We start from the raw sequence: 54,885 nt of genomic DNA on the forward strand, positions 1-54,885 counted from the left end.
GCGTATTTGATCTAACGGGGCGGAGGGCTGGTATTTCCGTTGGTACTGGACATCCTGATGGTATCGAAACAGCCAAAGGGAGGTGTCCCACAAATGGCCCTTTCCGACGTGAAATGCCGAAATGCCCGTCCTGCTTCCAAGCTACTGAAATTGTCTGACGGTGGCGGGCTCCAGCTCTGGGTGCAGCCCACCGGATCCCGCCTTTGGCGCCTCGCCTATCGATTTGACGGCAAGCAGAAGCTTCTGGCGTTGGGCAGCTATCCCCTTATTTCGCTCGCCGAAGCACGCAAAGCGCGCGATGACGCCAAACGTCTCCTCCTAAGTGGCATCGATCCCGCACAGGAACGCAAATTGCGAAAGGTCGGTTCGACAAAGGACAGCTTTCGATCAATCGCCGAGGAATATGTTGACAAGCTGAAGAAAGAGGGACGTGCCGACCGCACTATCACCAAGGTCAAATGGCTACTCGACTTCGCCTATCCCACCTGTGGGCACAAGTGCATTCGGGACATTGACGCCGCCACTATCCTTGCTGCCCTTCGTAGCGTGGAGGTGCGCGGTCGATACGAATCGGCCAGGCGGCTGCGCTCGACCATTGGCAGCGTCTTTCGATACGCCATCGCCACTGCACGCGCCGACACTGACCCAACGTCGGCGCTGAGGGGCGCGCTCATCAGGCCAATAGTCACGCCGCGTGCCGCCATTACCGATCCGAAGGCATTGGGCGGCTTGCTGCGTGCGATCGAGACATTCGACGGACAGCCCCCAACCCGAGCGGCTCTGAGGTTGATGGCGCTGCTATTTCCCCGCCCCGGTGAGCTTCGCGCTGCCGAATGGGGGGAGTTCGACTTCGAAAGTTCGGTATGGACTATCCCGGAAGCGCGAATGAAAATGCGACGACCGCACCGCGTTCCTCTTTCAACGCAGGCTTTGAATATCCTGGCCGAGCTTAAAAAAATGTCCGGCGCCGGGACGCTGCTGTTTCCAAGCGTGCGATCGCCTTCTCGTCCGATTTCCGACAATACACTCAACGCCGCCCTGCGTCGCATGGGTTACAGCAAAAATGAAGCAACCGCCCATGGCTTCCGAGCAACGGCATCAACTCTGTTGAACGAATGCGGCAAGTGGCATCCAGACGCCGTAGAGCGACAGCTGGCTCATATTGAAAAAAACGACGTTCGGCGAGCCTATGCCCGGGCGGAGCACTGGGAAGAGCGCGTCAAGATGATGCAGTGGTGGGCAGATTATCTGGAAAAAATTGAGAACGCGGGAACGCGCGGGTAAACTCAATCAGGTATGCGGGCAGCCAGCTGTCCGGCACGCATCGCGAACGTCCGGTTTGCCCCGCATGTCTGCCCTTGAGGCGATCTTTGCGATTCCGGATAGCAGACGCTGCCGGCGACCCGGCCGAGACGGTACCGGCTTCGCTTGCGATGGAAGCATTGCAGGAAATCGTCGGCGTGCGCGGTGCCGCCAGTGCCGAACGCACCGCGCTCATCAACCGCTTGGCGACACTCCAAAGCCCCTTTCTGCGCGCCGAACTCAGCGCAGACTGCGGATGATCGAACGCCACTTCGTCCGTCTCGAAACCGAAACCGCTCGCCCGATCTCGGCCGACCCCGCCCTTGCCCGCCGCCACGCCGTCCGCCTTCCAGCGATCAGCCTGATTTGCGCCAGGGGAAACAATCTCACGCCTATGGTGATTTGAACCGGCGCACGATTCAAATCCGGCTAGACGCCCAGTGTCAGCGGCCAGAGGAACGGCGTTTCGAATTCGACGCGATTGACCTAGCCCTGCGTAGGCGGCCCGAGCTCGTTGCAGCGGCGCTGACGGTCGAGCGCGCCTATTTGTCGGCGGGCGCACCTAACAGAGCCTCTCCCATGGCTCGGGCCAGCCGATTGCCGGGGCGATGTCGCCGGTCAGAGAGCAGCGGACCCGGAGAAAGACGAACTTGCGGAGATCATCGACGCACTGCCGAACGGCCCCTTCACGACGCGGAACATCGCCCATCCGGGTTGCGGATAGCCCACTTCTCAGGGAAGCACTCGGCGGCTTCATCGAACGGAGCGGTACGTTTCATCGAAGCGCTTCGGGAGGTATCTGGCACGATCAACGCGTATCGGTAGGCGGTGGATCGAACAACTGCCTCGTGACAGCACCAGCAACAGCACTGTGTGGCGCGTGGCAGGCGAGGATCACGATCAATCGTCGTCATCGTCCGGCGATCCAGAGGCAGAGAATTCCCGGCTCGTAACTCCCCCGCCCGCCACGGCCCCCCTAACACGCAGGCAAAAGAAAACGGCGTCTACCGTATTGATCGAAAGCAGACCGGGAGGGAAACGCCGTTGAAAGTTTAGCCGCAGGGGAATGGGTAGGACTTGGGAGAGCCTGCCGTACGCAATCCAGTCATATAAACGGATGTGGATATCTATATTATGGATAGATGAGTGTTACTATCCTATTGCGTCGCGAAAGAATCAACCGCACTGCAATATTTGCGTTCTCTGCGAATCGGAGTAGTATTGCCGGCAAGGGAAACGTCCGATGCCGTTTTCCCCGCTCCGGGAGGAGTACCGTAACCAATTGATTTGTTTCGGAAATGTTGAAACCGTTGCCTTAGGCTCAACGGTTTTTTAACCACGCCTTGACTCCTGCCCAATACTTAAGCATTGAATCAGCCATCAGAACGAAGAAACCGCCGCTAGCTGGGGAGCCGCGACGGTTTCAAGTTCACACCCGCAAAGATTGGACGTCGAGCGCGGGGTATGGCTATTACGTACGCTGATGTTGAATCAGAAATATTAGCCATGGTCAAGCTCGACGTTCGTACGCCGAACCTAGGAGATCCCTATGGCGTCTCGCACATACCCCTCGTACTGGATGTACAGGGACAATCGTAATGAATGGCGTTGGACGTATGAAGCTGTGAACGGCAAGACAATTGCCGTTAGCAGCGAAGGGTATGTCAAACGCGTCGACTGCGAGCGTAGCATCGACATCATGAAGGCATCATACAACAGCGCAGTGTGGTTCCCTGAGAGTCTCAGGTACGCTGCGTAAGCGCCTAACAATGGGAGAGGCCCGCCACTACTTTGTGGCGGGCTTCTTTTCGTCCTTCGGCGACGGTACATTGGCGATCTTCTTCACCCCGTCGAACACCTTTTCGGACTCGTCCGTTTCAGTTCCTGGGCGGTTTCCTGCTTCTCGCGTTAACTCTTTTCAATTTGACCCGATTCATTTTTTCGAAGAGCGCAGCCGCTGCGCGAGTGCAGTTGAGTAGCGAGGGTCAGTCGTCGTCCATTTCAAGGGTCCGGTACTCGCCGCTTTCGTTGTCGTAGACTTCGACTTCAACTGTTGATCCGTACCGACGAATGCTTTCGACAGTTACGTCTCGATATTCGCCAGCACCACCGTCAAATATTTGGATGTCCCTGCCCGTTCTAACAAGATTACCCTTGCCAATCTCTACCGACTCGCCAGTAGTATCCGTCCCATCCCAAGCATATGCACCGGACCCGCCCAAAACGAGTCCGATTGCGAACGCGAAACATTTGATCATAGTAAGCCGCCCTAATGACAGTGATATCCGCCAGTTTTGTGGTTCGTGTGACAACCATTTGAGTCTGTTCCGCCACCATGGCTGAACGCCGGGACAACTCTATAAGCGCCCAAAAGAACACCAATAACCAAAATAAAATATTTCATTTTGCCTCCCAAGAACATGACTATTCGGCGCATCGCGCTGCGATAACTTTGCCAAAACACAGGCGGCAAGTCAAATGGCATCTTCGACTTGCCGCGTCTTTGTCACTTCTTGACCGGAGGTGCCGGTTTAGGGGACGGAGGTCGATTGACAGGAGGCCGGGGCGATGGTGTTGGAGTCTAACTTGACCGCCGTCGCCGCCACCTTTTCTTCCGCTGCCTGGTTTGTCTGGATGAGCCGAAAGGTCACCTTGCATGAATAGCCCCCCTGTTCGAACGCACTAAGAGCGCAAATATCGAAATGCTGCAAGAGGTGCTTAGGGAGGCAGAAAGCTATCTTGAGGCCCAACTCACCTCAGCTATCGCCGCAGATCACCGGGCGTATACGTTTGCCGGTGCTGTCTCGGCTGCTTCAGTGATCCTCGTCGGGACCGCATACAGCTTGGTGACAAGTCAGCCGCCTAACTCTCTCTTAGCGTTCACGGCTTGGGCCGTTGCTGTTTCACTATTTGTAGCGGCATGGATGGCGATAATATCTGCTCGGTCGGTTAGCTTTCGTAGGGAACCAGCCCAGTAAATGGGTAGCCGACATTGAAAACGGGAAGTCATTCGCCCATGCTATCGCGGAACAATGTGCTCACCATGACGGCATGATCGCACAGAATACTTTCGTGATGGATAGAAATAGCAAGATATCAATGGTGCTGTAAATCTGGCGCTCGTGGGGATTAGAGCGGGTGGCATCGCGTTCTTATTGTGGATTGGTTCGTTTATCAGAGCTTGAAAGCTCTCCGGATTTCCCGGATCGATTCCAGCCATGTCTAATAATTTTGCAGTATGGCCACGTACATATGCGTCTATATTGCTACATTGCCGCGTTTAGATGTAGAAAATCCTGGAAATCTGGAAATAATAGGTTGTATAAGATTCACCGTTCTCGCTACAACGTTTCACCTCTACTGAGACTTTAGACGAAACAGGCGTGCATAGCTCTCGCAGCCGCCAATGTTGCCATCGTACTTAGTGTGTGCTCAATCATGCTGGATGACCCAACGATTACGTCGACTTTGCAATGATAGTCATAGGTCTCGGTTGCTGTGCCTTGGGGTCTGGATATAGACTGGCTTCCCGTTCACATAGGCCGTGCTCGAATTAAAAGTCGGGACAGTGTATGAGCCGGGCGTTTAGGCTTCCCACGTGAACACGCGCTTATCGGCTATCGTGCTCTCCGCATCGGGAAAGCCGAGAACGTCAAATGCGGCTTGGTACGGTTGGCCTCGCAACGATGTCAGGCCCGCATCCATATGTTCGAATGTCTGGCACCCAGCCAAAATCGAAAGCGCGATTAACGCGCCGGCTTTGCCGCGTCTCCTGTCGGGTGCGCCAACTTTCACAACAAAACCATATGATTGTCGGATTGGTATCCGCGACCCCTGCTGGTGTTCAGCCGGTAAGCAGGAGGTAAGCGCACGGTCGAAATCACGCGTGGCGATCTATTCGCTCCTCTGCTCGAAAGGCATCATTTTTCGAAACTGCGCTGGGAATCTTTCGACACGGGCCGTGGGGTCGGGCTCAACAATGGATGAATAGCCGGCCCTATACGACAGCTGTAGGGGGGCACCATCGGCATTCGGCTCGCCGCTGACGCATCGCAGCCGGTGACATTGAGAGAAATAACGGACTCCTCTGGTTAACCGCGACGGCACTAGCTATAGTTCGCCGATATTTGGGGGATAGAATGCAGCCAACCATACCGATAGATCATGGGCTCTCTGACAAAGTTTTGGGCAAACCTGAACTTTTGCCAGAGGCAAGCGGCATGCCGCTTCTCACGGACATTCAGTTCGAAGCTTTAGAGGCAGGCGTAGCTCGCGGAGAAAGTCTTCTTGTCAGCGCGCCGACATCGACCGGGAAGACCCTAATCGGTTGGTGGACAGTGGCATCAGCCATTGAGGCAGGCTACACGGCTGTTTATCTCGTCTCTCATCGGGCGTTGGCCAAACAGAAGTTCGAGGAGGCTAAGAGATTATTTCTTGGTGACTTCCTAGCTTACGACCGTTCGGCGATTGTATGTGCGACAGGGGACAGCGTCGAAGACGCGGCAGGTCGGAAAACAAATGCTCCCCTTTCTTCTGTTATCTTGGTTGCAACGTACGAGAAGTTTCTGGGCTGCTTGTCAGTTGGTGGGCCGCCGCGTGACCTGACAAACATCTGCTTCGTCTGTGATGAAGTCCAGTTGGTGGGGGATAAACATCGCGGCCAAAACGCCGAACTTCTCCTGACGTTGATGCGGCGAGCGGGGTGGCGGCAGTTCGTCGGGCTGTCTGCGGTTCTGAGCCCCGGCGATGCACAGGCACTGGCTAGTTGGTTGGGGATTGGCTTGATCAGAAACCCCAATCGCGAAAAGGCATTGACCATTGAGTGTCGAACACCCTTGGCAACGCTCTCCGTCTCAGCTGGTCCGGGCTTTGAAGGGCTGCAGCAACAAGGGCCGCCTAGTCGAAGTCGCGATGTTATGGGTGTGATCGGAGAGTTACTTCAACAGCAGCGAAACCCCGTTATAGTTTTTTGCATGAAGGTCGACGACACTTTTGACCTAGCGAGAACGTGGGCTCAATCCCGACCGGCCATTCAGATTGATGCGCCTGCCGGGGTGGACGTTGAGCAGCCGCTCTTAGATGCTTTGCGCAGGCGCACAGCCTATCACAACGCCGAACTGACCGAAGATGAAAGACTGTTCGTCGAAGATCGCCTCGCTTCGGGCCAGGTCGATGTAGTCTTTGCCACATCAACTCTCGCAGCGGGGGTCAATTTCCCTTTGGGTAGTGCCGCATTCGCCTCTTGGAAAAGGTGGGATTTTGACCGTCAAATGCATGTGCCTATAGGCCGAGACGAGTTCCAAAACATGGCCGGCCGTGTCGGCAGGATGGGGCAGGCTATCGCTAAAGGCCACGTTGTGCTCACGGCTGACGGAGTACAGGAAAGTAGGCAGGCTCAAGCACTAATGGACCTGACCACCCAAGCTCCGCTGGGTTTGGGCATTACACCAGAGCATTTTGGGACCCTCACACTTCAGATTTTCGCAGGGAGGCTGTGCACAAGCAGAGAGGATGCATTCGACCTAATCGGATCAACGCTTACGGCATCTAGAGAGCGGGAGCGAAATCTAGCTGGTATAGATCACTGGCGAGACAAGTTGTTTAGTCAAATTGATCGGCTTGTCGACATCGGTTGCCTGATAGAACTGCATGGACAAATCACGGTCACAACCTTCGGCGTTGCCGTCGCCCACTCGGGCCTTAAGCCGGAGACAGCAATTTTTTTCATCGAGGGGCTGAAAAGGTCCTCTGCGCAACTCACTCAACTGATCGATCGGGCCGGGAACGGTACCAGCGAAGACGATTTTGTCTTTGTGCTGAGCCATGCAGCTATTCGGTCCCCGGAGTTCGGGATTGTTGGTGGCAAAGCTACCCGTATCCTCAACTGGAGAATAGGCCGGAATGGCCCAGTGCCGAACCCTTACGCGACTAGACTGAACCCAATCTTGTTCGACCAGCCGTGGGTAGCAGATGCGGGAGCCGCTAACGGGGCGTTGCAATTGACAGAGTGGGCGGCTGGAACTGCTAGGGGGCAAATTGAAAAGATTGTGGCGGGGGTCAGGTTGGGAACGGTTCAGGGAGTAGCTCGCGATGTGTCGTGGGTTCTTACGGGGGTATCTGAGATTATTTCGAGCGTGACGTCTCCGACCTTGGCCGATGAAAGCAAGCCAATCGCGCTACGTGGAAATGGTGAAGATGTTCAAGACGTGAGGCGGCTTGCCCGCGCGATCCGCCGTCAGTCGATCAGGCTAGGGGTTGGGGTGCCCAGCGATGTGCTTTGGATGTCCGAACTAAGACTGCCCGGCCTCCAGTCGCGCCTCCGCCGTGATGATATTATGAGTTTGCGAAGGGGCGGGCTTTCGAGGCCCATGGATTTGATGGATGGTAGCGATCAGGCCGATGAACGTCGCCGTATAGCGCTTGGCTTGCAAGAGCGTGGTGGCATAGCCAACCTAATTCGGAATGCAGCTCGGACTTGGCGGCAGGACGACCGAAATCACTCTAAGACGATGCATCTTCGGCGAGCAGACCGCTTGATGCTGCGCGACCAAATAGCCGCTCTGTACGAGAAGCGAGGGACTGATCTTGAGCAGGCTTTCAGTATATCGCTAGGAGGGCTTGGGATACCTTGTCAGCCACTCGATGTGACCGGTCGCCAAGGGTTTCCCGATTTCCTAGTATCGATTGAGGATTTTATTCCGATTGTTGTCGAGGTGAAATCTAAAGTTAGCGATCAGGAAACGGTGCCCTTAAACGCTGCTACCGAGGTCCTCGCGGCATCAGAACTGGCGGGGCTGCGAAACAACCCTTGCCTCACCTTGTGCAGCCCCGGTGTAGACCCGAGCGTTCCAACGTTTATCGAGGCCGCGAAGCGTTTGTGCGTCATCGATGTCTCCGATTTTTGCGAAGCCATCCTGCGATTGCACGAGGGAACTCTTACCAGGGGTGGGTTTTACAACTGGTTGACAACGCCCGGCATCGCGCTGGCCGAAGCGCTTCCTTCGCCGGCCACTCGTTAACGGTCCTTCTTAAATAGAAATTGTGCCAGTTCTCCCGGCGATGAGCTTTCGCAAGGAGGCCTTCACAAATCTGTTTGGGAATAGCCTCGGAGCTGACCCATGTCCAACACCGTCACCGCCCCTCTCTTCGTTTCCTATCTGCGCGTCTCAACGGCCCGACAAGGGCATCAGGGCTTGGCCTTGAAGCCCGGCGCGAAGCCGTGTCGGCTCACATACGCAACCGGGCAGGCAGCAATGCCGAGCCTATGAAAGAATACGTTGAGGTTGAGAGCGGCAAGGCCAACGACCGCCCTCAGCTTCAAGCCGCCCTCAGGCACGCCAAGCATGCGCAGGCCACGCTCATCATCGCTAAGCTCGACAGGCTGAGCCGAAACGCTGCCTTCCTGCTCACCCTGAGAGACAGCGGGGCGAGTTTCGTGGCTGCCGATATGCCGGATGCCTGCGATCTCACTTTCGGGGTCTTGGCGTTGGTGGCGGAGCACCAGCGCAAGATGATCCAGAGCCGCACCAAGGCTGCGGTGGCGGTGAAGCGGGATGCGCTGGCACGAGAGGCGGCGGCACTGGTAGTGCTTGGCCAAGAGCCTGTGAGGCGGCTTGAGGACGGCACCACGCGGCCCTTGCGCCTCGGCAACCTAACGGAGTCAGACTGCCTGCGGTGCCGACTGTGAAGCGGGGCGCTCAGGACCGGGCTGAGGAGTTCCGTGACGTGCTTCGCGACGTTGATCCGGCAGGCGCATTGTCGGCGCGGGGGGTTGCCGGCGCCCTCAACCAAAGGGGCTTTAGGTCACCTGGCGGCGGGCGCTGGACAGCACAAAGCGTCATCAGGCTGAGGGAGAGATTGGCCGCATGACGTAGCAGGCCAGGGGAGGCGCGCTACAGGGGTTGCGTAGGCGAGCACCGCTTCCGGCCCGGCGAAGGGCGCCTCGGCGTAGACGACCCAGCGCTAACATCGGCGACCTTCAGCGTCGACACCTCCGCGACGCGCAAGCCCGCGCAATAGGCGACGAGAGCGCGGCCTGGTGCTTGAGGCAGGTGGTGGCGTTGAGGAGACGGGCAACCTCGTCGCGGCTCAGGACCACGGGCAGCTTGCGCGGATGCGACAGGCGGACCAGCCTGCGCGCCAGGTCCGGGCGGTCGAGCGTGTGGGTGAAGAAGCGCAGCGCCGACACAATGCTGTTCATGGTCGGCACGGGAACGCCGTCACCCTGCTGCCCGACCTGGAACCGGCGCAAGTCATCCGCTGTCGCCGTGTCCGGCGATCGGCCAAGGAAGCTTGCGAACCGCCCGACATCGCGGACGTAGTTGCGCTGCGTCTCCTGGCTGAACCGGCGCATGTCATGTCAATCAACCGTTGGCGTAGCGGGCCGATCTGTGCATCGAGAACGACGGCCCTCGGGATAACGGCTCCGAGTTCGACGCTGAGGGAGGCTGCGCAAGGGGGCCAGCGGGCAGTCGCAGGTGGTTAGCCCCGGTCGTGCACAATGCGACGTAGCCGTCCACCGACTTGCCCCACGAGTCCGCTTAGAAACGCTCTCCTGCCGTGATCCATCCGGTTCACACGTTGCTGCCAGTTTGCGCCGAACGGACCTAGTCAGGCCGCTTCCGCTCAACGGGGCTCCTCTTATTTAAGTGAGCACGATCTCGTCGCTTCGAATTGGCAACCAGGATGCGGCTTTGTGCGTCGACACCAACACGCCCCGGAGTATCAGGGACGGGCCAGCGTCCATGAAGAGTGACGCATTCTCGTATCCGCCGCGAGGCCTCTCTCGTGAGGAAGCAGCTCGTTATATCGGTGTCGGATCGACGCTTTTCGACGAAATGGTTGCCGATGGGCGCATGCCGAAGCCTAAGCGCATCAACAGCCGCGCTGTCTGGGATCGTGTAGCCCTCGACATAGCTTTCACCTCGTTGCCGGATAAAGATAGCGGTCTTCAAGAACTGCTGGAAAGAAGCAAACGGGACAGAGAAAGAAGAAAATAAATACGCTCATTGCGTATACGCCGCAGGCGTAGTATGATCATTGTGCGAAAGGCTTGACATGAACGAGAATGAGAAACTTGCGCAAGACGTGAAAGCTTGGCGGGCCAAGGGGGGGTTCACTGCCGAAGCCGCGGCCAAGGCGCTGGGAATACCGAAGCGCACCTTTGAAGGCATAGAGCAAGGCAGAGGGTTCCCCTACCCGGTGCTCCTGCGCGTTGCCATCGAAAGCAAAACCCTTTCGCTACAAGCGATGCTGGAGAACTCCCCGCGAGTTGATCACCGGCGGCAGAAGTCTGGAAGGAACGTTGATGGCTAGGCCCTTCAAGGATGCGCGCTATCCTGGGGTCTCTTCGCGTCTCAAGAATGGCAAGCTAACTTATCGCTACCGTGCAAAAGGCATGCCTGAAATCAGCCTTCCCGGCAAACCTGGCGATGCCGAGTTCGAGGCGGCTTACGAGAAGGCCACGCAGGGCCAACACAATGTGGGTATCATCGATTTGCCCGGTCGGGCACTGCCAAAAACTTTTGGCCATGCCGCGCGCCGGCTTGAAACGACAATGGAGTGGCTCGATTTTGATGAAGCGACGCAGCAGAAGAATGCACGACTGATCGAGCGTTTTCTCAATCTGAGGGTCGATCCAAAGTACCCACTGATGTGGCGCGATACTCCGGTGGAACATCTCGACGCGGATCGGCTTCGCGCCATCATTGAAAGCATCTTCAGGACAAACCGCACAGTCGCCAAACACATGCTGGTCGCTATCAAGAAGCTTGTATGGGTCGCGACTGACGTCGAAAAATGGATCAAGCCGCAGGAGGATCCCTCGCTATCGATCCGTGTCCGTGTGCCCAAGTCGACCCGGAATCCCGCTTGGCCAATTGCAATCCGCGAGAAGTTCGAGGAGCGACACCCTATCGGTACAGCCGCACGCACCTGCTATGCACTCGGCTTCTGGCTTGGAAATCGGCGCGGCGATATCGCTGCTCTTGCGTGGGATGATCTTTTAACCGAAGAGATCGAACTGTTCGATGGCTCGCTGGTGCTGATCGAGGCCTTTGATTTCCGCCAGAAGAAGAACCGCAACCGCCATGGCGGGCGGGAGATGTTCATTCCAGTCGTCGACAAGCTAGCAGCGGCCTTGGACCCGCTCGAGCGCTCGATGGGCGGCACTGTCTTGAAGAACGCCTACGGCAGGTCATTTTCGGAAAAGAGCCTGACGGGTATGATGCAGCACTGGACGCGGCAGGCGGGAATTCCTGCCGGTTACACGCTCCATGGCCTGCGCCGCACCTTCGGCACCTACCTCGCTGAATGCAACATCCAAGCGAGGGCCATCATGGAGGCGATGGGCCATTCCTCAATGACGGTAACAGATGAATATGTGCGTGAGGCCAACAAGAAGCGCATCGCAGTTGATATTGCTCGTGCCATCAACGAGCGCGAGGCCAAGCGCGACGCCATGAAGCGGCGGGCAAACCTCCGCATTGTCAAATAATCAAACGAGTCGGAACAAACCGGGACCACGGTCTTTGCCTTGGGCCCATAATTGGCCCAAAACGTTTTGGGCCGAGGCCACTTTTTGCCAATGAAATCAATGGTTATGGTGGGCCCGGAGGGACTCGAACCCCCAACCAAGCGGTTATGAGCCGCCGGCTCTAACCATTGAGCTACAGGCCCCACACGCGGCTGGATTAATGTTTTTCCCCGAATCGCACAAGGCTTTCCGGAGGAGCTGGCCGAAATCGTCCAAATCAGCCCATATTCAGACATTAGAGCGACATGCGTCCACTTAGACCCGCAAAATGCGCTCTAACGCTTTTGAATCGACGCATCGTGCTTCCCGAAATCGATTCCGATTCTTGGGCCAATGCGGTAGTCGACAGGCGCGACTGGATCGCAGACCGAGGAGTTTTTTTATGACCAGACATCTTTTGCCCTTGGCGCTCGCCGCCGCAATTGCGTTTCCGGCGATGGCCGGCGCGACCGATTCGCCGCCCCCGCCCCGTATCGTCGTCACCGGCGAAGGCGAAGCCACCGCGGCCCCTGATCTGGCGCTGCTGACGCTCAGCGTCATGCGCGAGGCCAAGACCGCGCGTGCCGCGCTCGATGCCAACAACGACGCTATGGCCTCCGTGATCGCCGCTATGAAGTCGGCTGGCATCAAAGAGCGTGACCTGCAGACAGCCGGCATCCAGATCAACCCGCGCTACAACTACACCAACAAGCCGGACGGCAGCCAGGAAGCCGAACTCATCGCCTATCAGGTGACCAACACGCTTTCGGTGCGCATCCGCGACATCGACAAAACAGGCGAGATTCTCGACAAGGCGGTATCACTCGGCGTCAACCAGGGCGGCGGCATCTCGTTTTCCAACGAGGATCCGGCTGCAACTCTCACCGAAGCCCGCAAGAAGGCGGTCGCCGACGCCATGGCCAAGGCAAAGACGCTGGCTGAAGCCGCCGGCGTCAGCATCGGACGAGTGCTGGAAATCACCGACCAGAACGTCGCGCCGCCGCCGATACCGATGAACGCCAAGGCCTTCGACGCGGCCCGCGAATCGGTTCCGGTGCAGGCCGGCGAGAATTCCTACACGGTGCAGGTCACTGTCACTTTCGAGTTGAAGTGACCGCCGCCTGAAGCCTGGATAACCGGCAACATCGATCTTGCTGGATGAAGAAACCCCCGGAGGACTGATCCTCCGGGGGTTTTTCGAGCCGCACCCTTGCCGGTAGATGAACGCTTACCGGTAGAGGACCGGGCAGCCGCGCTCATTGGCGAACACGACCACGACGCGGTCACCGTACTGGCGGCCCGCTACTTTCACTGTGCGGCGGCTGACGTCGATGATGCGGGCGCGGCGCAGACCCATGCGCTCTGCCTTGCCGAGGGCACGGTTTGGCGAGCAGGACCGGCGCCAGTCGCGTTCGCGGCGGCGTTCGCGGTAAAAACCATCGTCGTCGCCGGTATAGACGCCGACGCGCGGGTCGTTGTTGTTGCCGAAGCCGAGATAGATGCTGTCTGCCTGGGCTGTGGCGGGGATAGCGGCAAGCGTGCCGAGGGCGATAAGCGCCGAAAGGGTCGCCGTCTTGATCGTGTTGAACATTGTCTTTCTCTCCTTGTTCAGGGCTTCCGCCCGTCTTGATCGAACCGGTGTGTCTTGATCGACCAATGTGTCTTGGTCGAAGCGATGGGGGGAGAATGCGCCTGCGTATCTGAACTTTTTACGAACCAGCCGTTCATTTTGGGTTCATGTTGCACCAACAGGTAATTTCGCATTTCTCCGCATTTCGGTTCTGAACAATCTGGCCGGTTCTGGACAATCCCGATAGAGAACGCCCTATCGCGCAGCCGGTTCCGGTCCTGGCCTCGAGGCTCGTCCCTAAGGCTCGTCGTCCAGCATGTGCTCGAAATAGTCGTCCGGCTCGGCAAGATCGGTCTCGCTGGCGCTGACCCGGCCGCGCATCGAGATGCCGGCCTCATGCACCGTCTCGGCACTTCCCGACACCAGCCTGTGCCACCAGTAGAGATCGTGGCCCTCGGCGACCAGCCGGTAGGCGCAGGTCTTCGGCAGCCAAGAGATCGTGCGAACATTCTGCGGCGTCAGCCCGACGCAGTCCGGGACGCGCGCCAGCCGGTTGGGATAGTCCGAACAGCGGCAAGTTTCGGCGTCGAACAGCCGGCAGCCGACACTCGTCCAGTAGATCTCGCCGGTGTCCTCGTCCTCGAGTTTCGACAGGCAGCACTTGCCGCAGCCGTCGCAAAGCGATTCCCACTCGGCCGGGGTCATCGCTTCGAGCGTCTTGGTTTTCCAGAACGGCGTTTTCATTGACGGGATGTGGCCCCCGCTGACGTCAAGGTCAAGCACTGCAACAGGCGCAAACCAGGCCAGCACCATAGGAATGACACGAAGTCGCCTTCAAAACGCCGGTCAATCGCCCTTCGTAGCCGCTAATGCCTGCTAACCGGAACCAATCCGGTTGATGAACAGTTTGGGCCGGGATGGGACGCCAAAAGGAGGATTTCTAATGAAACGCCAACCACGGATTCTGGCAGGCACGGCACTTGGCCTGCTGATGGCGTCCGCGCCGTTGGGCGCGTTCCCGTTGCAGGGCAGCGCCGCGTTCGATCGTTTGCAACGCATGACGGCCCCACTGATCCTGGCGCAGTCGAATTGCCCCGAAGGTGAGTCGGCGGAAGGCTGCGCACAGCAGGCGGAACCGGAGCAGAAGCCTCGCAAGAAGCGCGAGCGGCAGGCTGAATCGGCTCCCACGGAGCAGGCCGCGCCTTCCGGGGAAGAGCAGGGCAATCAACGCAGGAAGAAGCGCGAGCAGCAACAGCAGACCGAATCAGCCCCTGCCGAGCAGGCCGCTCCCGCCGAAGAGCAAAAACCGCGCAGAAAGAAGCGCGACCAACAGCAGATCGAAGCAGCCCCTGCCGAGCAGGCCGCCCCGGCCGAAGAGCAAAAACCGCGCAGAAAGAAGCGCGACCAACAGCAGATCGAAGCAGCGCCCGCCGAGCAGCCAGCCGAACAGGCAGCGCCTGCCAGCGACGAACAGCAGCCGCGCAGGAAGAAACGCGACCAGCAGCAGCAGATCGAAGCGGCACCAGCCGAAGAGCCAACCAATCAGGCGGCACCTGCCAACGACGAACAGCAGCCGCGCAGAAAGAAGCGCGACCAGCAACAGCAGATCGAAACGGCACCTTCCGAAGAGCCCGCCGGACAGGCTGCGCAAGGCGAGAAGGCCGCACCGGCAAATGACAACGAGCAGGTCAAGCCGCGCAAGAAGCGGAACCAGGATCAGCAGATCGAAGCTGCGCCAGCCGAACAGCCGGCCAGGAAGGAAACGCCCGCCGGCGAGCAGGCCGAACCGCTTCCGACCGACCAGCAAACGGCTCCCGCCGAGGGCGAAAAGCCCCGGGATCAGGCTAAGGACCGTGGCAAGAAGCCTATCGGCGAACAGCCGGTGACGGGCGAGCAGCCGACAACCGGCGAGCAGCCCGCCGAGGACCAACAGGCAGCGCCCGCCGAAGGGGAAGGACCGGCCCAGGGCGAGGCTCCCGTGTTCGACAGCCAGAAGGATGCCGTGCGCAAGCGCAAGGGCGGCAGGGACAACGCGCAAGAGCCGAGCGGCCAGGACGCGGGTGGTCAGCCCACCCAGCAGAACGGCGAGCAGGCGGAAGCCCCGAAGCCGGCTCCGGTCGACCAGGGACCGCCGCCCACCGACGACAGGGCGGCCCAGCAGGAGCTCAAGCTCGAGAGGATGGTTCCGGTGACCGAGGAAAAGGGCAAACGCGTTGAGCGTGTGCGCGGCGACGAGGACATTCGCCGCCGTCCGCGCCCGCAAGGGGTCGACGTCGTCAGGGAACTCGGCGACCGCGTTATCCTCCAGTTCAACAACCAGACGATCGTCGAAAGCGACGATGCCCCGCGCATGCACCGTGGCGCGAGGAACGTCTACTATGAGGAACTGTCGGGCGATCGCACCCGGGAAATCGTCGAGCGTGACAACGGAATCCAGATCGTCACCATCCGCAACCGCTACGGCGACGTCATCCAGCGTTCACGCATCGCGCCCGACGGTCGCGAATATGTGCTGAGCTATGTCGACGAGCGGTACTATGACGACGATAACGACTGGCGCGATCCGGGCGACGACCTGCCGCCGATTCGGATCGACATTCCGCGCGAGGAGTACATTTTGGACGCCGAAGGCATCGAGGATCCGGACGACTACTATACCTTCCTCGAACAGCCGCCGGTGGAGAGGGTTCAGCGCCTTTACTCGATCGACGAGGTCAAGCGCTCTGCCCGCGTGCGCGACATCGCCCGCCGCATCGACCTCGACACGCTGAACTTCGAATTTGGTTCAGCCTCGATCCCCGAAACCGAGGTGCAGAAACTGGAAGGCGTCGCCAGCGCCATGGAGAGGCTGCTGGAGAAGAACCCGGCGGAAACCTTCCTGATCGAAGGCCATACCGATGCCGTCGGCAGGCCGGAGGCGAACCTCGCTCTGTCCGACCGTCGCGCCGAGGCTGTTGCCGAAGCCCTGACCAATGCCTTCAGTATCCCGCCGGAGAACCTGACGACACAGGGCTATGGCGAGGAGTACCTCAAGGTCAACACGTCGGAGCCGAACCGCGAGAACCGTCGCGTCGCCATCCGCCGGATCACCTCGCTGGTGGCGCCGGTAGCAAGTGCGAATTAACTCGCAATTCCAGAAACCTGACCCGGTTTCTGGAATCTATGCGGGAAGACGTAGCCCACCCCGGTTTCACCGGGATGGGCAATTTCCGGCAATGAGCCGAGGTTGAAGGAGAATGTACGTCGCGATTTAGCCAGGCATTGAATCGCGAGGTCGTCCACCCCAGATTCTGACCAGGGCTTCCCTGCCCTGTCCCGACTCCAGCGGGACACATGAGCCCCGCCGGTACCCCCTCGCCGGCGGGGTTTTTGTTTCCGGCTTCGGTGTTGAACTGAAGCCTATGCCTAGACAATTCTGCACGGTCGCCTCAAAGCCAGCAAGGCTGAGGAGTGAGAACGGCGTCTGGTGCCGTCAGTAGATACTTTTGATGTTGGTTTCCGAATTCGAAAACACCTCGTCGGGCACGAAGAAATCGCCGGCAAGCGGGCCTGTTGCATCAGGCGCATAGATCGAAAAATCGCTGACGCCCTCGGCGCGCAGCACCTCCTCGTCGATGTAGAAATTGCCGGTCGCTTCGCGCGACGGCCTGAGCAGGATCGCATGCGCGGCATCCGCCATGATATCGGACGAACGGCTCATCGCCGCTACTGTCGCCCCGCCCAGAAGATTGCGCACCGCTGCCGTATCGATCGTCGAGATCGGCCACAGCGAATTGACGGCGATGCCGTCCCTGGCGAACTCCGCGCTCATGCCCAGCGTGCACATCGACATGCCGAATTTGGCCATCGTATAGGCGACATGGTTCTTGAACCATTTGGCCTTCATGTCGAGCGGCGGCGCCAGATTCAAGATGTGAGGATTGTCAGCCAACTTCAGGTGCGGAATGCACATTTTGGAAACCAGGAACGTGCCGCGGGCGTTGATCTGGTGCATCAGATCGTAGCGCTTCATATCGGTTTCCAGTGTGCCGGTGAGTTGGATGGCGCTGGCATTGTTGATGCAGATGTCGATGCCGCCGAACTTTTCGACGGTCCGGGCGACCGCCTCGGCTACCTGCCCCTCCTCGCGTATGTCGCACAACATCGGCAGCGCCTTGCCGCCTGCCTGCTCGATCTCCTCAGCCGCCGTGTAGATCGTACCCGGCAGCTTCGGGTGCGGCTCGGCGGTCTTGGCCGCGATCGTCACATTGGCGCCGTCGCTCGCAGCGCGCAGCGCGATCGCCAGCCCGATACCGCGCGACCCGCCGGAGATGAACAGCGTCTTTCCCTTGAGCGACATGTCTTGCGCCTCCCTTGCAACATTACAAGCGTGATCCTTGCGCGGCGGTCGCGTGCCGCGCAAGGCCCAACACGCCGGATGTTGATTACGCTGCGTAGGCTCGGAGGTTAGACCAGCACCAGGCCTTGCCGCATGGCGATGGCGATTGCGTCGGTGCGGTTGGCCGCACCTAGCTTGATCAGGATCGCCGCGACGTGGAACTTCGCCGTGTGCACGGAAATGTTCAAGCGCCGCGCGATCACCTTGTTGGGCGCGCCCTCGGCCAACAGCGCCAGCACTTCGCTCTCGCGCGGCGAAAGCGCCGGCCGCTCGGTCCTGTCGTCGACCGGCTCCTCGTCGGAGAGGTCGTCGTCATGGAAAGCGAAATCGTCATGCCGATCAGACAAGGGGCGGCCCTCGCCCGAAATCCGGTAGCCAGCCGCCGCCAGCCGCGCGGCGGCAGCGATCAGCAGATCGTCCGCTGCCGCCGGCAGCACGGCAAACACGGTATCGGCGGGCCGCTGCCGCCTGCCTCGTTGAGACAAGAGCACCTGGGGCATCGCGGGATCGGTGGCCGCACCTTCCAGCCCTCCGCCCTCCAGGGCTTCTCTTTCCAGGCTATTGTCATCGACGACCGCGACATCGGCTTTGTCGCCGCTCTCGCTGTTGCCAGCCACAATCGGCAGCAGATCGTCAGTCGCGGCAAGGGCCGTGGACAGGTGTTCGGCACGTACTGCGTCATCGAGCGCGATCAGCACCGTCAGCCGCCGCCCCGTGATCCCGTGACTTGCCATCGATCTTCTCAGTTCAGCGGCTTTTCGCCGATGGTCAGCACGACATCGCGCCGTTCGCCGCCGCGTGCCACGCCGAGCGTCACCGACGCGCCGGCGCTGTCAGGCCCGAGCCTGCGGATCAGGTCGCGCGGGCCATGCACGGCTTCGCCGTTCCACGACACGATGATGTCGCCAAGATGTAGGCCGGCGGCCTTCGCCGGGCCATTGTCGTCGAGGCTCATCACCATCGCGCCATGCGTGTCGCCGTTGCGGATCGGATGCAGGCCGGCGCCGAGATAGCCGCGCGCGACATGGCCCTTCTCGCGCAGCGTCGCTGCCGCCCGCTCGATCGTCTCGTAAGGCATGACCAGCGCCCGCCGGCGCGGCCCGAACAGCAGCATGCCGATCAGTGCGCCCTTGGCGTCGAGCACCGGGCCGCCCTCGAAACGGCCGCCGGCATTGACGGCCAGATTGATGCGTCGGTCGATCGTGCCGCCGCGCATCGAGCGCCAAGCCGGACCGACCTCACCGACCGTGCCGAATGCGGCGAGCCCCGCGCCGTCGCTATTGCCGATGGCGATGGCGAGATGGCCCGGCCGCACCGTGCCTGCCTTGGCCAGCGACGGCACGTCCGGCGCGCCGGTCGGCTTCAGAAGGGCCGTCCCAGTGGAGGGATCGCGGCCGACCAACTCAGCCTTCACCTTGTCGCCCGAAGAAAGCGTCAGCTCGATCTCCTCGCCGGCCTCCACCGCCTCCTGGGCAGCGATAAAATAGCCGTCGCGCCAATGGAAGGCGGTCGCGGTGCGACGCTGATGCGTGGCGAAGCTCGCTGTCGCCGGCGCCGCTGCGGCGGCGATATCGGCGATGGCATCGGAAAATGCGCTCAGATTGAAGTCGCTCATGTTGGTCTCCTGGGTTTTGTCGCATCGGCCCGAAAATCGGAATCGATTTTCGGAAAGCACGATGCGAGAACTCAAAGTCTTAGAGCGTACTTTGAGAGTCCAATGGACGCTCGTCGCTCTAACCCAGATATCGCTCGGCAGCGCGTTCGCGGGTACTCGCCTGACGGCTAGTTGGGCGTTGGACTGGCCATCTGGTCAGGTCGCGGCCGATCCGGCCGCTCCGCACATATAGGCATCCTTCATCTTGCTCTAAAGACACGGAGCCCTGCCATGTCCCTCCCCGCCCAGCAATTGCAATTCGACGATGCGCTGCTCGATGATTATTCGGCAACGGTCGCCGATGCCGTGGACCGCATCGGTCCCGCCGTCTGCCGCATCGAGCGCATCGGTGGTGCCGGCGGCCAAGGCTCCGGCTTCGTCCTCACGCCGGACGGGCTGGTCGTCACCAACTTCCACGTCGTCGGCGATGCCCGCACCGTCCGCGTCACCATGCCGGACGGCGTCTCCAGAGAAGGCCGTGTTCTCGGCCGCGACCCCGACACCGACATCGCGCTGGTGCGTGCCGACGGCAGCTTTGCCGATATCGCGCCGCTCGGCGATTCCAAGCGTCTGCGGCGCGGCCAGATCGCCATTGCCATCGGCAACCCGCTCGGCTTCGAATGGACCGTCACATCAGGCGTCGTGTCGGCGCTCAGCCGCTCGATGCGCGCCTCCACCGGCCGGCTGATCGACGACGTCATCCAGACCGACGCAGCACTCAACCCCGGCAATTCCGGCGGACCGCTGGTGTCGTCGGCGGGCGAGGTCATCGGCGTCAATACCGCCATGATCCATGGTGCGCAAGGCATCGCCTTCGCGGTTGCCTCCAACACCGCCAATTTCGTCATTTCGGAGATCATCCGCTTCGGCCGCGTCCGCCGCGCCTTCATCGGCGTCTCGGCCGACACGACAAACCTGCCGCGCCGCGCCGCCCTGCTGTCGCAAGTGTCGAGCAGCACGGCGGTGCGCCTGCGCAGCGTCGAGGCGAACAGCCCGGCGGCCAAGGCCGGGCTCAGGGAAGGCGACATCATCGCCGCCATCGACGGACGCCCGGTCACCGGCGTCGACGATCTGGTGCGTCTGCTCGACGCCGAGCGCATCGGCCGCGAGACGCTGTGCACGGTGGTGCGCCGCTCCGGCATTACTCAGGTCACGGTGATGCCGGTGGCGCGAAGCTAACGATTATCGCGACGCATAGATCTGGCCAAGCAGCGAAACCAGCAGCACGGCCAGCTCTCCGGTCGGATCGAGGTCAGGATCGAAAATGGTCATATCCATTCCGGTGCAGCGCGGATCCGCTACCAGCGCCGCGAGAATGGCGACGAGATCGTCGGGATCGATGCCGGGACTGCCTGGTGAATCCACCGCCGGCATCACAGTCTGATCGAGCGCATCGACATCGAAATGCACCCAATAGGGCCAGCCGGTTCGCGCCAGCGTGGTCCAGGTCTTTTCCAGGACCTTTGCCGCGCCAAGCTCTCGTACGGCAAAGACGTCGATCAGCGTCATCGCGGTCGAATTGATGTCAGGCCAGGCGAAGTCGGGGTCGCGGTTCTCGCGTTCGCCGATCTGAACCACCTGTTCGTCCGCAACAAGCGGGCTTGCGATTTCAGGCCAGTCGGTCAGCAACGGCTCGCCACGTCCGGTGGCGAGCGCAAGGTCCATGCCGGCGACCGAGCCGAGCGAAGCGTTGATGTCGTAGTTGCCCGGATGGCGGAAATCGCTGTGGCCGTCGACATGGACCAGCGCCAGCGGACCAGATCGCCGTGCAGCAGCCAGTGCGCCAAGCAGGACCGCGCAGTCGCCGCCGACGACCAGCGGGAATTCGCCTCGTCCCAGCGCGCCGGCAACAACTTCGGCGAGTCCGAGGTTGAAGCTGCGTATCGCGTTGCCGTTGCGCAGCCGGGTGCCCGGCTGCGGCTCCGTGCTATAGGCGGGCCGATCAAGATCAACCACTTTGGCGGGCGCAAGCGTCTCGATCAAGCCGGCTTCGGTCAATGCCTGCGGCGCACGCCACGTCCCCGGTATATGATCTGGTCTCAGCGGGCGGAGGCCAAGGTTTGAGGGTGCGCGGACAAGGCAGATTTCACGCATGGAATGGGCCCAGGGTTGCCAAGCTCACCATAGACCACGAATGCCCGCCCGGTCACGCGGCCCGAGCCGTCCCCTCACCTCTGCCGACAGTTCCTGTCGCGGGGCGTCGTTCAGGCTCCCGGTCAACCTTCAACAAACTGCGCCAGGAACTCCGCGCTCGGCGGGATCGGTTTAATCACGTCGATCAGCACGCCATTGGGGTCTTTGGTGATGAAATGACGCTGGCCGAAGGGTTCGTTGCGCAAGGACCGCATGATCGGCAGGCCGGCGGCCAGGATCCGTTCGTAGACCGCGTCCGGATCCTTGACCTCGAAATTGATCAGCAGCCCCGACGTTCGGCCACGCCCCTCCTCAGGTATCGTCTCGTGGTCGCCTTGGACGATGCCAAGATTGACCCGGCGATCCTCGGCCGACTGCAGATGCACATACCAGTCGCTCGCAAACAGCGGCTTGAAACTGAAGTGCTTGATATAGAATGCCTTCGTGCCGGCAACGTCGCCCGTCATCAGCACCGGATAATAGCTCGTCGTCTTCATCTTTCCTTCTCCCGTCAGATAACATACAGTCTGCATGTAAATTGTATTAACATACAGGCTGCACGTATGCAACAGAAACCCGCGCGCCGCTCCAACCGCGATCGCACCGAAGCGACGCGCGCCGACCTGATCGCCGCGGCGCGAAAACTGTTCACCGACAAATCCTATGCGGAGACCGGCACGCCAGAGATCGTGGCTGCGGCCGGCGTCACGCGCGGCGCTCTCTACCACCACTTTGCCGACAAGCAGGCGCTGTTCGCCGCGGTGGTCGAGCAAGAGGCGGCGGCTGTGGCGGAAGAGATCGAGCGCGCCTCGCCGCCCTCACTGTTTGCCCGTGACGCGCTGATCGCCGGTTCCGATGCCTACCTTGCCGCCATGCGCGCACCCGGCCGCACCCGGCTGCTGCTGCTCGACGGACCGGCCGTGCTCGGCCGCGCCGCAATGGACGACATCGATAACCGCCACGGCAACCGTTCCTTGCGCGAGGGCCTCGTCGCGGCGATGCGCGCGCAGACCATGACAAGATTGCCGGTGGAGGCACTGACCGCGCTGCTTGCCGCCGCCTTCGATCGGGCGGCGCTCGCTGTCGAGGCCGGCGCCGAGACCGGCCCCTATCGCGAGGTGCTTGTCGCCCTTATCGATGGACTGTCTCCGACTCATCCTCAGGCACCTGGCCCGGCTCGAACTCGTTGAAGCAGCCGAGCTGCCGTTTGCACTGATCGATCAGCCAGGCTGCCGCGGGTTTCGGGCTTCGGTCGGTGCGATGCATGGCAAACAGCGGCGAACGCACCTCGCTGTAAGGCTCGAGGTCGAGTTCCACCAGCCGGCCACTCGCCAGATCATCGGCGATCAGCCATCGCGGCAGCCCGCCCCAACCCAGACCCTCACGCATCAGCATATGCTTAGTGCGCAGGTCCGTCAGCCGCCAAGTGCGGTAGGCAAAGACGCCAAAGTCGCGCCCCTTGGTGCGCTCGGACTGGTCGGTGACAACGAGTTGGGTGTGTTCGCGCACCTCCTCGATCGCCACCGGCTTCGGCAGCAGCGCCAGCGGGTGGCTGGGCGCGGCGGCCAGAACTATCGACATGAAGCCGATGCGCACAAGGTGGACGTCGACCTCGCCCAGCAGGCCGCCAACACCGAGATCGGCTTGCCCGCTGACGACATGATCGGGGATCAGGCCGAGCGTGCCGATATGGAGGCGCAGCATCACGGTCGGAAACTGAGCCTCGAACGCCTTCAGCACCCGCACCAGCACCGGTGAGGGCAGTGCCGCATCGACCGACAGCGCCACTTCGGCCTCCAGCCCCTGATGGTAGCCGTCGACGCGCGAGCGGATGCGCTGCAGCACACCGGTCATGCGTCGCGCGTCCTCCAGCATCGCCCGGCCGATCTCGGTCAGCTGCGGCTCGCGCGTGCCCTCGCGCTCGAACAGTTGCAGCCCGAGCTGCGCCTCGAGATTGGCGATGGCATAGCTGATGACCGATTGCGCGCGGTTGAGCTTGCGCCCGGCGGCGGAGAAACTGCCGGTGTCGGCCACCGTCACCAGGATTTGCAGTTGGTCGAGCGTCGGATTGGGTTGCATAGCCTTATCCAGATTGTAGATGGATAGTATAAAAAATATTCCAGTTTTTCAAATGGGTCGAGAGCCCATATTTAGCGGGACAAATCGTTCCAGCCCTGGAGACCCGCCATGTCCATCCTTCTTGTCACTTCCAGCCCGCGCGGCAATGCCTCGCACTCGACCCGTGTCGCCACCGAGCTCGCCGAGAAGCTGCTTGCGGCCGATCCTTCGGCCAAGCTGGTCGCACGCGATCTCGTGGCAAACCCGCTGCCGCACATCGATCCGGACTATTCGACCGGCATCTATACGCCCGTCGAAGCTCGCACCCAGCGCCAAGCCGAGGTCGTCGGCGTTTCCGACGCTGTGTTGGATGAACTGTTTGCGGCCGACACCATCATCCTGGCCACCGGCTTCATCAACTTCGGCATCTCGTCGACCCTGAAATCCTGGGTCGATCACGTCGCCCGCTCCGGCAAGACTTTTGCCTATGGCGAGAATGGCCCGAAGGGCCTGGTCACCGGCAAGAAGGTCTACATCGTCCTCGCCTCGGGCGGCATCTATTCGGAAGGCGCTGCCGTGCAGATGGACCACGCCATCCCTTATCTGCGCAGCGTGCTTGGCTTCATCGGCATGACCGACGTCGAAGTCATCCGCATCGAGGGCGTCGGCATGGGCCCCGACGCCGTCACCGCCGCTCTGGCCAAGGCATCGGCCAAGGTGGATGCGGCGGTGGCCACGGCCGCAACGGTTGCCGCTGCCGCGTAGAGCGCGAACAACTGGTATCAGAACCGAAAAAGGCAGGCGCCGGGCGCCTGCCTTTTTGCACTTGCCTGATGCCTGCAGCTTTACGTCGCTCCGAAGTCGCGCGACATTGCCATTCGCGACGCTACCCGAACATCTTCTCGCCCTGCTCGTCGACGAGTTGGATGCCCTTCTTGATCGAGATGTCGACGGCGTCGTCGAGCCCGGCAAAACGGTCGGCGCGGATGAATTTGTGCTCCTTCATCACGCCGTCGATTTCCTTAGAAACTACGCCGCAGGTCTGGTATTGGCCTTCCGCCTTGTAGGGCGTGGCGCTGATCAAAAATCCCTTGTGCTCGATCCGCTTTGCCGGTGCACCACTCTTTGGCTCGCCCGCGTCACTGCCGCCACCGAAAAGACGTTTCAGAAAAGACATGGGAGCGCCCTCCAACGGCAATCATCCTACATCACATAGCGTGGTGCAGGATGATTTCACTAGCGGTCCTTAGGCAAACGGGCAAGGGCCGCATCCGGCCTCGGAAGTCAGCCGCGCGACAGCGCTTCGAGGGCTTCGGCGGCTCCTTCCAATATCGCAATCGCCTCGGCCTGTTTTTCAGCCGGCGCGTCGACGATGTCGCCGAGGGCTGCTCGCAGCCGGTGGCGCACGGCGCGGAATTCGTCGCGCTTTTCCGAACGGCCGCGGCCGCGACGTCCGCCATCCTCGCCATCGTCGCTCCAGCCGAACCAGTCGCGCGCCCTTGCCATCTTGCGGCCGAAACGCTCGAGATGATCGAGCACATGGTCGATCATCTCGCGATTGTCATTGAGATGCGCCTGCCCGGCCTCGGTAATCGAAAACACCTTCTTGTTGCCTTCCGCCGACGAGACGGCATAGCCGGCCTCTTCCAGGAAGGTCAGCGTCGGATAGACCACGCCCGGGCTCGGGCTGTAGACGCCGCTGGTGCGTTCCTCCAGCGCCTTGATGATGTCGTAGCCGTGGCGCGGCGCCTCGGCCAGCAGCGACAGCGTGATCAGCTTGAGATCGCCGTCGGCCAGCATGCGCCCGGCGCGGAACATGTCGCCCGGACCGCCGCGCCCGCCGCCCCTCATCCCGTGGCCGAATGGGCCGAAGCCGCCACCACGACCACCGAACTTACCGGCCATATGCATGAAAGCGCGGTCGGCATGCTCGCCGAAATGATGATGTTCGTGCATTGTCTGCTCCTTAAGTTATGTCTTACGATATATCTTAATTAGGCAATTAGGTGACTATGTCAAGATATATCTTACGATGTAACGTAATGCCCGGGATTGGAAGAGTGCGTTTGCGGCTAAGGCAGTGGGCTGAACCTCTCCGGAGTGCCAAAAAGCCCGGGGCAGCTCCGAGCCTTCGACGAACAGGATGTCTGTGCTGCTTACCAGCGGCCCTTGCGCCGGTTCCAGGCATAGAGAAGATCGGCGAAGCGATCATAGGCATAGCGCGTCAGCGGCAGCACGGCGCGGTTGCCGAACAGCGCTGCCAGCCAGCCCTCGCCCGGTGTTTTCAGCCAGACGGCAATTGCGACGTCGGCGCCGACCAGCAGTTTGCCGTCCGCATCAATTGCATGCAACCGGCGGCGGATGTCCTCCAGCGACACGCCGTATCCGGCCAGAGCCGTCGGTTCGGCATTGATGTCGCGAAACGCGATCCGCCCGCTCTTGATCGCCTCGATCAGCCGCCGCTTCTGCCGGCTGATGCCGGCATCGCAAACCGGACAGCGGGTGTTGTACCAGATGGTCAGCAGAGGCTTGGGCATGTGTCCTAAGACGCGAGCTGAAGTGCTGCGCTGACTATCCGGGAAATACCTTCGCCCTGCAACATTTCGGACCAGATTGGCCGGGCGCCGTCAAGCGACGCCTGACCGTCCGATATCCGGCAGCTTGCGCGGGCTGTAGCCGCGCAACGCCTCAGCCGAGCGAGGCGATGATCTCGCGATAGGCCAATTCCGGGAAAGCCTTGAGCGTCCGCGTCCTCACATTGCCGCCTGTCGCCAGCATCAGCGAGAAACGAGCGAGCACCGCATCGTCGGGCGCTTCGACGATCGCCACCATATCGCATTCGCCCATGGTGAGATAAAACGCCTTGAACGAGCCACCCATGTCTCCCAGCAGCTTCTTGGCGGCATCGAGCCGCTTCGGCGACTCGCGCACATTTTTGGCGCCCTGCTCCGTCCAGTTGATCAGCACGATATAGTTTGTCATGCACACCTCCCTCCGGGGCCTCGGAGCACGGCGTCACTGCCGGGGCGGGCATCCGGGTTTGTCGCCCAGAAAATGCATCCGACACGAGATTATCCTCCCACAACAGGTGAGCTGCAACAACAACCGCACCGTCTGGCGAGACAATTCCTGGCACGAACGAAAAAGGGCGCCGCAGCGCCCTTTAAATTGCTTATCCGTCACCCGGCATTAGCTATCGAGGAAGCTCCGCAGCTTGCGCGAGCGGCTCGGATGCTTGAGCTTGCGCAGCGCCTTGGCTTCGATCTGGCGGATGCGTTCGCGGGTGACCGAGAATTGCTGGCCGACTTCCTCCAGCGTGTGGTCGGTGTTCATGCCGATGCCGAAACGCATTCTGAGCACGCGCTCTTCACGCGGGGTAAGCGAAGCAAGCACCCGCGTCGTCGTCTCGCGCAGATTGGCCTGGATCGCCGCGTCGATCGGCAGGATCGCCATCTTGTCCTCGATGAAATCGCCGAGATGCGAATCCTCCTCGTCGCCGACCGGCGTTTCGAGCGAAATCGGCTCCTTGGCGATCTTCAGCACCTTGCGCACTTTTTCCAGCGGCATGGCGAGCTTTTCCGCCAATTCCTCCGGCGTCGGCTCGCGGCCGATCTCGTGCAGCATCTGGCGCGAGGTGCGCACGATCTTGTTGATCGTCTCGATCATGTGCACCGGAATGCGGATGGTGCGCGCCTGGTCGGCGATCGAGCGGGTGATCGCTTGCCGGATCCACCATGTCGCATAGGTCGAGAACTTATAGCCGCGGCGGTATTCGAATTTGTCGACCGCCTTCATCAGGCCGATGTTGCCTTCCTGGATCAGATCGAGGAACTGCAGGCCGCGATTGGTGTATTTCTTGGCGATGGAAATGACGAGGCGCAGATTGGCCTCGACCATCTCCTTCTTGGCGATCGCGGCTTCGCGCTCGCCCTTCTGCACCTGGTTGACGATCTTGCGGAATTCGAGGATCGAGATCGCCGTCTCGGTGGCGAGGTTCTGGATCTCGGCGCGCAGGTCGCGGATCGCGTCCTTTTCGTTCTTGGTGAATTCCTTCCAGCCGCGCGAGGTCAGATTGCCGATCGAGCGCGTCCAGTTGGGATCGAGTTCCGAGCCCTGGTATTCCTTCAGGAATTCCTCGCGGCGCACGCCATAGCTCTCGGCCAGCCGCAACAGCTTGCCCTCGTTCTGCACCAGGCGCTTGTTGATGTCGTAGAGCTGCTCGACCAATGCCTCGATGCGCGCCGTGTTAAGGGATAGCGACTTCACCGCCTTGATGAGTTGGTCCTTCAGCTCCTTCAGCCGGCGGTCCTGGCTTGGCGACAGCGTGCCGGCGGCAGCCAGCCGGTTCTCGACCTGCTGGTCCTGCAGCTTGCGCAACTTCTTGTAGGTGTCGGCGATGACGTCGAGCGTCTCCATCACCTGCGGGCGCAGCTCCGCTTCCATCGCCGCCAGCGACAGGCTGGCTTCGTCCTCATCTTCCTCGTCGTCGTCAGTCAGACCGCGCGTGTCGCCGCCGACATTGGTGATGTCGTCCTCGTCCTCGCGCGAACGGCGCGGCTTGTCCTCGGTCTTGGCTTCCTCGATCCGCTCGACCACCGGCGCCTGCTTGGCCTCCGGTCCGGCATAGGTCGCTTCGAGGTCGATGATCTCGCGCAAGAGGATCTTCGATTCGTTGAGCTCGTCACGCCAGATGATGATGGCCTGGAAGGTCAGCGGGCTTTCGCACAGGCCCGCGATCATCGTCTCGCGGCCAGCCTCGATGCGCTTGGCGATTGCGATTTCGCCCTCGCGCGACAGAAGCTCGACCGAGCCCATTTCGCGCAGATACATGCGAACCGGATCGTCGGTGCGATCGGTCGGCTCTTTCTTGGTGGTCGTCGCGGCAACGGCGGTACCGGTCTGCTCGGCCAGTTCGTTGGCGTCTTCCTCGGCGTCGGCAGCCGCGTCGGCGGCTTCGGGCTCCTCGCCCTGCTCGTCGTCCTCGACCACGTTGATGCCCATGTCGGAGAGCATGGCCATCGTGTCCTCGATCTGCTCGGAGGTCACTTCCTCCGAGGGCAGCACCGAATTCAGTTCGTCCATGGTGACATAGCCGCGCTTCTTGGCGGCTTTGATCATCTTCTTGACAGCATCGTCGGAAAGGTCGAGCAGAGGGCCATCGGTGGCGCCTTCACGTTCGGTCTCGACCTCTTCCTTTTCTTTTGTCGCCATTCTTAATTTCTCCAAGCGGCCAAGTATCAAGCCGCGTAAGCTGCCGTACCGGTTAAATCAGATGCGCTCGCTCTAGAACGCGCTTCCCCGGGCCAGTAACTGCATCTCTCGTTAAGTCCAGATTAACCCTGGTATCTGTGGCAGGCTGACTGCCTGTCCAGTGACCGGTACCTCACATCGCTGCATTTCCCGTCGACGCCGGCACGGGTTAACGTTTCGAATCGTCCTGATTCCGTCATTCTGCCAGAAGGTCAAGCGCCTCTCGCATGATTCGCATGAAAAAAGCGAATCAATTACCCGACTTAAAGCGCCGCGGCTGATTCGACGCGCAAGCACGGTTCTGCAATTTCACTTTTTCGTAAGCTTCGATCTACACCCGCCCGGCCCTGCCCGATGACACGCCGAACCCGTCGATCAGCGCTTCCGTTGCTTGCACATCACGAAATTGCGCCTGGATCTCGACGAGATGCCGGTAGTTTTCGTCTGTGGGATCGCTGGCGAGCGCCGCTTCCGCCTGTTTCAGCTCCTTATGTAAGGTGCGCGCGCTGCGCTGCAAGTGGAGCGCCTGGCTGAAGGCGTCGCGGGCATCGTCAAGTCCGGCTGTTTCCAGCGCCGGCCACTGCCGAGCCCGTTTGATCAGCGCCACCACGCGCGCCCAGATCTCGCCGCAGCCGGCCCGTTCGATCGTCGCGATCACCGCGTCGCGGTCGTTGGCCATGTCATGCGCCATCGCATCGAGGATCGCCGCATGCAGCCGCTTCAGATCGGTATTGGCGAGGTCGAGGAACTCGACATGTTCGAAATTCTCGTCGATCAGCGCCGGATGATTGACAAGAGCTGCTATGATCGTCGCCTCGCGCACCGACATCCCCTCACTGCCGCGCTTGACCAGCGCCGAGCGGCCGAGGCTTTCGGTGATCGCGGTGCGTCCGCCGGCATTGCCGCCGCGTGCGAACTGTCCGCCAGGAGCGGAGCCCTTGCCCTGAAAGGGCCCGCCGGGCCGCGCATCTTGGCGCCCGCCTTGATAGCCTTGTCGCGCGCTGCGCTGGGTGCCGAAAAAGCTTAGCACCCGCTCGCGCATTTCCTGTTGGTAGTGGTAGCGCAAGCTCTCGTCACGGATGCGGCCGGTCAGTTCGCGCAGCGTCTTTTCCAGTTCCGCCCGCCGCTCCGGCGTGTCGAAGACGCCGCCGGCCGTTTCGCGCACCCACAAAAGGTCCGCGAGCGGCCGCGCCTCGGAAAGCACTGCGCGAAACGCGTCCGGCCCGTCGGCCTTGACCAGATCGTCGGGGTCCTTGCCTTCTGGCAGAAGCGCAAAGCGCACCGAGCGGCCTGCCTGAACCGCCGGCAGCGCCATGTCGGCGGCGCGCCATGCCGCCTTCAGTCCGGCCTGGTCGCCGTCGAAGCACAGCACCGGCTCGCCGGCCATGCGCCACAGGAGTTCGAGCTGATTTTCGGTCAGCGCGGTGCCGAGCGGCGCCACGACATTCTCGAAACCGGCCTGCGCCAGCGCGATCACGTCCATATAGCCCTCGACGGCGATGACCGTGCCACCCTTGGCCAGCGCCCCCTTTCCCAGCGCTTGGCGCGCACGGGCGAAATTGTAGAGCACATTGCCCTTGTGGAAGAGCTCGGTGTCGGGCGAATTCATGTATTTGGCGAGCGCATCGGCGGCCAGCGCCCGCCCGCCAAAGGCGATTATCTTGCCTCTGGAATCCGGGATCGGGAACATGATGCGGTCGCGGAACCAGTCGTAGGAGACCGGGACGTCGTCGCCGTGGCGCACCAGCCCGCATGCCTCGATATCGGCCTTGGGCACGCCGTTCGCGGCAAGATGCTCCTTCAGCGCGTTGCGGCTGTCGGGCGCATAGCCGAGCCGGAACGACTGCTGCGTTGCCGGTGTCAGCCCGCGGTCGCGCAGATAGGCCCGGGCTTTTGCGCCTTCCGGTCCCTGCAGCCGCTCCTGGAAGAAGGCAGTCGCCATTTCCATGATTTCGGTCAGGCTGGCGCGTTCCTTTTCGCGCCGTTCCTCCTGGGCATCGCGCACCGGCATCGGCACGCCGGCCATGTCGGCGATCTTCTCGACCGCTTCGGGAAAGCTCATCCCGTCGAGTTCGGTGAGGAACTTGAAGTGGTCGCCCGAAACCGAGCAGCCGAAGCAATGATAGCGGCCCTTCTTGTCCTCGCAATGGAAGGACGGGCTCTTCTCGCCATGGAAGGGGCAGCACGCCCAATAGTCGCCGCGCGGCGCGTTGGTCTTCTTCCTATCCCACGCCACGCGCTGGCCGATCACCGATGAAATCGGCACGCGGTCGCGTATCTCGTCGAGGAAGGCAGGTGGAAAGCGCATTGGGAACGGCTCGTTTGTCCTCCATATAATCACACCGGCGAAACCCGACGACTCCTAATGCGGACCATACCCGGTTTTCACAGGGCAAAAGAAGACGGCCGCTGCGGGCCGCCTTCTTTCCTATCCCGGCATAGTGCCGGTGGACATTTGGACGATCAGTGCGCGTCGATCGCGCCGAAGATGATGCCGGAGACGACGCCGACAGGAGATAGTCGTTGCCGACGCGGATCCATTCCTGGCCACGGCTCGGACGACGCAGGCCATAGTGGCGATAGTCGCGGATCGGCTGGTGGCGCTTCCAGCTGAAATATTTCTGGCCATTGCGCCAATGGTTCCTCTTCACGACGACTTTCTTCTTCACCACGACGCGCTTCTTCACGTGCCTGTCCGGCTTCTTCCAGTCGACCTGGCTGTAGTTCGACTGGGGTGCATTTGGCGCGTTCAGCGGCGCTGCCTTGCCCTGCAGCGACGTGGCAGCCAGCATAGAGAGGGAGACTGCGGAAAGAATGATGCGTTTCATCACGGGGGTACTCCTTTGGTTGCCGATGCCCAAGCAATAGAGCCCGAAGAATGAACCGAAACTGAACACACGGATTACGTTTTCGTAATGATTTCACGTATTTAAGATAGCTAATTCAACACTCAGCTCAAATCGGATTTGAAGGGGTCGTCGGCACTCGACAGCGCCACCATCCAGAAGCCGGCCGGCAATGCAACCATTTTGCGATCCATCCATTTCCGACACACCCTGTCGCGCACCAACAGCCGGCCGAATTGGGCAAAATTTATTACCCGGCTAAAAGTAATCGGAGTAGTATCGACCTTTGCAATGTCCTTGATTCGCCCCCTCTTTTACCTCTGTGCCGTCACGGCGCCCGTATCGCTGTCGCCTGTCGGAATGCGAGCCTGACATGAGCGGTTCGGTCGTTTTGCTGCATCTTGCCGGCGCGGTGGCGCTGATGCTGTTTGCCACCCGCTTGGTGAAGACAGGTGTCGAGCGCGCCTATGGCGATGTGCTGCGCCACAAGCTGCGCGCGACCATGCGCAATCCTTTTATGGCGGTTCTGGCCGGCTGCGGCCTGGCGATCGCGCTGCAAAGCTCCACCGCCGTCACCTTGCTGGTCGGCTCCTTCGCCGGCGCCGGCATCGTCAGCGGCTTATCGGGCCAGCTTGCCGTGCGGGGCGCCGAGATCGGCTCGGCACTGGTGGTCAAGCTGCTCACCTTCGACCTGTCGCTGCTGGTGCCGGTCTGTCTTGTCGCCGGCACCGTCATGTTCATGGCCACCGAGCGGCGCGACTGGCGCCAGTTCGGCCGCATCCTGGTCGGCATCGGCCTGCTGGTGTTGTCGCTGGAGATGATCGGCCAGGCATCGGAGCCGCTGCGCCAGAGCACGCTGATGCCGGTCGTCGTCGATTACTTCTCCGGCGACCCGGTCACCGCCTATCTGCTGGCGGCGCTGGTCACCTGGCTGTTTCATTCCTCGATCGCCGCGGTGCTGCTGATGGTGACGCTCGCCGGCCGTGGCTTCATCCCGCCCGAACTCGGCATCGTGCTGGTGCTCGGCGTCAATCTGGGTTCGTCGATCATCGCGCCGCTGCTCACCCGCAATGCGGAGCCGGGCGTGCGTGTCGTACCGATCGGCAATCTCCTGATGCGCGGCATGGGCTCTCTTGCCATGCTGATCCTGTTCCTGTGGTTGAAGCCGCCGGTCGCCTTTCTCGGCGCCACCGTGCCCGACCAGATCGTCAACGCACACATCCTGTTCAATATCCTGATCCTGGTTGCCGGCCTGCCACTGGCCGGCCTCGTCTACCGCGCTTCGGAAAAGATCGTGGCGCTCGGCACCAAACCGGCGCCGGCCGAAGCGCTCGACGTCGTCGAGCTGTCCGCGCTAAACGACAGCGCGCTGGATGTGCCGAGCCAGGCGCTGGCCAACGCCACCCGTGAGGTGGTGCGGGTCTGCGAGACGGTCGAGATCATGCTGAAGCGCATCATCGAGCTCTATGAGAGCGCCGACGCCGACAAGATCAAGGCGCTGGCCGCGCTCGACGACCGCGTCGACAAGAAGCACGCAGCGATAAAGCTCTATCTGGCCAAGGTCACCAAGAACCCGCTGAGCGAGGACGAGGCGCTGCGCTGCCAGGAGCTGATCGGCGCCTGCGTCAAGCTCGAGCAGGTCGGCGACATCATCGTGCGCAACATGCTGGTGCACGTCAGGAAGAAGCTCGAGCGCGGGCTGGAGTTCACGCCCGAGGGCTGGCGCGAGCTTTGCGCCTTCCACGCCTCGGTGCTGGCCAACGCACGGCTTGCCTTCAACGTGCTGGTCTCGCGCGATCCGGAGACCGCCCGCCAGCTGGTGCTCGAAAAGGACCGGCTGCGCGACCGCGAGAAGGAGACCAGCGCCAGCCACTTCGTGCGGCTGCGCGACGGCACCGCCAAGAGCGTCGAGACCAGTTCCATCCATCTCGACACCATCCGCGACCTGAAGCAGATCAACTCGCTGCTCGCCTCGATGGCTTATCCCGTGCTTGAGGAACGCGGCCTGCTCACCGGCTCGCGGTTGAAGGCCGGGTGATCCCGGAGCCTTGTCCTTCTCCCACAACACAGGGAGAAGGAAAAACCGTCGCGCCAGCCCGATCAAGAAAACCTAAACCGGCGTCGACAATTTCTGGATTGCTCGCCGCTCTCGTTCGTGATTTGAGGCCATCTCATTCAAGGATCGCCTTCCAGCGCCATGCTTCCCCTCATCGCCCTGTTCATCGCTGCGTTCGCATTCGGCACCACCGAGTTCGTCATCGCCGGCGTGCTGCCGCAGGTGGCGGATGGCCTTGGCGTCTCCATCCCAACTGCCGGCTACCTCGTCTCCGGCTACGCCGGCGGCATCGCAATCGGCGGACCGCTATTGACGCTCGCCACCAAGACGATTTCGCGCAAGGCCTTGCTGCTTGGCCTTGCCGCAGCCTTCACCATTGGCCAGGCCGCTTGCGCCCTTGCACCCGACTTCGCGTCCATGTTGCTGTTGCGGATTGCGGTGGCCGTGGCGCACGGCGCCTATTTCGGCGTCGCGATGGTGGTCGCGGTCGGCCTGGTCCGCCACGACCAGCGCGGAATGGCCGTTGCGCTCATCCTGTCTGGCCTCACGGTCTCCAATGTCATCGGCGTGCCGGCCGGCACGGCGATCGGCAACATCTGGGGGTGGCGTGTGACGTTCTGGGTGATGTGCGCGCTTGGTGTGGTTTCCATCGCCGCCATGGCCGCCCTCCTCCCACGCAAGACGGGATCGTCGCGCCAATCCGTCAGTTTCGGCAGCGAGGTTCGCGTGCTTGCACGCCAGCAGGTCTGGACGTCGCTGATCCTCACTGATGATCGGTCAGTTCGGCCTGTTCACCTACATCACGCCGACGCTGCTTGACATCACCGGCCTCGATGAGGACCTCGTGCCCTGGGTGCTCCTGCTCAACGGTGTCGGCGCGACGATCGGCGTCTTTCTTGGCGGGCGGCTCGCCGACTGGAAACTGATGCCCTCGCTCATCACCATGCTTTTCATGCAGGCGATGACACTTGCCGTCATTTACGCCGTCAGCCCGTACCCGGTGCCGATGGTCGTGGCGATCACTGTCTGGGGCGGACTCAGCTTCGCCATCGGCACTCCGATCCAGACCCGTATCCTGACGTGGACGGCGGATGCCTCCAACCTCGCCTCATCGCTCATCCCGGCCGGCTTCAATGCCGGCATCGCGCTGGCCGCCTCGCTCGGTGCCGCTATGCTCAATGCCGGTTATGGCTATCTCAGCCTGCCGGTGGTTGGCGCCCTGGCCATGCTGGTCGCCGTGGCGGTCGCGCTTGCCTCGCATCTCCAGGAGTGGCGCAGCAGTGCGACGCCGCCGCTGCCGGCCGCAGCCGAATAGACGGGCAGACTCTGCAAATCGATCCGGTAGCGCAGGCTTTCCGCGACGTCCGCCTTTTGGAGACGAAGCCTCTGCCTGTGCGCTTGTTGGTTTGGCGGAGATCAATAGGATTCCGAAATTGATCTTCAGGGGCGGCTTTCTAGAATCAAGTATGATCGATTACCACCTGGAGTGAACACAATGGCCGACCACACATCCGAGAAGTCGGCGAAGGCCGCCGCCGAGCGGGTCGCTGCGAAACCGACCAAACCGCGCAAGGCGACGCCGGAGCCGCAGCCCGGCAAGGCCGCGAAACCGGCACTCCTCGCCGGCGGCAACCCCCAGATCGCGAAGGCTGAAGGCGACGCTCCCGTGCAGGCCTACATCGCGGCCATGCCGGGCTGGAAAAGCGACCTCGGGCGCCGTCTCGACGCGATCATCACGGGCACTGTCCCCGGTGTGCACAAGGCAGTCAAATGGAACTCGCCATTTTACGGCATCGAAGGCCAGGGCTGGTTCCTGTCGTTCCATGTCTTCACCCGCTACGTCAAAGTGACCTTCTTCCGAGGCACGTCACTTCGTCCTCTTCCTCCCGGCAAGTCCAAGCACAAGCAAGTGCGCTATCTCGACGTTTATGAGGACCAGCTCGACGAAGCTCAATTTGCCGCTTGGGTGAAGCAAGCCAGCCAATTGCCCGGCGAACGAATGTGAGAGGCGTCGCGAATTACCCAAGGGCGTCTGCAAGCACCTCATTCAAGCGGGCGAACGCGGCGGACTCGTCTGGCGCATGGGCCGGATTAACTTCTGTGATGGTCAGGCCGCGCCATTGCGGCAGGGCGGTCAATTGCTTTAGCGCGAAGGCGGCGTCCTCCAGTTTGAGACCGTCGCAACGGCGCACATTCTCAGCAATCGGAAAATCGACAAAGGAGAGTGCATCGACATCGAAGTGAATAAGCACACAGTCAAAGCGGGCCGCCCAGTCGGCCGCGCGCGCCGTCGCCACCTCGATATCACTCAAAGCTTCCTCACGCGATATAACCTTAATCGCGTTATCTCTGATTGCCGCAGCTTCGGGCGGAGTGATGTTCTCGACGCCGAAATAGAGGAGCTGCTGAGGCACGAGCATCGGACGGATTGGGCCGAGCCTGGCAAGCGAAGGTTCGCATCCGCGAATATTGAGCAAATGAGCGACACCAGTCCAGTCCAAGGCGCCGTCGCTCGTGTCGGGTGTGTTGAGATCGGCGTCGAAGTCTATGTAGACGAGTCCAATCCGCGCGCCGGCCGCGTTTGCTCCGGCGACCGTTCCCAGCTCCACAGTACAATCGCCACCTAAAACAAGCACGTCCTCCTGCGCTGCGATCGCCGTCGCCACGTGGCTTGCGACCAAGTCACAGGCGTGGCGCACGGCCTCCAGGTTCATAGTCTGCGGCTGCGAGGGATCCGGTCGCCATCGGAACGATGCAACATCGCCATCATCCCTGACGGTTCTGCCTCGGCTCGCGAGCGCCTCTGCGAGCCCATGTCGCCGAAAGGCCGCGGGCGCTTGTTCCTGCCCCGGCGAATAGGCGCCGGCGCTGGTGGCGGCGCCGATAATGTTCAACAAACGCGCCGACAAATCGAGGCTCCAATTTCGTATGATCCTCGTTGCAAAACGGGTCTGGAGGGACGAAGGTTCCTCCGCGATGTTGAGAGTTTGTTGCCCGGCATTGGCACGAAGCCTAATAGGCCAGGCGTTCGCGCCGGAACGGCAAACGGCTCGCCGCATCGATCCCGTCGTGAGGCGCCGGACGCGCACAAAGCCATTTGGACCCAGTATCATGACCAAAGCGACAACAGCCATGAAGACGAGCGGCTCGAAGGAAGGAGAAGGAGCAGACACTCCCTCTCAGTTGATAGATGCGAGAATCAACGAGCTGAGGGATTGGCGGGGTGAGATGCTCGCTCGGGTCCGAACCCTCATCAAGCAGGCCGACCCCGAAGTGATCGAGGAGTGGAAGTGGAGAGGGGTTCCGGTATGGGAGCACGCCGGAATTATATGCACCGGTGAGACGTACAAGAATGTCGTGAAGATGACCTTCGCCAAGGGCGCCTCGTTGGAGGACCCTTCAGGCCTCTTCAACTCCAGTCTCGAAGGCAACACCAGGCGCGCCATCGATATCCATGAGGGTGACAAGATCGATGAAGAGGCATTAAAGGCGCTCATTCGCGCCGCCGTGGCACTGAACATGTCAGGGCGAGCTACCACCACCCGCTCTCAGAAGAAACCGAAGAGCGGTTGAGGATCATCCACATCCGGCTGGGCTGGCTCCTCGTGGTCGCCTCCTTCGAGGCCTTATGAACCCTACTGCAGCAGTCCCTTGACGATGCCGCTCGCCTTGGAGAAATCCATCTGGCCCGCGTATTTCTCCTTTAGTGCAGCCATCACCTTGCCCATGTCCTTGATGCCGCTGGCGCCGGTCTCGGCGATGGCGGCGCGGATCGCCGTTTCGGTCTCGGCCTGGCCCAGTTGCGTCGGCAGGAAGTCTCGAATGATAGCCATCTCGTCGCGCTCCTGTGCGGCAAGCTCCGGCCGTTTGCCGTCGTCGAAAGCCTTGGCCGACTCCTCGCGCTGCTTCACCATCTTGGCCAGTATCTGCAGGATCTCGTCATCGGTGGCCGGCTCCTTGCCGGCGCCGCGATTGGCGATGTCGCGATCGTGAATGGCCGCCTGGATCAGCCGTAAGGTCGGCAGCCGGCGCTTGTCCTGCACCTTCATCGCGCTCTTCAGGGATTCGGCGATTTTGCCCCGCATGATGCTTTCTCCTTCGAATGCGGCGGACAATAGCCGTGCCGAAAGCCCAAGGCAAATTCGACGTCGCCCGGCAAACCGCTGATAATTCGACGAAATAAATCCAGGGCTCGTACGGCGTGGCATCATTGACCGCCTTGGCGCCTTCCCCTATGTACTGGGCCTTGCATGAACTGAATTTTTGTTGCGCGCGCTGGCTGCGAGATCGCCGCTGCGCGCGGTTTGCTGCGCAGAGTGGTCCGTCGGACCGATCGAAGGGCGCAGCCCTTTAGGAGTGTCGCCATGGCAACGACCGCCCCCTGGGCCACTGAGAAGCCGACGGCCTTGCTGGTGCTGGCCGACGGCACCGTCATCGAGGGCCGCGGCCTTGGCGCCACCGGCTCCGCCGTCGCCGAAGTCTGCTTCAACACCGCGCTGACAGGCTATCAGGAAATCCTCACCGACCCGTCCTACGCTGGCCAGATCGTCACCTTCACCTTTCCGCATATCGGCAATATCGGCACCAATGACGAGGACATCGAGGATCTCAACCCGCTCGCGCGCGCCGGCGCCGTCGGCGCCGTGTTCAAGGCCGACGTCACCAATCCGTCCAGCTATCGCGCCGCAGCTGGTCTCGACCAATGGCTGAAGAAGCGTGGCATCGTAGCGCTTTCGGGCATCGACACGCGCGCGCTGACAGCGCTGATCCGTGAAAAAGGCATGCCCAACGCCGTCATCGCGCACGCGCCCGACGGCATCTTCGACATCGACGATCTGAAGCGCCGCGCCGCCGCCTGGTCCGGCCTGATCGGGCTTGACCTGGCCAAGGACGTCACCTCCGGCCAGTCCTCGGTCTGGCGCGAGACGCCCTGGGTCTGGGACGAGGGCTTTGGCGAACAGACCGATCCGTCCATGCATGTCGTCGCCATCGACTACGGCGTCAAGCGCAACATATTGCGCCTGCTTGCCGGTCTTGGCGCCAAGGTCACGGTGGTGCCGGCCAGCACCGGCGCCGAGGAGATCCTCGCCATGGGGCCCGACGGCATCTTTCTCTCCAACGGTCCCGGCGACCCGGAAGCCACCGGCGACTATGCCGTTCCGGTCATCCAGGACCTGCTGAAGACCGACATCCCGGTGTTCGGCATCTGCCTCGGCCACCAGATGCTGGCGCTGGCGCTGGGCGGCAAAACCGCCAAAATGCATCAGGGCCATCACGGCGCCAATCATCCGGTCAAGGATCACACCACCGGCAAGGTCGAGATCGTCTCGATGAACCACGGCTTCGCCGTCGATGCCGACTCGTTGCCGCGCGGCGTCGAAGAAACCCATGTCTCGCTGTTCGACGGCTCGAATTGCGGCATCACGCTGACAGGAAGACCGGTCTTCTCGGTCCAGCATCATCCCGAAGCCTCGCCCGGCCCGCAGGATTCGCACTATCTGTTCCGCCGCTTCGTCAATCTCATCCGCGAAAAGCGCGGCGAGCCGGCGCTGGCGGAGCGCGCCTAAAGCGCGTCGCGTCTGAAGGGATTCCTGCGACGCTCTTTAAGTTCCTGTTTTTGTGCATGTCGTTGTCCCAAAACCGCTGGACGCACTTTTGGGCGACATGCATTGGAGCATTTTCCACGAAAAGTGAGTACCGGCTTTGCGCCCGCAATTACGTTAAAACGGATTGACTGGCGGCGACGGCGGAAATGGAGCCGCCTTCATGCTTTTTCGCTCTTAACGAAGATCAACCCCGTCGGTCACCGCTTCTTGCGCATGCATGCGTTTGACTTCCTTCGGCGTCGGCTTGGCCACTTTCGTGACGAAGACGATGAGCGCCAGCGTGAGAAAAACCGCGCCGAGCAGATAAGGGGCCCCGCCGAACACCACGGGCGCGCCCGGACCGGTGAACCAGGAAAAGATCGCCGTATAAAGCAGCGGCGTGATGATCGACGTGATCGAGAAGATCGAGGTCATCGCCCCCTGGAGTTCGCCCTGCGCCGAAGGCGGCACCTTGGCGGCGGCGAGACTTCTGAGCGGCGGATCGGCCAAGGCTTCCAGACAGCCGACGACGATCACCGCATAGATCATCCAGCCTTGCGACGCGAAGGCGTAGCCGAAGGCGCTGAGTGCCGTGAATGCAAGACCGAGTACCGCCGTCTTCCACTCGCCAAGTTTGGGGATCACGCGCGGCAGGACCGTCGCCATGACGATCGCCCCGCACAGACCGAAGGCGCCGAGCGAGAAACCGATCTGCTGTTCGTTCCAGCCATAGCGGTAACTGGAGACGAAGGACCACACCGCCGGATACATCATATGCCCAAGCGTCATCAGGAAGAAGACAAGCCCGATCCAGCCAATGCCTTGGTAGTTGCGCATCTGGATGAGCGTCCCGACCGGGTTCGCGCGTTTCCACTCGAAGCGGCGGCGGTGCTTGTTATCAAGCGTTTCGGGCAGCAGAAACAGGGCGATCAGGAAATTCAGGAAAGCAAGCGCGGCGGCGAAATAGAACGGTACCCGTGGCCCGAGCGTGCCGAGCAGCCCGCCCAGAACCGGTCCGATGACGAAGCCGACGCCGAAGGCGATGCCGAGCAGGCCGAAGTTCTTCGCCCGGTTCTCATCGGTCGAGATGTCGGCGATGAAAGCGGAAGTCGTTGAATAGCTGGCGCCGGAAATGCCGGCCAGCACGCGTCCGATAAACAGCATCGGGTAGGACCATGCGACAGCGCAGATCAGATTATCGATGGCAAAGGTAAAGACGGAGGCGAGCAGGATCGGCCGCCGTCCGAACCGGTCGCTCAACCCGCCGATGACAGGTGCGAAAACGAACTGCATCGCCGCATAGGCGAAGAACAGCCAGCCCCCCTCGATCGCCGCCTCGCCGATGCCAACGCCGGTCAATTCCCTGAGATAGGCCGGCAGCACCGGCATGATGATGCCGAACCCGATGATATCGAGCAGCAGCGTGGTGAAAACGAGCGCAAGGCCCCGCCTGGCGGTTTTGGGGTCTATCATGATGGCGTCGGCTCCTCAGACCGCCTTGGGGCAAAGGCGCGGGCTCGTTATAGGCGAGCCCGTCTTACGGAACAATAAGAGAACGGACGCGGCAGTCCTATCCTGACATCAGCTGACGTGCCCTGCCGCCGCGCGTGGCAACTTAAGCGGGAGTGTTCGAACACCTCAGATCGGAGTGTTGAACGTATCGCAGTCCGACAGCTTGCCGCTCCTGTAGCCGCGCGCCAGCCAGGTCTGCCGCTGCTGCGAGGTGCCGTGGTTGAAGCTTTCCGGCACGACATAGCCCTGCATCTTCTTCTGCATCGTGTCGTCGCCGATCTGCTGGGCGGCGTTCAGCGCCTCGTCCATGTCGCCCTGCTCCAGGATTCCCTTCTGCCCGGTGAAATGCGCCCAGACGCCGGCGAAGCAATCGGCCTGAAGCTCGACCTGCACCGACATGTGGTTGGCCTCGGCCTCGCCCATTTGCTGCCGCATCTGATTGAACTTGGGCAGGATGCCGGTGATGTTCTGGACATGATGGCCGACCTCATGCGCGATCACATAGGCCTGGGCGAAATCGCCCGAGGCGCCGAATTGCTGGTCGAGCTGCTGGAAAAAGGTCGTGTCGAGATAGACCTTGCGGTCGCCGGGGCAGTAGAACGGGCCGGCCGCGGAAGAGGCGAAGCCGCAGGCTGAGCGGATCTGACCGCTGAACAGGACCAGTTTGGGGTCTTCGTAGGTCAGGCCCTCGGCCTGGAAAATGCCGGTCCAGGTGTCCTCGGTCTCGGCCAGCACCGTCGAGACGAACTGCTTCATCTCGTCGGAGGCCGGCGCACCGGTGCCCTCCCCGCTATTGTCGGTGATCTGACCGCCGCCCGGCCCCACGCCACCATCGCCGCCGGCCAGGATCTGCAGCGGATCGATGCCGAAGGCCTTCAGCCCGAAATAGAGGACCACGAGAATGATGATGGTCGACAGCGACATTCCGCCGCCGGAGCGGCCGCCGACCGGGATGCGGAACCGGCCGGGCCCACCGCGCGGCAGGTTGAACCCGCCACCCTGGCCGCGTTGGTCTTCGACATTGTCACTTTGACGACGACCCTTCCAGAGCATGGCACTCCTCGCGATGCACGTATCGGTACTTGGCCGATCTCATGGCCCGATCCGACCCAACAAACAATTATCTCAATGGTTGCGCCAAGTCACAGTTTTTTTCGCATGAAGGGCCGCCGGCACTGGGGTCAGTCGGTGCACGACAGCCGCGGCTGAGAGCCCTGCCGACGGCTTTTTTGGTCTTGGACTTAGCGGTTACGCTCAGATCTTCTGCTTGGTACCCGCGCTCTTGCCGTCCGAGCTTTTCGACCGCTCGTCGAAGCGGACCGCGCCCTTTTTGAGCGGGCGGCCGGTTTCCGCTTCCGTCTTGCGTTCGTCCTTCGCCGCAGCTTGGTTCAATCCCTTGGCCGCTTGCTTGCCCCTCGCTGTCGGTGCCTGTTCAACGCCCATGGTATCCTCCTCGGTCTCGCGCCAATCGCTTGGCACGACTTCCAACGCAGCGGCAACGCGGCGGTTCCGGCAGGACTGTCGGCAATGGCGGTAGAATTAGCGTGTCGCCTTCATTGCCTTGCGAAACGCTTCAACTGTCTCGGCGTTGATGCGTCGGCCAGAGGCGATCTGGAATGACGCGACAGATCGGCAGTCTGCGCTATCTTGGGGCCATGACCAATCTCGCCGATGTGCGCCGCTTTTATGCGCGACTGATGGCTGCCAATGCAGGTCCGGCCGATCCGCGTCTCGAAGACGTGTTCGCCGCGGTGCCGCGCGAGGCTTTTCTCGGGCCCGGGCCGTGGTCGGTCGTCGCCGGCAACGGTAAGGTCGAAACGCCGAGCGCCGATCCTGTTCACGTCTATCAGAACGTGCTGGTGTCGCTCGACGCCGACAAAGGCATCAACAATGGCGAGCCGTTCCTGCATGCCATGTGGATCGGCAAGGTGGCGCCAAAACCCGGCGAGACCGTCACCCATGTCGGCGCCGGCACCGGCTACTACACAGCTCTACTGGCGCAGCTGGTTTCACCCGGCGGCGCAGTCACCGCCTTCGAACTGGAATCCAGTCTCGCCGACCGCGCGAGACAGAACCTCGAAGCCTTTGGCAATGTGACCGTCATCCATGGCGATGCGGTCATCGGCAGCCTGCCACCGTCCGACATCATCTATGTCAATGCCGGCGTCGCAGCACCACCGGCCGAGTGGCTGAAGGCGCTGAAGCCTGGCGCCCGCATGGTTTTTCCGTGGCGTCCGACCGAGCGCGTTGGCCTCGCGGTCATGGTGACTCGCACCGAACAAGGCTTTGCCTGCGATCCGTTCATGCGGTCATGGTTCATCCCTTGCGTCGGCGCCTCGCTTGCAGGCCCCGCGGCGAAAATCCTCGACCGCGACAAGGCGGCACGCAGCCGCTCGATCTGGCTGACGGCCGACAAGGCACCGGACAACACCGCCACCGTCGCCATCAGCGACGTCTGGTTCTCGTCGAAAGATGTTGGCGCCAGGCGGCCGCAATGACGTCACCGAGGCTGCCCATCCAGTGCTTGCCGCTCGCCATGCGCCGAATCCAGAATTTTGTGGCCCCTGTCGGACCGGCATCCACTCGCACGTCCTTTGGCCGAAATCCGGGCCCCGACAGCACGGATGATGAAAAAGGGAGAATTCAATGAGGAAGATCATCACTGCGACATTCGTCAGCCTCGACGGCGTCATGCAGGCGCCTGGCGGGCCGGAAGAAGACCCGAGCGGCGGCTTCGAATTCGGTGGCTGGACGTTCCATTACTGGGACGACGTCGGGGGCGCCTTTATTGGTGAGACCTTCGCAAAACCCTTCGCGCTGCTCCTCGGCCGCAGGACCTACGATATCTTCGCTGCGCATTGGCCGTATCAGAAGAACGATCCGATCGGCGACAGTTTCAACGCGGCCACCAAATATGTGGCCACGCACAGGCCCGATACGCTGTCGTGGCAAAACAGCCAGTCGCTCGGCGATGATGTCGTGGCCACACTGCGCCAGCTCAAGCAGGAGGACGGGCCGGACCTGCTCATCCAGGGATCGAGCGAGTTGATCCAGACCTTGCTCGCCAACGACCTGATCGACGAGGTCAGCCTGCTGATCTTCCCGCTGGTGCTGGGCAAGGGCAAGCGGCTGTTTGGCGGTGGCGCAATTCCGGCGGCTTTCAAGCTGAACCGCTCACAGGCATCGAGCACCGGCGTCATCATAGCGAGCTATGAACGCGCCGGTGAGATCAAGACCGGGTCCTTCGCCCAGGAACAGCCGTCCGAAGCCGAGATCGAGAGACGCCGAACCTGGAAATAGTGTGGGGTTACAGGACCTGGGTTCCTCGCTCCGCTAGATGTGAGTGGAGGAGAGAAACCCAAGTTGCCCGGCAGGGTGATGAGGGCAGCGCCATGCGATCTCCCTTACTCCGCCGGCATGGCAATCGCCCGCGCCGCCCGGTGGCCGGCGAGCATGACGCCAAGGCCCAGGATCGGGAACACTGCTGCGACCAGGCCGAGATCGGCTGGCGCGCCATAGCGCAGCACCGTGCCGCCGACGACGGCGCCCAGCGCCACGCCGAGATAGAGCGCCGAGCCGTTGAGCGACAGCACGATGGGCGCTGCGTCGGGCGCCAGCTTGATGATGCGGCTGGCCTGCGCCGGCGGGAAGGCCCAGCCGACAATGCCCCACGGCACCATCATGGCCATCAGCGCCGGCCCGGCGACGCTGTGCGGCAGGAATGCCGGGATGACCGAAAGCATGACCAGCATGACCGCACTCAGCGCCAGCGACCAGCTGACGGTGCGCGTCGCGCCGAAGCGATCGGCAGCCTGCCCGCCGGCAATGTTGCCGATGACGGCGCCGACACCGAAGGCGAGCAGCATGCCGGGCAGCGCAATCGGGCTCAAGCCTCCGCCTTCGACGGTTAGCGGCACGACAAAGGCAAAGACCGTAAAGGCGCCGGTGAGCGCCAAAAGTGTGGTCAGCAGGATCGATGGCACGCCGGGGCGAAGGGTTGCAGCCAGCCGCTGCCTCATCGGCAGCTTGGTGCCGACGATGCCGCGCGGCAGCCGGTACCACAGGATGGCGCCGGCCAGCGCGCCGAGCCCGGCGATGGCAAAGAACGTGCCGCGCCAGCCGGCAAGGGTCGCGACAAGTGCGCCGAGCGGCGCGCCGACCGCCACCGCCACTGTGGTGCCGCCGACGACGACGGCGATGGCGCGGGCGCGGTGATGATCATCGACAAGCGCCACGGCCGTCCCCTGCGCCGTCGCTGCGAACAGGCCGGACGACAGCGCCATGACGATGCGCGCGATCAGCAGCAATTCGAAAGAGGAACTCAGCGCCGCCGCCAGATTGCCCAGCACGAACAACACCAGCGTCCACAAGATGACGCGCCGCCGGTCCCATTCGCCGGTGAGCGTCGCCAGGAACGGCGTACCGAGCGCATAGGCGAGCGCGAAGGCGGTGATCAGCGTCCCGGCGAGTGGAACCGAGATGGCGGCATCGGCTGCGATGTCGGGCAACAGGCTTGAAATGACGAAGCCTTCGGTCGCGATCGTGAATGATCCGAGCGCAAGCCAGATGAGGCGCTTGTCCATGGCAACAAATCCTTAGTTCAAAAGTTATTGAACAATTGTACGTAATGGGGCATGGTGTCAATGAAGCCACCTGAGAATAGCGGAACCCTCCTGACAGCTCTATGTCAGGATAAGGTGGCGGGAGGTGGAAACTGCGTGCATTCATTAAGGAGGAGATGCGTTGAAATCGGCCCTGATTGCGCTTAGTTCCTGGGCATGACCCTGCCCCATCCCACCGCCGACCAGATCAGCCTCTCGAACGTGCTTGCCGTGCTCGGCGATCCCACCCGGCTGGCCATCGTGCGCTATCTCGCCAGCAAGGAAGGCGTGCCGCTGAACTGCAGCCAGTTCCTCGACCTCTGCTCGAAAACCAATCTCAGTTATCACCTTGCCAAATTGCGCGAGGCCGGCGTCACACGCACCGAGGTGGTCGGCACCAGCCGGCTGATCACGCTGCGCCGCGACGACCTCGATGCCCGCTTTCCGGGCCTGCTCGATAGCGTCATTGCCGCCGCCGTCGGCGATACGGCACTGCCCGCGGTCGGCGCGTCCGAGATCGAAGTCCGCGCCTGAGGCTGTTCCTCGCCCCCGTGCAACGGGGGAGAGGTGGCCGCGAAGCGGCCGGAGAGGGGGCTCCGAAGCGAACAAGCGATCGCTTTGAGGGCTCAAGGGGGGCGGGCAGTCCCCCTCTCCGTCTCGGCTTCGCCGAGCCACCTCTCCCTCACTTCCGCGAGGAACCAAAGTCCTGCAAGGTCCGCCCTTCCCGACCAGTAACTCGTCAACCAACGGAGCTTCCCATGCGCATTGCCGTCCTCGCCGATATCCACGGCAACGTCCTCGCCCTGGACGCCGTGCTCGACGATCTGCGGCAGCGCGGCGGCGCCGACCTCGTCGTCAATATCGGCGATTGCGTCTCCGGCCCGCTCTGGCCGCGCGAGACTTTTGCGCGGCTTGAAGCGCTCGCGCTGCCGACGGTGCGCGGCAATCACGACCGCCGCGTCGCCCGCGACACCGCCGATGAAGCCATGTGGCCGTCCGACCGCTACGCGCAGGAACGGCTGACATCGGCCCAGCGCGAGGCGCTGTTGGCCTTGCCCCTCACGCTGGAGATCGCGCCGGGCGTGGTTGCCTTCCATGCCCGGCCCGACCACGACGAAAAATATCTGACCGATACGATAGCCGGCGGGCAGCTGGTGCGCGCACCGTTGGCCGCCATCAAGCGGCGGCTGGCCGCGCTCGATCCCGCTTGCCGCATCGTGCTGTGCGGCCATAGCCACCGCAGCGAACTGATCCGTATCCCCGACGGCCCTACCGTCTTCAATCCGGGCAGCATCGGCTGCCCCGCTTATGGCGACGACACGCCACCGGCGCATGTTTCGGAGCAAGGCTCTCCGCATGCACGCTACGGCATTGTCGAACTGGGTGAGCCGGGCCGCCCCGACCGTTTTGCGGCCATCGCCGTCGACTATGACCATGAGGCGGCAGCGCGGCAGGCCGAACAGGCGGGACGGCCGGAATGGGCCCACGCGCTGCGAACCGGGTTTATGTCGGGTTGAACGAGGTACGAGTTCCCAGGCTGAACGCGGAACGCGTTCATACCCCAGGTTGAAGAGGTACGAGTTCATACCCCAGGCTGAACGCGGAACGCGTTCATGCCCGGCTGAGCTTGCTCATGCCGCGGACCGGACACCATTCCCCAGCCGCATTTTCCGACTTACATAGCGCCATGTCGTCGTTTATAAAATCGACCTGGAATGCGGTGGCGTTTCCGTGCCAGGCCGCGCCTCCGGGAATGCTTCTATCGCCCACGGCCAAAATGATGAGGCGCACAGTTACGCTCCGAACGACGCTGTACGCGCTCACTGCCGCCCTTCTCCTGCTGACGGCGCTGCTGCCGGCCAAAGCCGAGGAGGCGCCGATCGTTTCCATCGTGACCGACCTCGCTCCAGGCGATCTCCTGAACGTCCGCGCCACGGCATCGGCGATGGGCAAGATCAAGGCTCGGCTGCCTAACGGTACGAGCGTCAACAATCTCGGCTGCAACGACGTCAATGGCTACCGCTGGTGCAGGGTCGCAGAAATTGACAATCCGCAACTGACGGGATGGGCTCCCGCGCGCTACCTGAACCCCGACAATCCGGCGGCCGTTTCGGATGCGGATGCCGAAACGACCGGCGAAGGCACAGCTCCTGCAGCCGAGGCTTCGAACCTGGTATCCGCAGATCAGCCGCTTCCCGACCTGACAGCGCGCCTGGGCGCGCCCGGAACCACGATGACAGCCGCCGACGCAATCGGCAGGGCGGCCATCGAAGACGCTTACCGCCTGGCGCTCGCGGCCAGCGGAAATCCTTCGACCGGCGAGACGCAGTCGCCCGCAGCAGCGGAGGAACCCATCCGGCATCGCGCCGTCAATACAGCGCCTCCGGCCAACGCACAGACCGTTGCGCGGCTGCAGCCGCCGGGGAGGCCCGCGCCGGCCCTGGGTGCCCGCAACGAGATTCCTTGCGCGCGCTATGTCGGCCAGCCGATGACCAGCTGCAAGGCGGGCGTTGTGCATACGGGCGACAAAGCCGAGGTGACCGTGACCTGGCCCGATGGCGGTACCCGCGTCATCAGTTTCCAGGTCGGTCGGCCCGCCGGTTCGAATGCATCAGGTGAATTCCGCTACACGCGCGAGGGCAGCCTGAACATCATCCGCGTCGGCGTTTCCGAACGCTTCGAGATCACGGATCAGTTGGCGCTGGGGGATGAGTGGCTAAGGGGAATAAGGCAGTAGGGCAGTAGGGCAATATGTTTAAAGGGCGCTCGAACCTCTGCCCTACTGCCCTACTGCCCTACTGCCCTACTGCCCTACTGCCCTACTGCCCTACTGCCCTACTGCCCTACTGCCCTACTGCCCTACTCGCATTTTAGGGGGTTACATCAGGCAAAACTCTTCCCTATAAGGCCCTCCTAGCCTGATACCAGAATCGCGAGCACAACCGGCCGGGTCCTCCCCGTCCGGTTTTTCGTGCAAGCCGCCTGCCGAACGGACCCTCGATATGCCAAGACGCACCGACATCAAGTCGATCCTGATCATCGGGGCCGGCCCCATCGTCATCGGTCAGGCCTGTGAGTTCGACTATTCGGGCACCCAGGCCTGCAAGGCGCTGAAGGAAGAGGGTTTTCGCGTCATCCTGGTCAATTCCAACCCGGCCACCATCATGACCGACCCGGAGCTGGCCGACGCCACCTACATCGAGCCGATCACGCCGGAGGTGGTAGCCAAGATCATCGCCAAGGAGCGGCCCGACGCACTGCTGCCGACCATGGGCGGCCAGACCGCGCTCAACACCGCTCTATCGCTGCGCCGCATGGGTGTGCTCGAACGCTACAATGTCGAGATGATCGGCGCCGATGCGCATGCCATCGACAAGGCCGAGGACAGGGCGCTGTTTCGCGAGGCGATGAACAAGATCGGCCTGGAGACGCCGAAGTCGATGCTGGCCAACGCCACCGACGTCAAGAACGCCGACCGCAAGACGCACGAGGCCGAGCGCGCAGCGCTCAAGGCTGAGAAGCCCGAGAACCTCGACGCCGCGCTCGACGCGCTGGAAACCCGCTGGAACCTCGGCGAGGGCGACCGCAAGCAGCGCTACATCAGCCACGCCATGGCGATCGCCGCACAAGCGCTCGACCATGTCGGCCTGCCGGCCATCATCCGCCCGTCCTTCACCATGGGCGGCACTGGCGGCGGCATCGCCTACAACCGCGCCGAATTCTACGAGATCGTCCAGTCGGGCCTCGACGCCTCGCCGACCACCGAAGTGCTGATCGAGGAAAGCGTGCTCGGCTGGAAGGAGTACGAGATGGAGGTCGTCCGCGATAAGGCCGACAATTGCATCATCGTCTGCTCGATCGAGAACATCGACCCGATGGGCGTGCACACCGGCGACTCGATCACCGTCGCCCCTGCGCTGACGCTGACCGACAAAGAATATCAAATGATGCGCAATGCCTCGATCGCGGTGCTGCGCGAGATCGGCGTCGAGACCGGCGGCTCCAACGTGCAGTTCGCCGTGAATCCTGCAGATGGAAGACTCGTGGTGATCGAGATGAACCCGCGCGTCTCGCGCAGCTCTGCCTTGGCCTCCAAGGCGACCGGTTTTCCCATCGCCAAGATCGCCGCAAAACTCGCCGTCGGCTACACGCTGGACGAGTTGGAGAACGACATCACCGGCGGCGCCACGCCGGCCTCGTTCGAACCGAGCATCGATTATGTCGTGACCAAAATCCCGCGCTTCGCCTTCGAGAAATTCCCCGGCGCCGAGCCGGTGCTGACCACCGCGATGAAGTCGGTCGGCGAGGTCATGGCCATCGGCCGCACTTTTCAGGAATCGCTGCAGAAGGCTTTGCGTGGGCTCGAAACCGGCCTGACCGGTCTGGACGAGATCGAGATCCCCGGTCTCGGCCATGGGAGCGCGCCGGCCAGCCATGTCGACGATCGCAACGCCATTCGCGCCGCATTGGGCACGCCGACGCCCGACCGGCTGCGCATGGTGGCGCAGGCGATCCGCATGGGCACCTCGCTCGAAGACGTGCACGCCATGTGCAAGATCGATCCTTGGTTCCTCGAGCAGATCGCCGGCATCCTGGCCATGGAAGACCGCATCCGCGAGCACGGCATACCCGAGGACGCCGCCAATCTGCGCATGCTGAAGGCGATGGGTTTCTCGGATGCCCGCCTCGCGTCCCTGGTCAGGAAAGACGTGGAAGAGATTCAGAAGATTCGCGAAAAGCTCGACGTTCATCCGGTTTACAAGCGCATCGACACCTGCGCCGCAGAGTTCGCCTCGCCCACCGCCTACATGTACTCGACCTACGAAGTGCCGTTCGCCGGCGCGCTGGCCAACGAGGCGCAGGTGTCGTCGCGCAAGAAGGTCGTCATCCTCGGCGGCGGCCCGAACCGCATCGGCCAGGGCATCGAGTTCGACTATTGCTGCTGCCACGCGGCTTTCGCGCTGCGCGATGCCGGCTTCGAGGCGATCATGGTCAACTGCAATCCGGAGACCGTCTCGACCGACTACGACACCTCGGACCGGCTCTATTTCGAGCCGCTGACGCCGGAGGACGTGCTGGAGATCGTGCGCGCCGAACAGGCGTCGGGCGAGTTGGTCGGCGTCATCGTCCAGTTCGGCGGCCAGACGCCGCTGAAGCTCGCGGATGCGCTGGAGAAGGCCGGCATCCCGATCCTCGGCACCTCGCCCGACATGATCGATCTGGCGGAGGACCGCGACCGTTTCCAGAAGCTGCTGCACAAGCTTGGCCTCAGCCAGCCGAAGAACGGGATCGCCTATTCGGTCGAACAGGCCCGCCTCGTCGCCGGCGAGCTCGGCTTCCCGCTGGTGGTGCGCCCGTCCTATGTGCTCGGCGGCCGTGCCATGCAGATCATCCACGACGAGAGCATGCTGCAGACCTACCTGCTCGACACCGTGCCCGGCCTGGTACCGGAGGACATCAAGCAGAAATACCCCAACGACAAGACCGGCCAGATCAACACGCTATTGGGCAAGAACCCGTTGCTGTTCGACACCTATCTCTCGGGCGCCATCGAGGTCGATGTCGATTGCCTCTGCGACGGCACGTCGACCTTCGTCTCCGGCATCCTGGAACACATCGAGGAGGCCGGCATCCATTCGGGCGACAGTGCCTGCTCGCTGCCGGTGCACTCGCTGCCCTCGGAGCTTGTCGACGAGCTGGAGCGCCAGACGGCCGCGCTCGCCCGCGCGCTCAATGTCGGCGGGCTGATGAACGTGCAATATGCGATCAAGGACGGCACAGTCTATGTGCTGGAGGTCAATCCGCGCGCGTCGCGCACCGTGCCCTTCGTCGCCAAGACTATTGGCCGCCCCATAGCCAAGATCGCCGCCCGCATCATGGCCGGCGAAAAGCTGGAAGACGCTTTCGCCCATTATGGCGCCATGCCCGACCCCCGCAACCCCGGCCACATCGCGGTCAAGGAAGCGGTGTTCCCCTTCGCCCGCTTCCCCGGCGTCGACATATTGCTCGGCCCGGAAATGCGCTCGACCGGCGAAGTCATGGGTCTCGACCGCGACTTCGCGCTGGCCTTCGCCAAGAGCCAGCTCGGGGCGGGTGTTGATCTCCCCCGCGCGGGCACGCTGTTCGTCTCAGTGCGCGACGAGGACAAGAAGGGCATTCTGCCGGCGGTCAAGCGTCTCGCCGGCCAAGGCTTCAAGGTAATGGCCACCTCAGGCACCGCCCGCTTCCTCGCCGAGAACGGCGTCGTCGCGGAGAAAATAAACAAGGTGCTGGAAGGCCGCCCGCATATCGAGGACGCCATCCGCAACCGCCAGGTGCAGATCGTCTTCAACACGACTGATGGCCAGAAGGCGGTGTCGGACTCGAAGTCGCTGCGCCGCGCGACGCTGATGCAGAAAGTGCCGTATTACACTACGCTGTCGGGCGCGGCCGCGGTGGCCGAGGCGATTGCAGCGCTGAGGGCCGGCAGCCTGGAGGTTCGGCCGCTGCAGGAGTATTTTGCTTAGGTGATTAGCCGATCTCCCTCCTTGTGGGGGAGATGGCCGGCAGGCCAGAGGGGGCGCTGTCACGCCAACGCTGCGATTCCTACAGCACCCTGATCCTTTCGTGCCGATCCGCCTACCCCATAGGGTGAAGAGGGCGGCCCAACCCGCCCGAGATTTGACCGCAAAACAGCTGTCTTTGCCGTCGCTCGCTCTAGTTGAGAAACCCGATAAACCGTCCCGCGAACAGCACCGACGTCCACAGCACAAGCGAGAGCACAGCCACGATGGTCACGGTCCCGCCAGCCGGCTCGTCGCCGCCTTTTGCGCGGCGCATGAAGACGAGGAAGTTGGCCCCGGCGAGAAGGATGAGTGTCATCTTGGCGAAAAAAATTGGCATCGCCGCATACTCGCTCGCCCTGACTGAAAAGAGCAGCGACCCCGTGGCAAGCGCGCCGGCGAACGCGGCAAATGCGGTGCGGCGCAGCAGCGCAACGAACGCCGCGTGCGGCAGCGAGCGGAAGGCGCCCAGGATTCTGAGATCCATGAGCCAGACGCTGGTCAGCAGCGCGCCGATCGACATGATGTGGAGCGCATTGACGATGGGGTAGGCGACGAAAGAGGCCTTCAGTACCCGCACGAAGGCGAGTTGCTCGATGCCGGCGAGGAGCTCGTCCATTCAGGCCGGCGGGACGCGGTCGGGATAAACATCATAGGTCTTGCCATTGACGATGATGCGGGATGCTTTCATCAACTTCTCGGTCTCGTCTCGCGAGCGGTGGCCGATCGCGGTCACCTCGTCGCCGACTTTGGCGACCTCCTCGGTGAAGCCGGCGGCGATCGTCCGGGACGGCGGCGCCAAATCCACCCGCCAGACCTCGCCCTCTGCGTCGACATCCAGCGTGGCATGTGGATTGCCGATGTAGATGGCCGTGATCTTGCCCCGGAGTTCGAAGAACCCGTCCTGGGTCCACGACCAGCCGTGATGTGCATAGGCTACGGTGGCGGCGGCAAGAATCACTGCCGCTGCCAGCGTGACGCTGCGAAGCCCTTTGAAAGGTGACTGCATTGCTCGCCTCCTCATCCCACCGCATTCGAGAGTAGGTCACGGCGCGGCAACGTCAAATCACATCGGTGCGAAGGTCATGGGCTACGGAGATCGATGCCGAAGTCAGCGCCGCCCCTCAACCCCCTGCCGGAACCTTCTCCCCGTGATTACGGAGAGAGGGTAAGGGTGAGGGGCAGCGCCAACCTGGAGCGATTGCCGTTCGGCAGGAACGGTCCGGTCTTGCTTCTGACATCTATGCACGCCATGTTCGGCCCCTAGCCCGCTCTTCTTCTCCATCGAATGAAGGTCGGAGACTCACATGTGAACGAGGCACACCATGAGCAGTATGAGAGACCGTCAGGAAGGCTTCGAAAAGAAGTTTGCGATGGACGAGGACACGAAATTCAGGGCCATGGCGCGCCGCAACAAGCTGCTCGGCCTATGGGCGGCTGAAAAGCTCGGCAAAACCGGTGAGGACGCCGACGCCTATGCGAAAGAGGTGGTGCGCGCGGACTTCGAAGAGGCCGGGGACGACGACGTGTTGCGCAAAATACGCGCCGATTTCGACGCGGCGGGCGTCGCCCAGTCGGATGTTCAGATTCGCGGCGCCATGGACGAACTGCTGGTGACCGCGGTCGAGCAGATCAAGAACACCTGAGAGCTGCGCCAGCCTAAAGCGCCTCGCGACGCGCTTTAGGCACTTGTTTTATGCGTGTCGTTATCCCCAAACTGCCGCGCACCCTCGGGTCAAGCCCCGGGTCAAGCCCGAGGGCATGCTTTTGGGCGATATGCATTAGCTGTGAGCGGCCACCAGATCCTTTATGTGTTTTTCGTGCATCCGCAGCGTCGGTAGCGTCTTCTTGGCGAATTCCTTCAGCGCCGGGTCTTCGCCCGACTGCGCATAGGTGGAAAACAGCGCCAACGCCTGCTTGTGCGCCTCGGTCTGCAGGAGGATGTATTTCGCCTGGAATTCATCGCCATCCAAGCCCTTGAGCTGGTCTAGCATCGTCTGATCCCTCGGCAACAAAGCGGGGCCGCTCGCCGTAACCGAGGCCGTGGTCTGGCTCTGTTCCAGAGCTGCCTTGAAATCCTCGCCAGCCTTGGTGTGATCCCTGACCATCATCGCGGCGAATTCCTTCACATCGGCGGCGACATTCTTTTGTTCGGCCAGCTTGCTGCTTTCAATCTCGAAGCGGTTGGCGCTGGGGACAGTTCTGGTGAAGGTTTCGGTCTCGATCTTGGTTTCGCCGACAGCCGGTATGTCGGCCGGCGTGGCGGATTGGGCGAAGGCCGCCGGCGTGCCGGCAAACAAAGCGACCATGGCAAGCGTGAGATGCGGTTTCACAGGAAATCTCCGGGTTTGTGATCCTTGGAGAGTCAACGCGACACAAGCAGCGAAGTTGCGCGGACATTGGAGCGCCCTCCCTTCTCCCCTTTGTAAGGGGGAGAAGGGAAGGCCCACTCAGTGGCAGCACGCGCCGGCATACTGCAGCTGCTCGTCCCAGTCCGGCCGGCCTTCAGGTGTGAAATCCATCAGGTTCCACAAGGGCTCGCAGGTGCCGACGGCGCGCGGGTCCTGGCCGGGTTCGGTGGGCGCGAAACCAAGCTCCGAACTCCAGAAATGGCGAATGCCGTCGGCGTCGCGATGGAACACCGACAGCATCGGCAACTGCGCGCCGTCGTCGGCCTCCGCGTGGTAGTCGCGCTTGAAGCTGTTGCCGGCCGAGGAGAGCAGCCGCATGTTCGTCCAGCCACGATCGCGGCCAAGCGTGATCAGGTTTTCGAGCGCGGTCTTGCCCACCACGGCGAAGTTGAAGCCGGCGGCCTCCAGATGGTCGATGGCGCCGTCGAACTGATCGAGCAGCGCCGTGCAGGACGGGCATGGCTGGTCGGCCCG

At 62.1% G+C, this 54,885-nt stretch carries 53 protein-coding genes, 1 tRNA gene and 2 pseudogenes (1 of these 56 only partly in view); 24 read left to right on the forward strand and 32 right to left on the reverse strand.

From position 1 onward, the window contains the following. Nucleotides 1-93 precede the first annotated feature (93 nt). Entirely contained in the window at nucleotides 94-1,284 is a 1,191-nt protein-coding gene (locus CIT31_RS14435) for a tyrosine-type recombinase/integrase (protein ID WP_095519384.1), read from the forward strand. Here CIT31_RS14435 and CIT31_RS34215 read toward each other — a convergent pair. Further along, nucleotides 1,220-1,639: a hypothetical protein gene (locus CIT31_RS34215; protein ID WP_135914094.1), complete on the reverse strand. Its 420-nt coding sequence runs from the start codon at nucleotides 1,637-1,639 to the stop codon at nucleotides 1,220-1,222. The genes CIT31_RS14435 and CIT31_RS34215 overlap by 65 nt on opposite strands. A 1,242-nt stretch (nucleotides 1,640-2,881) precedes the next feature. Here CIT31_RS34215 and CIT31_RS14440 point away from each other — a divergent pair. Beyond that, nucleotides 2,882-3,061 carry a DUF1508 domain-containing protein gene (locus CIT31_RS14440; RefSeq protein ID WP_236375649.1) on the forward strand — a complete coding sequence of 60 codons (180 nt, stop codon included), beginning with the start codon at nucleotides 2,882-2,884 and terminating at the stop codon, nucleotides 3,059-3,061. 226 nt (nucleotides 3,062-3,287) lie between these two features. Here the strand turns inward: CIT31_RS14440 and CIT31_RS14445 are convergent, their stop codons facing one another. Further along, nucleotides 3,288-3,560, reverse strand: coding sequence for a DUF5334 family protein (locus CIT31_RS14445; protein ID WP_095519107.1), 273 nt, complete (start codon nucleotides 3,558-3,560; stop codon nucleotides 3,288-3,290). A gap of 11 nt (nucleotides 3,561-3,571) precedes the next feature. Continuing rightward, nucleotides 3,572-3,787, reverse strand: coding sequence for a YHYH domain-containing protein (locus CIT31_RS36045; RefSeq protein ID WP_348626863.1), 216 nt, complete (start codon nucleotides 3,785-3,787; stop codon nucleotides 3,572-3,574). 1,735 nt (nucleotides 3,788-5,522) lie between these two features. Between CIT31_RS36045 and CIT31_RS14460 the strand changes: the two genes are divergently transcribed. Together CIT31_RS14460 and CIT31_RS14465 are read left to right on the forward strand one after the other, a co-directional pair. Continuing rightward, entirely contained in the window at nucleotides 5,523-8,321 is a 2,799-nt protein-coding gene (locus CIT31_RS14460) for a DEAD/DEAH box helicase (RefSeq protein ID WP_206073360.1), read from the forward strand. A gap of 200 nt (nucleotides 8,322-8,521) precedes the next feature. Continuing rightward, nucleotides 8,522-8,989 (forward strand): recombinase family protein, encoded by a 468-nt coding sequence (locus CIT31_RS14465; protein ID WP_236375301.1) that lies wholly within the window; start codon nucleotides 8,522-8,524, stop codon nucleotides 8,987-8,989. A 291-nt stretch (nucleotides 8,990-9,280) separates the two neighbouring features. Here the strand turns inward: CIT31_RS14465 and CIT31_RS14470 are convergent, their stop codons facing one another. Continuing rightward, nucleotides 9,281-9,655 carry a phage integrase N-terminal SAM-like domain-containing protein gene (locus CIT31_RS14470; protein WP_236375304.1) on the reverse strand — a complete coding sequence of 125 codons (375 nt, stop codon included), beginning with the start codon at nucleotides 9,653-9,655 and terminating at the stop codon, nucleotides 9,281-9,283. A 391-nt stretch (nucleotides 9,656-10,046) separates the two neighbouring features. Here CIT31_RS14470 and CIT31_RS14475 point away from each other — a divergent pair, with 391 nt between their 5' ends. From CIT31_RS14475 to CIT31_RS14485, 3 genes are read left to right on the forward strand one after another with little or no spacing between them, the layout of a single operon-like run. Next, nucleotides 10,047-10,301: a helix-turn-helix transcriptional regulator gene (locus tag CIT31_RS14475; RefSeq protein WP_095519386.1), complete on the forward strand. Its 255-nt coding sequence runs from the start codon at nucleotides 10,047-10,049 to the stop codon at nucleotides 10,299-10,301. Nucleotides 10,302-10,359: 58 nt separating this feature from the next. Continuing rightward, nucleotides 10,360-10,617 (forward strand): helix-turn-helix domain-containing protein, encoded by a 258-nt coding sequence (locus CIT31_RS14480; RefSeq protein WP_236375307.1) that lies wholly within the window; start codon nucleotides 10,360-10,362, stop codon nucleotides 10,615-10,617. Beyond that, complete coding sequence (locus CIT31_RS14485) at nucleotides 10,610-11,797, forward strand: tyrosine-type recombinase/integrase (RefSeq protein ID WP_095519110.1); 1,188 nt, start codon at nucleotides 10,610-10,612, stop codon at nucleotides 11,795-11,797. The genes CIT31_RS14480 and CIT31_RS14485 overlap by 8 nt, the downstream gene beginning before the upstream one ends. Before the next feature lie 106 nt (nucleotides 11,798-11,903). Here the strand turns inward: CIT31_RS14485 and CIT31_RS14490 are convergent. Continuing rightward, nucleotides 11,904-11,979 (reverse strand) — tRNA-Ile (locus CIT31_RS14490). A gap of 239 nt (nucleotides 11,980-12,218) precedes the next feature. On the opposite strand from CIT31_RS14490, the gene CIT31_RS14495 reads away from it, so the two are divergent. Continuing rightward, nucleotides 12,219-12,929 (forward strand): SIMPL domain-containing protein, encoded by a 711-nt coding sequence (locus CIT31_RS14495; protein WP_095519111.1) that lies wholly within the window; start codon nucleotides 12,219-12,221, stop codon nucleotides 12,927-12,929. 114 nt (nucleotides 12,930-13,043) lie between these two features. Here the strand turns inward: CIT31_RS14495 and CIT31_RS14500 are convergent, their stop codons facing one another. The 4 genes from CIT31_RS14500 to CIT31_RS35875 all read right to left on the reverse strand — a co-directional run bounded on the left by CIT31_RS14500 (nucleotide 13,044) and on the right by CIT31_RS35875 (nucleotide 15,315). Continuing rightward, entirely contained in the window at nucleotides 13,044-13,406 is a 363-nt protein-coding gene (locus CIT31_RS14500) for a hypothetical protein (protein ID WP_095519387.1), read from the reverse strand. A 276-nt stretch (nucleotides 13,407-13,682) separates the two neighbouring features. Further along, nucleotides 13,683-14,129, reverse strand: coding sequence for a YcgN family cysteine cluster protein (locus CIT31_RS14505; RefSeq protein ID WP_095519388.1), 447 nt, complete (start codon nucleotides 14,127-14,129; stop codon nucleotides 13,683-13,685). A gap of 196 nt (nucleotides 14,130-14,325) precedes the next feature. Next, on the reverse strand, nucleotides 14,326-14,637 hold the full coding sequence (locus CIT31_RS35125) for a hypothetical protein (protein WP_245316309.1): 312 nt from the start codon (nucleotides 14,635-14,637) through the stop codon (nucleotides 14,326-14,328). Between the two features lie 12 nt (nucleotides 14,638-14,649). Continuing rightward, nucleotides 14,650-15,315 carry a hypothetical protein gene (locus CIT31_RS35875; protein ID WP_342586926.1) on the reverse strand — a complete coding sequence of 222 codons (666 nt, stop codon included), beginning with the start codon at nucleotides 15,313-15,315 and terminating at the stop codon, nucleotides 14,650-14,652. 48 nt (nucleotides 15,316-15,363) lie between these two features. On the opposite strand from CIT31_RS35875, the gene CIT31_RS14510 reads away from it, so the two are divergent. After that, nucleotides 15,364-16,509, forward strand: a complete 1,146-nt coding sequence (locus CIT31_RS14510) for an OmpA family protein (protein ID WP_342586927.1) — start codon at nucleotides 15,364-15,366, stop codon at nucleotides 16,507-16,509. A gap of 348 nt (nucleotides 16,510-16,857) precedes the next feature. Here CIT31_RS14510 and CIT31_RS14515 read toward each other — a convergent pair whose 3' ends face one another. The 3 genes from CIT31_RS14515 to CIT31_RS14525 form a co-directional block, all read right to left on the reverse strand. After that, nucleotides 16,858-17,724 (reverse strand): SDR family oxidoreductase, encoded by an 867-nt coding sequence (locus CIT31_RS14515; RefSeq protein WP_095519113.1) that lies wholly within the window; start codon nucleotides 17,722-17,724, stop codon nucleotides 16,858-16,860. 107 nt (nucleotides 17,725-17,831) lie between these two features. Further along, on the reverse strand, nucleotides 17,832-18,497 hold the full coding sequence (locus CIT31_RS14520) for a helix-turn-helix transcriptional regulator (protein WP_065009218.1): 666 nt from the start codon (nucleotides 18,495-18,497) through the stop codon (nucleotides 17,832-17,834). Between the two features lie 8 nt (nucleotides 18,498-18,505). Beyond that, a complete protein-coding gene (locus CIT31_RS14525) occupies nucleotides 18,506-19,378 on the reverse strand; it encodes a S1C family serine protease (protein WP_095519114.1) in 873 nt (290 codons plus the stop codon). A 270-nt stretch (nucleotides 19,379-19,648) separates the two neighbouring features. Between CIT31_RS14525 and CIT31_RS14530 the strand changes: the two genes are divergently transcribed. Continuing rightward, nucleotides 19,649-20,596: a S1C family serine protease gene (locus CIT31_RS14530; RefSeq protein WP_095519115.1), complete on the forward strand. Its 948-nt coding sequence runs from the start codon at nucleotides 19,649-19,651 to the stop codon at nucleotides 20,594-20,596. 3 nt (nucleotides 20,597-20,599) lie between these two features. Here the strand turns inward: CIT31_RS14530 and CIT31_RS14535 are convergent, their stop codons facing one another. Together CIT31_RS14535 and CIT31_RS14540 are read right to left on the reverse strand one after the other, a co-directional pair. Further along, nucleotides 20,600-21,415, reverse strand: a complete 816-nt coding sequence (locus tag CIT31_RS14535) for an arginase family protein (RefSeq protein WP_245316242.1) — start codon at nucleotides 21,413-21,415, stop codon at nucleotides 20,600-20,602. 218 nt (nucleotides 21,416-21,633) lie between these two features. Next, nucleotides 21,634-22,047: a VOC family protein gene (locus CIT31_RS14540; RefSeq protein WP_095519116.1), complete on the reverse strand. Its 414-nt coding sequence runs from the start codon at nucleotides 22,045-22,047 to the stop codon at nucleotides 21,634-21,636. 66 nt (nucleotides 22,048-22,113) lie between these two features. Here CIT31_RS14540 and CIT31_RS14545 point away from each other — a divergent pair, with 66 nt between their 5' ends. Next, nucleotides 22,114-22,740: a TetR/AcrR family transcriptional regulator gene (locus CIT31_RS14545; RefSeq protein WP_095519117.1), complete on the forward strand. Its 627-nt coding sequence runs from the start codon at nucleotides 22,114-22,116 to the stop codon at nucleotides 22,738-22,740. Here CIT31_RS14545 and CIT31_RS14550 read toward each other — a convergent pair. Then, nucleotides 22,682-23,629 (reverse strand): LysR family transcriptional regulator, encoded by a 948-nt coding sequence (locus CIT31_RS14550; protein WP_095519118.1) that lies wholly within the window; start codon nucleotides 23,627-23,629, stop codon nucleotides 22,682-22,684. The two genes, CIT31_RS14545 and CIT31_RS14550, sit on opposite strands and share 59 nt — an antisense overlap. 108 nt (nucleotides 23,630-23,737) lie before the next feature. Between CIT31_RS14550 and CIT31_RS14555 the strand changes: the two genes are divergently transcribed. Further along, entirely contained in the window at nucleotides 23,738-24,373 is a 636-nt protein-coding gene (locus CIT31_RS14555) for an FMN-dependent NADH-azoreductase (protein ID WP_095519119.1), read from the forward strand. Nucleotides 24,374-24,494: 121 nt separating this feature from the next. Here the strand turns inward: CIT31_RS14555 and CIT31_RS14560 are convergent, their stop codons facing one another. From CIT31_RS14560 to CIT31_RS36050, 7 genes and pseudogenes are all read right to left on the reverse strand, one after another. Further along, entirely contained in the window at nucleotides 24,495-24,785 is a 291-nt protein-coding gene (locus CIT31_RS14560) for an HlyU family transcriptional regulator (RefSeq protein WP_029350166.1), read from the reverse strand. 107 nt (nucleotides 24,786-24,892) lie between these two features. Beyond that, the gene (locus CIT31_RS14565; protein ID WP_095519120.1) at nucleotides 24,893-25,564 is read right to left on the reverse strand and encodes a PadR family transcriptional regulator; all 672 of its coding nucleotides are present in this window, start codon (nucleotides 25,562-25,564) and stop codon (nucleotides 24,893-24,895) included. Nucleotides 25,565-25,764: 200 nt separating this feature from the next. Then, complete coding sequence (locus tag CIT31_RS14570; RefSeq protein ID WP_206073362.1) at nucleotides 25,765-26,145, reverse strand: thiol-disulfide oxidoreductase DCC family protein; 381 nt, start codon at nucleotides 26,143-26,145, stop codon at nucleotides 25,765-25,767. Nucleotides 26,146-26,296: 151 nt separating this feature from the next. Beyond that, entirely contained in the window at nucleotides 26,297-26,590 is a 294-nt protein-coding gene (locus CIT31_RS14575; RefSeq protein ID WP_065009207.1) for a GYD domain-containing protein, read from the reverse strand. A gap of 207 nt (nucleotides 26,591-26,797) precedes the next feature. Continuing rightward, a complete protein-coding gene (gene rpoD, locus CIT31_RS14580; protein WP_029350162.1) occupies nucleotides 26,798-28,819 on the reverse strand; it encodes an RNA polymerase sigma factor RpoD in 2,022 nt (673 codons plus the stop codon). Nucleotides 28,820-29,189: 370 nt separating this feature from the next. Further along, on the reverse strand, nucleotides 29,190-31,166 hold the full coding sequence (gene dnaG, locus CIT31_RS14585) for a DNA primase (protein ID WP_095519121.1): 1,977 nt from the start codon (nucleotides 31,164-31,166) through the stop codon (nucleotides 29,190-29,192). 155 nt (nucleotides 31,167-31,321) lie between these two features. Then, nucleotides 31,322-31,686: pseudogene (locus tag CIT31_RS36050) on the reverse strand (RcnB family protein). Nucleotides 31,687-32,077: 391 nt separating this feature from the next. Here CIT31_RS36050 and CIT31_RS14595 point away from each other — a divergent pair. The 3 genes and pseudogenes from CIT31_RS14595 (at nucleotide 32,078) to CIT31_RS14605 (ending at nucleotide 35,765) form a co-directional block, all read left to right on the forward strand. Further along, a complete protein-coding gene (locus CIT31_RS14595) occupies nucleotides 32,078-33,742 on the forward strand; it encodes a Na/Pi cotransporter family protein (RefSeq protein WP_095519122.1) in 1,665 nt (554 codons plus the stop codon). A 159-nt stretch (nucleotides 33,743-33,901) separates the two neighbouring features. Beyond that, a pseudogene (locus CIT31_RS14600) lies at nucleotides 33,902-35,075 on the forward strand (MFS transporter). Nucleotides 35,076-35,255: 180 nt separating this feature from the next. Beyond that, nucleotides 35,256-35,765 carry a DUF1801 domain-containing protein gene (locus CIT31_RS14605; RefSeq protein ID WP_095519391.1) on the forward strand — a complete coding sequence of 170 codons (510 nt, stop codon included), beginning with the start codon at nucleotides 35,256-35,258 and terminating at the stop codon, nucleotides 35,763-35,765. A gap of 13 nt (nucleotides 35,766-35,778) precedes the next feature. Here CIT31_RS14605 and CIT31_RS14610 read toward each other — a convergent pair whose 3' ends face one another. Further along, on the reverse strand, nucleotides 35,779-36,669 hold the full coding sequence (locus tag CIT31_RS14610; RefSeq protein ID WP_206073363.1) for an arginase family protein: 891 nt from the start codon (nucleotides 36,667-36,669) through the stop codon (nucleotides 35,779-35,781). Between the two features lie 202 nt (nucleotides 36,670-36,871). On the opposite strand from CIT31_RS14610, the gene CIT31_RS14615 reads away from it, so the two are divergent. Continuing rightward, complete coding sequence (locus tag CIT31_RS14615) at nucleotides 36,872-37,333, forward strand: DUF1801 domain-containing protein (RefSeq protein ID WP_095519392.1); 462 nt, start codon at nucleotides 36,872-36,874, stop codon at nucleotides 37,331-37,333. Between the two features lie 62 nt (nucleotides 37,334-37,395). Here CIT31_RS14615 and CIT31_RS14620 read toward each other — a convergent pair whose 3' ends face one another. Further along, on the reverse strand, nucleotides 37,396-37,845 hold the full coding sequence (locus CIT31_RS14620) for a GatB/YqeY domain-containing protein (RefSeq protein WP_095519393.1): 450 nt from the start codon (nucleotides 37,843-37,845) through the stop codon (nucleotides 37,396-37,398). Between the two features lie 279 nt (nucleotides 37,846-38,124). On the opposite strand from CIT31_RS14620, the gene carA reads away from it, so the two are divergent. Then, entirely contained in the window at nucleotides 38,125-39,327 is a 1,203-nt protein-coding gene (gene carA, locus CIT31_RS14625) for a glutamine-hydrolyzing carbamoyl-phosphate synthase small subunit (RefSeq protein ID WP_095519124.1), read from the forward strand. A gap of 213 nt (nucleotides 39,328-39,540) precedes the next feature. Here carA and CIT31_RS14630 read toward each other — a convergent pair whose 3' ends face one another. The 3 genes from CIT31_RS14630 to CIT31_RS14640 form a co-directional block, all read right to left on the reverse strand. Next, nucleotides 39,541-40,818, reverse strand: coding sequence for a TCR/Tet family MFS transporter (locus tag CIT31_RS14630; RefSeq protein WP_095519125.1), 1,278 nt, complete (start codon nucleotides 40,816-40,818; stop codon nucleotides 39,541-39,543). 165 nt (nucleotides 40,819-40,983) lie between these two features. After that, complete coding sequence (gene ypfJ / locus CIT31_RS14635; protein WP_065012033.1) at nucleotides 40,984-41,910, reverse strand: KPN_02809 family neutral zinc metallopeptidase; 927 nt, start codon at nucleotides 41,908-41,910, stop codon at nucleotides 40,984-40,986. A 201-nt stretch (nucleotides 41,911-42,111) separates the two neighbouring features. Further along, nucleotides 42,112-42,300, reverse strand: a complete 189-nt coding sequence (locus CIT31_RS14640; protein ID WP_029350134.1) for a hypothetical protein — start codon at nucleotides 42,298-42,300, stop codon at nucleotides 42,112-42,114. A gap of 212 nt (nucleotides 42,301-42,512) precedes the next feature. Between CIT31_RS14640 and CIT31_RS14645 the strand changes: the two genes are divergently transcribed. Then, a complete protein-coding gene (locus tag CIT31_RS14645) occupies nucleotides 42,513-43,355 on the forward strand; it encodes a protein-L-isoaspartate O-methyltransferase family protein (protein ID WP_165778467.1) in 843 nt (280 codons plus the stop codon). Between the two features lie 148 nt (nucleotides 43,356-43,503). After that, nucleotides 43,504-44,157, forward strand: a complete 654-nt coding sequence (locus CIT31_RS14650) for a dihydrofolate reductase family protein (RefSeq protein WP_095519127.1) — start codon at nucleotides 43,504-43,506, stop codon at nucleotides 44,155-44,157. A gap of 104 nt (nucleotides 44,158-44,261) precedes the next feature. Here the strand turns inward: CIT31_RS14650 and CIT31_RS14655 are convergent, their stop codons facing one another. Then, a complete protein-coding gene (locus tag CIT31_RS14655) occupies nucleotides 44,262-45,440 on the reverse strand; it encodes an MFS transporter (RefSeq protein ID WP_095519128.1) in 1,179 nt (392 codons plus the stop codon). Nucleotides 45,441-45,635: 195 nt separating this feature from the next. Between CIT31_RS14655 and CIT31_RS14660 the strand changes: the two genes are divergently transcribed. The 4 genes from CIT31_RS14660 to carB all read left to right on the forward strand — a co-directional run bounded on the left by CIT31_RS14660 (nucleotide 45,636) and on the right by carB (nucleotide 51,964). After that, complete coding sequence (locus CIT31_RS14660; protein WP_095519129.1) at nucleotides 45,636-45,992, forward strand: ArsR/SmtB family transcription factor; 357 nt, start codon at nucleotides 45,636-45,638, stop codon at nucleotides 45,990-45,992. 224 nt (nucleotides 45,993-46,216) lie between these two features. Continuing rightward, nucleotides 46,217-46,975, forward strand: coding sequence for a metallophosphoesterase family protein (locus CIT31_RS14665; protein ID WP_095519130.1), 759 nt, complete (start codon nucleotides 46,217-46,219; stop codon nucleotides 46,973-46,975). 260 nt (nucleotides 46,976-47,235) lie between these two features. Beyond that, on the forward strand, nucleotides 47,236-48,195 hold the full coding sequence (locus tag CIT31_RS34645) for an SH3 domain-containing protein (protein WP_342586928.1): 960 nt from the start codon (nucleotides 47,236-47,238) through the stop codon (nucleotides 48,193-48,195). 265 nt (nucleotides 48,196-48,460) lie between these two features. Then, on the forward strand, nucleotides 48,461-51,964 hold the full coding sequence (gene carB, locus CIT31_RS14675) for a carbamoyl-phosphate synthase large subunit (protein ID WP_095519131.1): 3,504 nt from the start codon (nucleotides 48,461-48,463) through the stop codon (nucleotides 51,962-51,964). A gap of 190 nt (nucleotides 51,965-52,154) precedes the next feature. Here the strand turns inward: carB and CIT31_RS14680 are convergent, their stop codons facing one another. Then, complete coding sequence (locus tag CIT31_RS14680) at nucleotides 52,155-52,619, reverse strand: DUF6644 family protein (protein WP_095519132.1); 465 nt, start codon at nucleotides 52,617-52,619, stop codon at nucleotides 52,155-52,157. After that, nucleotides 52,620-53,009, reverse strand: a complete 390-nt coding sequence (locus CIT31_RS14685) for a DUF6152 family protein (protein WP_095519133.1) — start codon at nucleotides 53,007-53,009, stop codon at nucleotides 52,620-52,622. 316 nt (nucleotides 53,010-53,325) lie between these two features. On the opposite strand from CIT31_RS14685, the gene CIT31_RS14690 reads away from it, so the two are divergent. After that, a complete protein-coding gene (locus CIT31_RS14690; RefSeq protein WP_065012025.1) occupies nucleotides 53,326-53,646 on the forward strand; it encodes a DUF1476 domain-containing protein in 321 nt (106 codons plus the stop codon). 135 nt (nucleotides 53,647-53,781) lie between these two features. On the opposite strand, the gene CIT31_RS14695 is transcribed toward CIT31_RS14690, so the two are convergent. Further along, entirely contained in the window at nucleotides 53,782-54,333 is a 552-nt protein-coding gene (locus tag CIT31_RS14695) for a DUF4142 domain-containing protein (protein WP_095519134.1), read from the reverse strand. A 117-nt stretch (nucleotides 54,334-54,450) separates the two neighbouring features. Further along, nucleotides 54,451-54,885, reverse strand: the 3' portion of a protein-coding gene (locus CIT31_RS14700; protein WP_065012069.1) for a DUF899 family protein. Its footprint extends 309 nt past the window's final position; the window shows 435 of its 744 coding nt (coding positions 310-744); its start codon lies off the right edge, out of view; the stop codon is at nucleotides 54,451-54,453.

The sequence above is a fragment of the Mesorhizobium wenxiniae genome (genome assembly GCF_002284535.1).
In the GTDB taxonomy this organism is placed as follows: Bacteria; Pseudomonadota; Alphaproteobacteria; order Rhizobiales; family Rhizobiaceae; genus Mesorhizobium; species Mesorhizobium wenxiniae.

Excerpts from the sequence above, each read along its gene's own strand:
- CIT31_RS34645 (WP_342586928.1), top strand. The coding sequence starts at position 47,236 with ATGATGAGGCGCACAGTTACGCTCCGAACGACGCTGTACGCGCTCACT.
- CIT31_RS14645 (WP_165778467.1), top strand. The coding sequence starts at position 42,513 with ATGACCAATCTCGCCGATGTGCGCCGCTTTTATGCGCGACTGATGGCT.
- CIT31_RS14505 (WP_095519388.1), bottom strand. The coding sequence starts at position 14,129 with ATGAAAACGCCGTTCTGGAAAACCAAGACGCTCGAAGCGATGACCCCG.
- CIT31_RS14460 (WP_206073360.1), top strand. The coding sequence starts at position 5,523 with ATGCCGCTTCTCACGGACATTCAGTTCGAAGCTTTAGAGGCAGGCGTA.
- CIT31_RS14555 (WP_095519119.1), top strand. The coding sequence starts at position 23,738 with ATGTCCATCCTTCTTGTCACTTCCAGCCCGCGCGGCAATGCCTCGCAC.
- CIT31_RS14640 (WP_029350134.1), bottom strand. The coding sequence starts at position 42,300 with ATGGGCGTTGAACAGGCACCGACAGCGAGGGGCAAGCAAGCGGCCAAG.
- CIT31_RS14515 (WP_095519113.1), bottom strand. The coding sequence starts at position 17,724 with ATGTCGCTCAAGGGAAAGACGCTGTTCATCTCCGGCGGGTCGCGCGGT.
- CIT31_RS14550 (WP_095519118.1), bottom strand. The coding sequence starts at position 23,629 with ATGCAACCCAATCCGACGCTCGACCAACTGCAAATCCTGGTGACGGTG.
- CIT31_RS14680 (WP_095519132.1), bottom strand. The coding sequence starts at position 52,619 with ATGGACGAGCTCCTCGCCGGCATCGAGCAACTCGCCTTCGTGCGGGTA.
- CIT31_RS14605 (WP_095519391.1), top strand. The coding sequence starts at position 35,256 with ATGGCCGACCACACATCCGAGAAGTCGGCGAAGGCCGCCGCCGAGCGG.
- CIT31_RS14435 (WP_095519384.1), top strand. The coding sequence starts at position 94 with ATGGCCCTTTCCGACGTGAAATGCCGAAATGCCCGTCCTGCTTCCAAG.
- CIT31_RS14620 (WP_095519393.1), bottom strand. The coding sequence starts at position 37,845 with ATGCGGGGCAAAATCGCCGAATCCCTGAAGAGCGCGATGAAGGTGCAG.
- CIT31_RS14575 (WP_065009207.1), bottom strand. The coding sequence starts at position 26,590 with ATGACAAACTATATCGTGCTGATCAACTGGACGGAGCAGGGCGCCAAA.
- CIT31_RS36045 (WP_348626863.1), bottom strand. The coding sequence starts at position 3,787 with ATGCCATTTGACTTGCCGCCTGTGTTTTGGCAAAGTTATCGCAGCGCG.
- CIT31_RS14615 (WP_095519392.1), top strand. The coding sequence starts at position 36,872 with ATGACCAAAGCGACAACAGCCATGAAGACGAGCGGCTCGAAGGAAGGA.
- CIT31_RS14650 (WP_095519127.1), top strand. The coding sequence starts at position 43,504 with ATGAGGAAGATCATCACTGCGACATTCGTCAGCCTCGACGGCGTCATG.
- CIT31_RS14630 (WP_095519125.1), bottom strand. The coding sequence starts at position 40,818 with ATGATAGACCCCAAAACCGCCAGGCGGGGCCTTGCGCTCGTTTTCACC.
- CIT31_RS14545 (WP_095519117.1), top strand. The coding sequence starts at position 22,114 with ATGCAACAGAAACCCGCGCGCCGCTCCAACCGCGATCGCACCGAAGCG.
- CIT31_RS14520 (WP_065009218.1), bottom strand. The coding sequence starts at position 18,497 with ATGGCAAGTCACGGGATCACGGGGCGGCGGCTGACGGTGCTGATCGCG.
- CIT31_RS14540 (WP_095519116.1), bottom strand. The coding sequence starts at position 22,047 with ATGAAGACGACGAGCTATTATCCGGTGCTGATGACGGGCGACGTTGCC.
- CIT31_RS14690 (WP_065012025.1), top strand. The coding sequence starts at position 53,326 with ATGAGCAGTATGAGAGACCGTCAGGAAGGCTTCGAAAAGAAGTTTGCG.
- CIT31_RS14500 (WP_095519387.1), bottom strand. The coding sequence starts at position 13,406 with ATGTTCAACACGATCAAGACGGCGACCCTTTCGGCGCTTATCGCCCTC.
- rpoD (WP_029350162.1), bottom strand. The coding sequence starts at position 28,819 with ATGGCGACAAAAGAAAAGGAAGAGGTCGAGACCGAACGTGAAGGCGCC.
- CIT31_RS14440 (WP_236375649.1), top strand. The coding sequence starts at position 2,882 with ATGTACAGGGACAATCGTAATGAATGGCGTTGGACGTATGAAGCTGTG.
- CIT31_RS14660 (WP_095519129.1), top strand. The coding sequence starts at position 45,636 with ATGACCCTGCCCCATCCCACCGCCGACCAGATCAGCCTCTCGAACGTG.
- carB (WP_095519131.1), top strand. The coding sequence starts at position 48,461 with ATGCCAAGACGCACCGACATCAAGTCGATCCTGATCATCGGGGCCGGC.
- CIT31_RS14475 (WP_095519386.1), top strand. The coding sequence starts at position 10,047 with ATGAAGAGTGACGCATTCTCGTATCCGCCGCGAGGCCTCTCTCGTGAG.
- CIT31_RS14485 (WP_095519110.1), top strand. The coding sequence starts at position 10,610 with ATGGCTAGGCCCTTCAAGGATGCGCGCTATCCTGGGGTCTCTTCGCGT.
- CIT31_RS14495 (WP_095519111.1), top strand. The coding sequence starts at position 12,219 with ATGACCAGACATCTTTTGCCCTTGGCGCTCGCCGCCGCAATTGCGTTT.
- CIT31_RS14525 (WP_095519114.1), bottom strand. The coding sequence starts at position 19,378 with ATGAGCGACTTCAATCTGAGCGCATTTTCCGATGCCATCGCCGATATC.
- carA (WP_095519124.1), top strand. The coding sequence starts at position 38,125 with ATGGCAACGACCGCCCCCTGGGCCACTGAGAAGCCGACGGCCTTGCTG.
- CIT31_RS14595 (WP_095519122.1), top strand. The coding sequence starts at position 32,078 with ATGAGCGGTTCGGTCGTTTTGCTGCATCTTGCCGGCGCGGTGGCGCTG.
- CIT31_RS14685 (WP_095519133.1), bottom strand. The coding sequence starts at position 53,009 with ATGCAGTCACCTTTCAAAGGGCTTCGCAGCGTCACGCTGGCAGCGGCA.
- CIT31_RS14665 (WP_095519130.1), top strand. The coding sequence starts at position 46,217 with ATGCGCATTGCCGTCCTCGCCGATATCCACGGCAACGTCCTCGCCCTG.
- CIT31_RS14565 (WP_095519120.1), bottom strand. The coding sequence starts at position 25,564 with ATGCACGAACATCATCATTTCGGCGAGCATGCCGACCGCGCTTTCATG.
- CIT31_RS14480 (WP_236375307.1), top strand. The coding sequence starts at position 10,360 with ATGAACGAGAATGAGAAACTTGCGCAAGACGTGAAAGCTTGGCGGGCC.
- dnaG (WP_095519121.1), bottom strand. The coding sequence starts at position 31,166 with ATGCGCTTTCCACCTGCCTTCCTCGACGAGATACGCGACCGCGTGCCG.
- CIT31_RS14570 (WP_206073362.1), bottom strand. The coding sequence starts at position 26,145 with ATGCCCAAGCCTCTGCTGACCATCTGGTACAACACCCGCTGTCCGGTT.
- ypfJ (WP_065012033.1), bottom strand. The coding sequence starts at position 41,910 with ATGCTCTGGAAGGGTCGTCGTCAAAGTGACAATGTCGAAGACCAACGC.
- CIT31_RS14445 (WP_095519107.1), bottom strand. The coding sequence starts at position 3,560 with ATGATCAAATGTTTCGCGTTCGCAATCGGACTCGTTTTGGGCGGGTCC.
- CIT31_RS14470 (WP_236375304.1), bottom strand. The coding sequence starts at position 9,655 with ATGCGCCGGTTCAGCCAGGAGACGCAGCGCAACTACGTCCGCGATGTC.
- CIT31_RS14560 (WP_029350166.1), bottom strand. The coding sequence starts at position 24,785 with ATGTCTTTTCTGAAACGTCTTTTCGGTGGCGGCAGTGACGCGGGCGAG.
- CIT31_RS14530 (WP_095519115.1), top strand. The coding sequence starts at position 19,649 with ATGTCCCTCCCCGCCCAGCAATTGCAATTCGACGATGCGCTGCTCGAT.
- CIT31_RS14655 (WP_095519128.1), bottom strand. The coding sequence starts at position 45,440 with ATGGACAAGCGCCTCATCTGGCTTGCGCTCGGATCATTCACGATCGCG.